54 protein-coding genes and 1 pseudogene are annotated in these 51,145 nt (G+C 37.6%); 24 read left to right on the top strand and 31 right to left on the bottom strand.

Annotated features, from left to right (window positions below; genetic code table 11):
- Positions 1 to 725: 725 nt before the first annotated feature.
- A complete protein-coding gene (locus L1077_RS24135) occupies positions 726 to 908 on the bottom strand; it encodes a hypothetical protein (protein ID WP_237139371.1) in 183 nt (60 codons plus the stop codon).
- Positions 909 to 1,202: 294 nt separating this feature from the next.
- Here L1077_RS24135 and L1077_RS24130 point away from each other — a divergent pair, with 294 nt between their 5' ends.
- On the top strand, positions 1,203 to 1,415 hold the full coding sequence (locus tag L1077_RS24130; protein WP_237139370.1) for a hypothetical protein: 213 nt from the start codon (positions 1,203 to 1,205) through the stop codon (positions 1,413 to 1,415).
- Positions 1,416 to 1,544: 129 nt separating this feature from the next.
- On the opposite strand, the gene L1077_RS24125 is transcribed toward L1077_RS24130, so the two are convergent.
- A complete protein-coding gene (locus tag L1077_RS24125) occupies positions 1,545 to 2,105 on the bottom strand; it encodes a hypothetical protein (protein WP_237139369.1) in 561 nt (186 codons plus the stop codon).
- Positions 2,105 to 2,608, bottom strand: coding sequence for an RNA polymerase sigma factor (locus L1077_RS24120; RefSeq protein WP_237139368.1), 504 nt, complete (start codon positions 2,606 to 2,608; stop codon positions 2,105 to 2,107). Before L1077_RS24120 ends, L1077_RS24125 begins: the two co-directional genes overlap by 1 nt.
- Before the next feature lie 198 nt (positions 2,609 to 2,806).
- On the opposite strand from L1077_RS24120, the gene L1077_RS24115 reads away from it, so the two are divergent.
- Both L1077_RS24115 and L1077_RS24110 read left to right on the top strand, forming a co-directional pair.
- Positions 2,807 to 3,085: a hypothetical protein gene (locus tag L1077_RS24115; protein WP_237139366.1), complete on the top strand. Its 279-nt coding sequence runs from the start codon at positions 2,807 to 2,809 to the stop codon at positions 3,083 to 3,085.
- 19 nt (positions 3,086 to 3,104) lie between these two features.
- Positions 3,105 to 3,335 (top strand): hypothetical protein, encoded by a 231-nt coding sequence (locus L1077_RS24110; RefSeq protein ID WP_237139365.1) that lies wholly within the window; start codon positions 3,105 to 3,107, stop codon positions 3,333 to 3,335.
- Positions 3,336 to 3,372: 37 nt separating this feature from the next.
- Here the strand turns inward: L1077_RS24110 and L1077_RS24105 are convergent, their stop codons facing one another.
- The 3 genes from L1077_RS24105 to L1077_RS24095 form a co-directional block, all read right to left on the bottom strand.
- Complete coding sequence (locus tag L1077_RS24105; RefSeq protein WP_237139364.1) at positions 3,373 to 4,728, bottom strand: ATP-binding protein; 1,356 nt, start codon at positions 4,726 to 4,728, stop codon at positions 3,373 to 3,375.
- Positions 4,677 to 5,150 carry a hypothetical protein gene (locus tag L1077_RS24100; protein ID WP_237139363.1) on the bottom strand — a complete coding sequence of 158 codons (474 nt, stop codon included), beginning with the start codon at positions 5,148 to 5,150 and terminating at the stop codon, positions 4,677 to 4,679. Before L1077_RS24100 ends, L1077_RS24105 begins: the two co-directional genes overlap by 52 nt.
- A 144-nt stretch (positions 5,151 to 5,294) precedes the next feature.
- A complete protein-coding gene (locus L1077_RS24095; protein ID WP_275424247.1) occupies positions 5,295 to 5,816 on the bottom strand; it encodes a DinB family protein in 522 nt (173 codons plus the stop codon).
- Positions 5,817 to 6,033: 217 nt separating this feature from the next.
- Between L1077_RS24095 and L1077_RS24090 the strand changes: the two genes are divergently transcribed.
- From L1077_RS24090 to L1077_RS24080, 3 genes are all read left to right on the top strand, one after another.
- The gene (locus L1077_RS24090; RefSeq protein ID WP_237139361.1) at positions 6,034 to 7,614 is read left to right on the top strand and encodes a hypothetical protein; all 1,581 of its coding nucleotides are present in this window, start codon (positions 6,034 to 6,036) and stop codon (positions 7,612 to 7,614) included.
- A gap of 187 nt (positions 7,615 to 7,801) precedes the next feature.
- Positions 7,802 to 8,029 (top strand): hypothetical protein, encoded by a 228-nt coding sequence (locus tag L1077_RS24085; protein ID WP_237139360.1) that lies wholly within the window; start codon positions 7,802 to 7,804, stop codon positions 8,027 to 8,029.
- A gap of 60 nt (positions 8,030 to 8,089) precedes the next feature.
- A complete protein-coding gene (locus tag L1077_RS24080) occupies positions 8,090 to 8,575 on the top strand; it encodes a hypothetical protein (protein ID WP_237139359.1) in 486 nt (161 codons plus the stop codon).
- 43 nt (positions 8,576 to 8,618) lie between these two features.
- Here the strand turns inward: L1077_RS24080 and L1077_RS24075 are convergent, their stop codons facing one another.
- On the bottom strand, positions 8,619 to 9,134 hold the full coding sequence (locus L1077_RS24075) for a hypothetical protein (RefSeq protein WP_237139358.1): 516 nt from the start codon (positions 9,132 to 9,134) through the stop codon (positions 8,619 to 8,621).
- 268 nt (positions 9,135 to 9,402) lie between these two features.
- Here L1077_RS24075 and L1077_RS24070 point away from each other — a divergent pair, with 268 nt between their 5' ends.
- The 3 genes from L1077_RS24070 (at position 9,403) to L1077_RS24060 (ending at position 12,106) form a co-directional block, all read left to right on the top strand.
- Positions 9,403 to 9,720, top strand: a complete 318-nt coding sequence (locus L1077_RS24070) for a hypothetical protein (RefSeq protein WP_237139357.1) — start codon at positions 9,403 to 9,405, stop codon at positions 9,718 to 9,720.
- Positions 9,721 to 9,871: 151 nt separating this feature from the next.
- Entirely contained in the window at positions 9,872 to 11,731 is a 1,860-nt protein-coding gene (locus L1077_RS24065; RefSeq protein WP_237139356.1) for a lysozyme inhibitor LprI family protein, read from the top strand.
- Between the two features lie 33 nt (positions 11,732 to 11,764).
- Positions 11,765 to 12,106, top strand: a complete 342-nt coding sequence (locus tag L1077_RS24060; protein ID WP_237139355.1) for a hypothetical protein — start codon at positions 11,765 to 11,767, stop codon at positions 12,104 to 12,106.
- Positions 12,107 to 12,424: 318 nt separating this feature from the next.
- On the opposite strand, the gene L1077_RS24055 is transcribed toward L1077_RS24060, so the two are convergent.
- Complete coding sequence (locus L1077_RS24055; protein WP_237139354.1) at positions 12,425 to 12,934, bottom strand: peptide-methionine (S)-S-oxide reductase; 510 nt, start codon at positions 12,932 to 12,934, stop codon at positions 12,425 to 12,427.
- Positions 12,935 to 13,096: 162 nt separating this feature from the next.
- On the opposite strand from L1077_RS24055, the gene yddG reads away from it, so the two are divergent.
- Positions 13,097 to 14,029 carry an aromatic amino acid DMT transporter YddG gene (gene yddG, locus L1077_RS24050; protein ID WP_237139353.1) on the top strand — a complete coding sequence of 311 codons (933 nt, stop codon included), beginning with the start codon at positions 13,097 to 13,099 and terminating at the stop codon, positions 14,027 to 14,029.
- A gap of 46 nt (positions 14,030 to 14,075) precedes the next feature.
- Entirely contained in the window at positions 14,076 to 15,284 is a 1,209-nt protein-coding gene (locus tag L1077_RS24045) for a tyrosine-type recombinase/integrase (RefSeq protein ID WP_237139352.1), read from the top strand.
- A gap of 203 nt (positions 15,285 to 15,487) precedes the next feature.
- Here L1077_RS24045 and L1077_RS24040 read toward each other — a convergent pair whose 3' ends face one another.
- Complete coding sequence (locus L1077_RS24040; protein WP_237139351.1) at positions 15,488 to 17,038, bottom strand: methyl-accepting chemotaxis protein; 1,551 nt, start codon at positions 17,036 to 17,038, stop codon at positions 15,488 to 15,490.
- Between the two features lie 227 nt (positions 17,039 to 17,265).
- On the opposite strand from L1077_RS24040, the gene hemH reads away from it, so the two are divergent.
- Positions 17,266 to 18,285: a ferrochelatase gene (gene hemH / locus L1077_RS24035; RefSeq protein WP_237139350.1), complete on the top strand. Its 1,020-nt coding sequence runs from the start codon at positions 17,266 to 17,268 to the stop codon at positions 18,283 to 18,285.
- Positions 18,286 to 18,487: 202 nt separating this feature from the next.
- Here the strand turns inward: hemH and L1077_RS24030 are convergent, their stop codons facing one another.
- The 3 genes from L1077_RS24030 to L1077_RS24020 all read right to left on the bottom strand — a co-directional run bounded on the left by L1077_RS24030 (position 18,488) and on the right by L1077_RS24020 (position 24,434).
- Complete coding sequence (locus L1077_RS24030) at positions 18,488 to 21,052, bottom strand: putative bifunctional diguanylate cyclase/phosphodiesterase (protein WP_237139349.1); 2,565 nt, start codon at positions 21,050 to 21,052, stop codon at positions 18,488 to 18,490.
- A gap of 273 nt (positions 21,053 to 21,325) precedes the next feature.
- Positions 21,326 to 22,732 (bottom strand): YfcC family protein, encoded by a 1,407-nt coding sequence (locus tag L1077_RS24025; protein ID WP_237139348.1) that lies wholly within the window; start codon positions 22,730 to 22,732, stop codon positions 21,326 to 21,328.
- Between the two features lie 121 nt (positions 22,733 to 22,853).
- Positions 22,854 to 24,434 (bottom strand): sensor domain-containing diguanylate cyclase, encoded by a 1,581-nt coding sequence (locus L1077_RS24020; RefSeq protein ID WP_237139347.1) that lies wholly within the window; start codon positions 24,432 to 24,434, stop codon positions 22,854 to 22,856.
- Between the two features lie 269 nt (positions 24,435 to 24,703).
- Between L1077_RS24020 and L1077_RS24015 the strand changes: the two genes are divergently transcribed.
- From L1077_RS24015 to yfaE, 5 genes are all read left to right on the top strand, one after another.
- A complete protein-coding gene (locus L1077_RS24015; RefSeq protein WP_237139346.1) occupies positions 24,704 to 24,901 on the top strand; it encodes a hypothetical protein in 198 nt (65 codons plus the stop codon).
- 37 nt (positions 24,902 to 24,938) lie between these two features.
- Complete coding sequence (locus L1077_RS24010; protein ID WP_237139345.1) at positions 24,939 to 25,406, top strand: nuclear transport factor 2 family protein; 468 nt, start codon at positions 24,939 to 24,941, stop codon at positions 25,404 to 25,406.
- A 181-nt stretch (positions 25,407 to 25,587) separates the two neighbouring features.
- Positions 25,588 to 27,585, top strand: a complete 1,998-nt coding sequence (locus tag L1077_RS24005; protein WP_237139344.1) for a hypothetical protein — start codon at positions 25,588 to 25,590, stop codon at positions 27,583 to 27,585.
- A 634-nt stretch (positions 27,586 to 28,219) separates the two neighbouring features.
- A complete protein-coding gene (gene nrdB, locus L1077_RS24000; RefSeq protein ID WP_039610058.1) occupies positions 28,220 to 29,350 on the top strand; it encodes a class Ia ribonucleoside-diphosphate reductase subunit beta in 1,131 nt (376 codons plus the stop codon).
- A complete protein-coding gene (gene yfaE / locus L1077_RS23995) occupies positions 29,350 to 29,622 on the top strand; it encodes a class I ribonucleotide reductase maintenance protein YfaE (RefSeq protein ID WP_237139343.1) in 273 nt (90 codons plus the stop codon). The genes nrdB and yfaE overlap by 1 nt, the downstream gene beginning before the upstream one ends.
- On the opposite strand, the gene L1077_RS23990 is transcribed toward yfaE, so the two are convergent.
- Positions 29,614 to 30,138, bottom strand: coding sequence for a YaeQ family protein (locus L1077_RS23990; RefSeq protein ID WP_237139342.1), 525 nt, complete (start codon positions 30,136 to 30,138; stop codon positions 29,614 to 29,616). The two genes, yfaE and L1077_RS23990, sit on opposite strands and share 9 nt — an antisense overlap.
- A gap of 149 nt (positions 30,139 to 30,287) precedes the next feature.
- Between L1077_RS23990 and L1077_RS23985 the strand changes: the two genes are divergently transcribed.
- Complete coding sequence (locus tag L1077_RS23985; protein ID WP_237139341.1) at positions 30,288 to 32,876, top strand: TonB-dependent receptor; 2,589 nt, start codon at positions 30,288 to 30,290, stop codon at positions 32,874 to 32,876.
- A 115-nt stretch (positions 32,877 to 32,991) separates the two neighbouring features.
- Here the strand turns inward: L1077_RS23985 and L1077_RS23980 are convergent, their stop codons facing one another.
- From L1077_RS23980 to L1077_RS23960, 6 genes and pseudogenes are all read right to left on the bottom strand, one after another.
- On the bottom strand, positions 32,992 to 33,339 hold the full coding sequence (locus L1077_RS23980; protein ID WP_237139340.1) for a mechanosensitive ion channel domain-containing protein: 348 nt from the start codon (positions 33,337 to 33,339) through the stop codon (positions 32,992 to 32,994).
- An 84-nt stretch (positions 33,340 to 33,423) separates the two neighbouring features.
- Positions 33,424 to 33,993 (bottom strand): DUF1003 domain-containing protein, encoded by a 570-nt coding sequence (locus L1077_RS23975; RefSeq protein WP_237139339.1) that lies wholly within the window; start codon positions 33,991 to 33,993, stop codon positions 33,424 to 33,426.
- A 2-nt stretch (positions 33,994 to 33,995) separates the two neighbouring features.
- A complete protein-coding gene (locus L1077_RS23970) occupies positions 33,996 to 34,430 on the bottom strand; it encodes an ATP-dependent zinc protease family protein (protein WP_237139338.1) in 435 nt (144 codons plus the stop codon).
- The gene (locus tag L1077_RS23965) at positions 34,427 to 35,317 is read right to left on the bottom strand and encodes a succinylglutamate desuccinylase/aspartoacylase family protein (protein ID WP_343222304.1); all 891 of its coding nucleotides are present in this window, start codon (positions 35,315 to 35,317) and stop codon (positions 34,427 to 34,429) included. Before L1077_RS23965 ends, L1077_RS23970 begins: the two co-directional genes overlap by 4 nt.
- The gene (locus L1077_RS27660) at positions 35,289 to 35,444 is read right to left on the bottom strand and encodes a hypothetical protein (protein ID WP_343222303.1); all 156 of its coding nucleotides are present in this window, start codon (positions 35,442 to 35,444) and stop codon (positions 35,289 to 35,291) included. The genes L1077_RS23965 and L1077_RS27660 overlap by 29 nt, the downstream gene beginning before the upstream one ends.
- Positions 35,445 to 35,464: 20 nt before the next feature.
- Positions 35,465 to 35,737 (bottom strand): annotated as a pseudogene (locus tag L1077_RS23960) (30S ribosomal protein S6--L-glutamate ligase); the annotation flags it as partial.
- Positions 35,738 to 35,924: 187 nt separating this feature from the next.
- On the opposite strand from L1077_RS23960, the gene L1077_RS23955 reads away from it, so the two are divergent.
- A complete protein-coding gene (locus L1077_RS23955) occupies positions 35,925 to 36,146 on the top strand; it encodes a hypothetical protein (RefSeq protein ID WP_237139337.1) in 222 nt (73 codons plus the stop codon).
- A 295-nt stretch (positions 36,147 to 36,441) separates the two neighbouring features.
- Positions 36,442 to 37,269: a hypothetical protein gene (locus L1077_RS23950; protein ID WP_237139336.1), complete on the top strand. Its 828-nt coding sequence runs from the start codon at positions 36,442 to 36,444 to the stop codon at positions 37,267 to 37,269.
- Positions 37,270 to 37,413: 144 nt separating this feature from the next.
- On the opposite strand, the gene L1077_RS23945 is transcribed toward L1077_RS23950, so the two are convergent.
- On the bottom strand, positions 37,414 to 37,599 hold the full coding sequence (locus L1077_RS23945) for a YqaE/Pmp3 family membrane protein (RefSeq protein ID WP_063360053.1): 186 nt from the start codon (positions 37,597 to 37,599) through the stop codon (positions 37,414 to 37,416).
- Positions 37,600 to 38,063: 464 nt separating this feature from the next.
- On the opposite strand from L1077_RS23945, the gene L1077_RS23940 reads away from it, so the two are divergent.
- Entirely contained in the window at positions 38,064 to 38,429 is a 366-nt protein-coding gene (locus L1077_RS23940; protein ID WP_237139335.1) for a hypothetical protein, read from the top strand.
- Between the two features lie 37 nt (positions 38,430 to 38,466).
- Here L1077_RS23940 and L1077_RS23935 read toward each other — a convergent pair whose 3' ends face one another.
- The 8 genes from L1077_RS23935 to L1077_RS23900 all read right to left on the bottom strand — a co-directional run bounded on the left by L1077_RS23935 (position 38,467) and on the right by L1077_RS23900 (position 46,975).
- A complete protein-coding gene (locus L1077_RS23935; protein WP_237139334.1) occupies positions 38,467 to 38,640 on the bottom strand; it encodes a hypothetical protein in 174 nt (57 codons plus the stop codon).
- A gap of 199 nt (positions 38,641 to 38,839) precedes the next feature.
- Positions 38,840 to 39,451 carry a hypothetical protein gene (locus L1077_RS23930; RefSeq protein WP_237139333.1) on the bottom strand — a complete coding sequence of 204 codons (612 nt, stop codon included), beginning with the start codon at positions 39,449 to 39,451 and terminating at the stop codon, positions 38,840 to 38,842.
- A 159-nt stretch (positions 39,452 to 39,610) separates the two neighbouring features.
- Positions 39,611 to 40,048: an NADAR family protein gene (locus tag L1077_RS23925; protein WP_237139332.1), complete on the bottom strand. Its 438-nt coding sequence runs from the start codon at positions 40,046 to 40,048 to the stop codon at positions 39,611 to 39,613.
- Positions 40,049 to 40,373: 325 nt separating this feature from the next.
- Positions 40,374 to 41,405, bottom strand: a complete 1,032-nt coding sequence (locus L1077_RS23920) for an alpha/beta hydrolase family protein (RefSeq protein WP_237139331.1) — start codon at positions 41,403 to 41,405, stop codon at positions 40,374 to 40,376.
- A gap of 366 nt (positions 41,406 to 41,771) precedes the next feature.
- Positions 41,772 to 43,616, bottom strand: coding sequence for an acyltransferase family protein (locus tag L1077_RS23915; protein ID WP_237139330.1), 1,845 nt, complete (start codon positions 43,614 to 43,616; stop codon positions 41,772 to 41,774).
- Positions 43,617 to 44,845: 1,229 nt separating this feature from the next.
- Complete coding sequence (locus L1077_RS23910; RefSeq protein WP_237139329.1) at positions 44,846 to 45,139, bottom strand: hypothetical protein; 294 nt, start codon at positions 45,137 to 45,139, stop codon at positions 44,846 to 44,848.
- 389 nt (positions 45,140 to 45,528) lie between these two features.
- A complete protein-coding gene (locus L1077_RS23905) occupies positions 45,529 to 46,245 on the bottom strand; it encodes a hypothetical protein (protein WP_237139328.1) in 717 nt (238 codons plus the stop codon).
- A gap of 211 nt (positions 46,246 to 46,456) precedes the next feature.
- On the bottom strand, positions 46,457 to 46,975 hold the full coding sequence (locus tag L1077_RS23900; protein ID WP_237139327.1) for a Crp/Fnr family transcriptional regulator: 519 nt from the start codon (positions 46,973 to 46,975) through the stop codon (positions 46,457 to 46,459).
- Positions 46,976 to 47,171: 196 nt separating this feature from the next.
- Between L1077_RS23900 and L1077_RS23895 the strand changes: the two genes are divergently transcribed.
- From L1077_RS23895 to L1077_RS23885, 3 genes are read left to right on the top strand one after another with little or no spacing between them, the layout of a single operon-like run.
- Positions 47,172 to 47,906, top strand: coding sequence for an SDR family oxidoreductase (locus L1077_RS23895; RefSeq protein WP_237139326.1), 735 nt, complete (start codon positions 47,172 to 47,174; stop codon positions 47,904 to 47,906).
- A 44-nt stretch (positions 47,907 to 47,950) separates the two neighbouring features.
- Positions 47,951 to 48,349: a DUF2141 domain-containing protein gene (locus L1077_RS23890; protein ID WP_237139325.1), complete on the top strand. Its 399-nt coding sequence runs from the start codon at positions 47,951 to 47,953 to the stop codon at positions 48,347 to 48,349.
- Between the two features lie 24 nt (positions 48,350 to 48,373).
- The gene (locus L1077_RS23885) at positions 48,374 to 49,045 is read left to right on the top strand and encodes a TVP38/TMEM64 family protein (protein WP_237139324.1); all 672 of its coding nucleotides are present in this window, start codon (positions 48,374 to 48,376) and stop codon (positions 49,043 to 49,045) included.
- 39 nt (positions 49,046 to 49,084) lie between these two features.
- On the opposite strand, the gene upp is transcribed toward L1077_RS23885, so the two are convergent.
- The 3 genes from upp to L1077_RS23870 all read right to left on the bottom strand — a co-directional run bounded on the left by upp (position 49,085) and on the right by L1077_RS23870 (position 51,055).
- Positions 49,085 to 49,717, bottom strand: coding sequence for a uracil phosphoribosyltransferase (upp, locus tag L1077_RS23880; protein ID WP_237139323.1), 633 nt, complete (start codon positions 49,715 to 49,717; stop codon positions 49,085 to 49,087).
- An 18-nt stretch (positions 49,718 to 49,735) separates the two neighbouring features.
- Positions 49,736 to 50,284, bottom strand: coding sequence for an NAD(P)H nitroreductase (locus L1077_RS23875; RefSeq protein ID WP_237139322.1), 549 nt, complete (start codon positions 50,282 to 50,284; stop codon positions 49,736 to 49,738).
- Positions 50,285 to 50,365: 81 nt separating this feature from the next.
- Positions 50,366 to 51,055, bottom strand: a complete 690-nt coding sequence (locus L1077_RS23870; protein WP_237139321.1) for an HvfX family Cu-binding RiPP maturation protein — start codon at positions 51,053 to 51,055, stop codon at positions 50,366 to 50,368.
- Between the last annotated feature and the right edge of the window lie 90 nt (positions 51,056 to 51,145).

The following is a 51,145-nucleotide window of genomic DNA, read 5'->3' as shown; positions in this document are numbered from 1 at the left end:
AAGATGAAGTTCGAAGATGAAGTTCGAAGATGAAGTTCGAAGATGAAGTTCGAAGATGAAGCAACTCACAACATATTTAAATGCCAATGTCAGTGCAGTACTTTTAATGTAAGTAAAACACTAATGACATATAACGATTTATATTAAAGGGAAAATTTTTTGGGCTAATGAGATACACACAACCAGAATTGGAAGCTATTGCATTTTCGTTAAAAGAAGATAGGAAAAAACCAATATGGTTTATCATCAACTGATTCATAATACCATTTCCATAAGATAACCTATAATTTATATTATGTTAAATTAAATAAAGTATAAGCTTGGAGGTAGATACATCTTCACTTTCTTTACAACAGTAAATGTATTTTCATTTTATGTCCAATACTTGACGGTATCGGACATAGCTGTGGTATCTGTGTAAGGGCATGTGCTTTTACATTACCTAACTTGGTTTATTGAAATTGAGCCACATACTTTCTTAAAAACTTTACCCAGCTATCAAGATTCAAATTCTTAGAGATGTTTGAGAAATTAGCAGCACAGGTCATCTGAATTACAATTTATTCGGCCGCCAACAGTTTCATAGGCATAGGTAATGTTTTTCTGTCTACTTTCAAATTTAAATACATATCTGGCCAAGATAAATTACACCTAAACCACGACAATTCTTCTTCAGCATAAGATTTAGGTATCACAAACTCCACTTGATATTCATGGTTTTTAAACTAGTTATAGCATTTTGATGCTTTTGCCGTATGTGCATTTTTCCCAGTCATTAAAACCATGACATTAGCTTCAACATCCATTACTTTTTTAAGTCTTGATATGGTCCCAACTATACTATCATTAGGTACTAAAAAGGATTTTGTATGTCGTCCAAATTCTCTCAGGTGACTTTTTCTATCCATTCATCATATCGCTCCTTCATCATTTTAAGTATCTCCACTCACTCACAACTCAAATAAAATTATACTTTAGCGTAATATTTCTCAAGTTAACCTCCTGCCTAAGTAAATAAATGGTATATTTAACATAATATGAATTTTGCTTTGAAACTTGTTATATCATTGTTCCATCAATTCCAAATGCTTCTAGCCTTTATTTCTAGTCGTTATTGATTTAGGATCTACATTTTAAGTGGCAAAACTTTGTTAGTAGAAGAAATATCAAAGGCCATGAATTGACGATAAGAGGTATGCCACATGTCACCGGAATCAATGACAGATTTAACAATTACATTCATTATTCTTTTAGTATCAGCTGGAATGGCTTTTCAAGGGAAAGTGCTTAAGTCAAATCTAGCGAATAAAGAAAAAGAAGAGGCAGAAAAGCTTAACAATCGTGCAAATCTTTTAATTATGTGTGGTGCTTTTGTCGCAATTATTCAAGTAATTAAGCTAACCTCATATTTTTAAAAGGATTAGCTTCGTTTTGACTTACCGCCTTCAACTGTTATCGATGCGGAAGACGGTAAGTTTCTAATAGATCATAAACACTATTTAAATAAGTGTACTTTATAAATCAAATCTTTGTAGTTAACTGCCCTACTGTTCCAAAGTATGTAAAATCTCTTTGGCTTTTTTGTTTTTGATAACAAAGAAAAAAATTGAAATGAATAGACCAGCCATTAATACAGCTTCAGTCAGTAAGTTATTCAACTCAAAACCATTTTGGTAGATAAGTGCTATGTTAAAAACCATAAAAATTAAAATAAAAGCCCATGTTGCTTTTATGTTCAAATTCCATCTATAAATTTCGTTTTTAATCAGTTTCTTATGGATTTCGATTGAAGTACTTATTTCTTGGCTTTTGAGTTGCTTTAAGCTATCTAAACGGCTTCTACTAGCCAGAATAAAAATAATGACAGCCCACACAGTTACAAAGCTTATCCAGGTAAGTTTAATAAACTCAAGTCCATTATTCAAAGCGGATGTAATTAGTAGATAAGTAAGTACGATAAGAGCAAGCATTTCAATACATAAATTCAGCCTTAGTATGACGCCCTGCCTTTTATGTCGTTTCAGTACTTTGTCCATTTGCGGCATAGGCTTTTTATCAGTAGATTGCCAAAGAGATGACAACTGCTCAAATTCATTATTATCCATTAATTCATACCCGCTAGTAATTTTGATAATTGCTCTTTTGCTCTGTGGAGTCTAACGCCGACATTAGCTTCACTTATCCCCAATACCTCACTCATTTCTATATTATTTAAGTCTTCTAATTTCAGTAACATAACTTGTCTTAAGCTAAGAGGTAATTGATTCACAGCTACAATTAATTGCTTCTGCCTTTGTGCTTGTAAAGCGCTTTTTTCAGGTGTGGGCGATTCACAAAGCATTGCTTCATCAAGTTCATCTTCAGAAATTTTACTATGTCGCCTTATATGATCAATACCCGTATTATGTATAACACGGTAAATATAGGTATTGAGCGAGCATTGGTCATTAAACCCTTCTAACGAACGCCAAACTGACAAAGCCATTTCTTGTGCTAATTCATCTGATAAAGCCGGCCGATTTTCATATCCCGCTGCTGCCCTGCTTATTTGTGGCCAAAATTTCGCAATTAGTGCTTCTTTCTCTGTGTCCTTGGTGATACTTACCAACGATTTACGCCTCCAAGTTGTTTTTATTATTAGTCGTTACAGAAACGCAATCATTACAAAAAATTTAGATGTTTTATATTTCCTATTGTTGCTGATTGTATAACGAATAAAAAAACTTAAAAAGTTTGTAATGAATCTGTTTTGTATACGACTAACCAGATCAAACAACTCATTTACTTAATTATTAAGGAAGCAAAAATGCAAACTTTGAAAAAGTTACAACATATGAATAAAAAGCGCGTACTAAGAACAATTTGGCTTGTCGTTACTTTAAGTTGGTTCGCAATGTTTGCTGTACTTTTTAGTACTGAGACCAAAAGTATGCATATCACCGCAGTTACTATTGCAGCAATCATGACTGAATTAGCAATATGGTGCACTGCTGCAGTGTTAGGTGTTGCTGTTGTTGACGGTAGAAAAGCAATTATTCGTGCGATTAAAAACAAACTCACCGGTCAGCGTGACCTTAGTAATTAATCTATTAAAGGTTCTAAATATGAAATCATTAAATATAAATGAAAAAAATTTGGTTGCAGCTTGGGTGTTATGTATTTTTTGTTGGGCTAATACAGCACTTGTCATGTCTTTCTCTCCTTTTACATTCCTTGAAGTGAGTGCTCTTTGTTTTGCTGTCGTTGTAACACAACTCACAATTTATTGGACAAAGAAGGTAGGCGAAAACAACCCTATGGTTGCGTCAGTTTATAAAAATCTAATAGGTGATTAAATTTATAAAGGGTTGGAGCTAACTAGTTCCAACTCTTTTAATTATCCATATCTAAATGTTTACTTAATGATTCATACAAAACTGTTTGATCTATGGGCTTGGCTACATGAAATGTAAAACCACTTTGGTTATATTTTTCAATATCTGTACTCATTACATTGGCAGTAAGTGCAATTATTGGTATATCTTGATTTTCAATTCTTATTATTTCACAGGCCTCGATACCGCTCATTTTTGGCATTTGAATATCCATCAGGATGATATCGGGTAGCCTTTTTCTATATAATTCAACCGCTTCAACACCATCTTTCGCGACATCAAATTGAGCCATTGTCTTTTCCAGCATTGCACTTATTACTCTCATATTAATGGCATCATCTTCAGCAACTAAGATATAAGCGTTTGACAAATTGGGGGCTTCCAATGTCTGGACAGTGCTCGGTGTGCAGCTGCGAAAGGTTTTCTGTTGAAGGTTTTTCAGTGGTAATGTAACGCGGATGTCAGTCCCTACCCCTTCACTGCTATTTACCTCTATTTGGCCATCCATTAAGTCTATCAAGTTTTGCGTAATAGCCATTCCTAACCCTGTTCCTCCAAACTTTCGAGTTATTGAATTGTCAGCCTGTTTAAAACGCATAAACAAATTATTTAGGCCAAGTTTAGACATACCTATCCCGGTGTCTTTTACCTCAAAAATAAGTTGATATTGTTCCTCACTTTGCATTTGGTCGATATTGACAGTTACGGAACCTTTTTCGGTAAACTTCACTGCATTAGAGATCAAGTTTATCAAAATTTGTCTAATTCTAACTGGGTCGCCTAGCCACATACTGTGTTTAATTTTATCTGTGCTAATTATGTGAAATGATAGAGATTTTCGTTTTGCTTGTGACGAAAAATCAGATTCCAGTGGTTCAATAATGCTATCTATTGAAAACTCGGTTACTTCTAAAGAAAGCTGGTTTGCTTCAACTTTCGAAAAATCAAGTATATCACTAATAATGCGAAGCAAATTTTTACAGGAGAACAGTGCGATAGACACTGTTTCTATGTGACGCTTGTCAGTTATACAAGATTGAAGGTGTTGTAGTGAGCCCATAACACCGTTTAATGGTGTTCTAATTTCATGGCTCATATTGGCTAAAAAATCTGACTTTGCTTTTGATGCCTGCTGTGCTTCAATCGTTAAGGTATGCTCTTTTTCAAAGGCAGCTTTTAGCCTAAAAAAGTATAATACTAATACCCCAATAAATATCATTACGCTTATTACATTGACAGTATGAGCAATCACAAAGTTATTGTTTAGTTGTTGTTCTTCTTTACTTATTCTTGTTCGGCTATCTAAGTGAAACCTAGACAACGCGGCCAACGCGTTTGTATCATCAACTTGCACTGCCCACTTGAGGCACCTTGCTCAATCAGTTCTAATGTCAGCGTGAGGTTTTGTTCGTATTCAAGTACTACGTTTCTGATTATTTGTAGTGACTTGCTGTCATACTGCTCATACCTTTCAAGTTTTGTGATGAGCGTTTTAATGTCGTAGATAGACTGTCTTAGCTTTGATTCATAACGAGATCTGTCTTTACGTAAAACTAGGTTTTTAAAGTCATGTATGAATCCGCCATAACCTAAATGCTGAACAAGATCATCATGCAAATAATAAACTTCGTAAATATCTTTGGAATAATAACGCCACTGTTCTTCAACTTTGTGATAAAAAAATAACGAAACCAAAGTCAGCCCTACGCCGATTAAGATCACAAGAGAAAACTTTAAACGTAAGCTATTCAAAGCATTACTGGGTTTTGTTGTCACGTAAAACAGTCCTTATCACCTTACACTATCGCTTAGGCCATAGAAATTTACCATTAATCTCTTACACCATTAGGTGTCTTAGTTATTAATACTAGCCAAAAGATTATCAGTCTGCATTTCCCTGCATTTAAAAGTTTATGATTGTTATGGCTTTTGATTTAAATCCGGTATGTCTAACAAAAAGTCAGTGCTGCCTATCTCAATTCCAAGTTGGTTAAACAAGGTTGATAATTGGCCTCTGTGGTGAGTTTGGTGATTAAACATATGTGATACCAACTCACTAAATTCCCGGGTGCTTCTTTCACCAAGTGAATTGCTATAACTTAAGGTTTTGTGAAAATCGCACTCTTGAACTTCTTTATTCAACCAATGCAAGATTGTTTGGTCCATACCCTGCCTGACAGCAATCAGGTCTTTAAAACTATTATACAAAATTTCATCAAGGGTAGTTGGATAAGGCAACTCGCTAAGTTCAGAAAGAGATTGGTAGCGATTAGAGTGCTTAGAAAATCTTAATAGCCACAATAGATCACCTATGATGAGGTGATTAAAAGTCCCGAGTATTGAACTAAAAAATACTCCTTTGTCTTCAATTAACTGTTCATGAGTTAAGGTTTGCGCAGCTTTGATTAGTTGATTATTCATTCTTTGGTTATATAAAGCCATTAATTTGAAATGTTTGATATGCAGCATACTCTTTCAATTTACCTTGTTTAAATAATTAGTTTTAGAATAGGTAATGCAATCTATTTTAATAGTCTTGATTTGGCTTAAATGCAACATTTCATTAAACTATACATTTATTCTTTTTAGTTAGCTTATGTTATAATTCTTCGCTACCCAACTGATTACATTAATAATTATTATATGGAGTTAATTTTTAGTGTCAGATTCAACTACAAATGAAAATATTCAAGAAGCTGTTAATAATGACGCAGTATCATTAGTTAAAATTTTAAATGATATTAGAGAGGTTCACCCAAATACAGAGTGTATTACAGGAGAAATTATCTCTCTATATTACTATAAGCGCCAATTTAATAAAAAAGAAGAGAAAAAAACACAAAGTTTCGATTATGCATATTGGTGGGTTGAAGTAAAAGATGAAAACGGCAACATCATACAAACCTCAATATCAAGTGAATCAGATTTACTCCAAAACCTAAAGAAAGGTGACTTAATTAGTCTAATATCTTTACTCGATACACAATTAACATACGATATCGTTACCTCAGAGGCCAGAAACCTAGTTACAAACAACTCTATCGCAGAGGTAACAGTGATTCATGGTAAAAAATCAAACCAGTGGATAATGAATAACACAGCTTACCCTCACCCAGGATGGAGTAAGCCTTGTTTTTTCACTTTTGGACTTCTATTAATGCTTTTTTCATTTTTCGAGCAAAATCATAAATTAATTATGTATGGAATGATTTTGACTCCTATCGTTTTTCTAATCGAATGTCTATTTTCGTTTAAATCGTACAATAAAGAAAAGTCGGCTTATAAGCTTGTTTTAGGTAATTTGGATAATTTATCAGACTTACTTGGGAAAGCAGCACGCACACAACGACCCCTTTCAAATTCTCCTTCTATTGAAAAGGTAAATAGCGAACTATGTATAGAAAAGTCTCTGGCTGCCCAGGCATTAGTAGGTAAAAAGCGAAAAGAGCAAGAGAGACTTGCTTCTATGTATGTTAAAGAGTACACAGAGACATATGAACACAACTGCATGTATGATTCAAACTATAAAGCAGATGTCTATTGTAGGCTTCATGTTGCTAAAGTCATTGATACTAATAGAAAAGTTAATGTTAATAATGGCAAATATGAGGAGAAAACTTATTCAACAGAAAAAGTTTACAACACGGAAACAAATTATATTGACGGTCAGTGGGTAAAAGAAACATCTGTTGATTATGTTCAGGTTGTTGATACCCATACCTATGAAACTCGAAGTGCAAATATGGTCGGTCATGCAGTTTTAGAAAGCCTATCAGGGAAAGTACTTACACAGCGTTTACCTGAAAAAATGTTAAGTAACCTAGATATAGGTGATTGGGTAATTTTTGCTGACTCACATGCTGTTTTTGAATCCGGGAAAGAGATTTATTCTTTAGAATATTTTTCAAATATAGATAAGCACACTTGGGACTCTGAAAAATCATTTATGGAATACGAAGATACAAAATGTGAAAAAATGCTCTCTGCCATCTTTAAGTTAATTGGTATGTGTGTTTTAGTCGCAATTGCTGTACTTTCTTATCAATCAGATTGGTCATTATTTCCAGCATTAGCATTGATACCTTACATAATATATTACTTCTATAAAAGAAATATTTTTTGCAACCTTTACAACAAAAACATTGATCATCGCCGTGATGTTTTAAACAAAATATCTGTTTCTATTGATGGCATTAATGAAGATAGAGACCAGATTAAAGCTCAGCTGAGTAAGCTGTGATCATTAAATTATTAGCCAACCTGATATACCGGTTGGCTAATGTTCGCTTAACGCCCTTCTAAAATTTCATAACTACTGACTTTGAGCAATTGCTTAATCTAAAGCTTGCGATAATACATTGGCTACAACCCTATTTTAAAAGATTGAATGCAATAAGGTAAATTAAAGCGCTTCGCTGGGTTTGGCCATGATCGTACGTTTATCTGCTGCGCATTATTTCTATCCGGCACCAATCATGTGTCATACGTCGATCACAACCTCAGCATCTTCAACATTAGATGAGACAAAGTCTTTGTTGGAAAACAGCTTAGAACTAGAATATCAAAAACGGCAAACTTATGCATTTCCGTTCAAAATAACGGCAACAAAAAGCCGCTTGTTTACTCCTAAATTGTTTTCTTATCTTATTATCTAAGTGGTCTTCGGTTGGTCCAATAATTGCTTAGTTATTGTTATCAAGATAAGGAGATCCATCATGATTTTGCATGCAAGCCACTATAATACAACTAATACCACAACGCAGTATCAACAAACACAAAAAGTTAATAATCAAGAACAAGGAAAGGTTATAGTAGGAAGCCCTCAACCAGAGCATTCGAAAAACACTGGCGATAAAAAGCTTGCTTGGGAAGCATTTACTGAAAAAGTAGAATCTGACCCTTCGTTTGCGTCAGATATGGCAGAGGCTGTGTCATTTATACCTGATAAAATGCTTGTAAGTTTAGCAGAGGCGCCGCCATTAACAGACGTAAAAGCATTTACAAAATGGGCTAGTAAATCAGATGAATTTGACAAAGAAGCAGCTGTGGTTACTGAACAACGTATAAAAATTTATAATAAAATGAAAGATGAAGGAGAGACCGATGCTGATATTTTTAAAAGAATCATGGATTTTAATCGCGACTTACCTTTAGATTACCAAGTAAAGGCAGGCATGTTAGCAATAGATACACATGCATAGTTCACAATGTATGGGGGTTCCTGCCTATATTGTTTTTCTTACTTCAAGCATATACGTTGACATAATCCGGTGTGTGTTCTAAAAGCTTGTCGTAATTATCGGGGTGCGCCAGGTTTTTACTTCCCCAACTTGTTGCCATCTTAAATAATTCCGACTGTTTGTCTCGCAAAGCAACTAACTCTGTCATGATCTCTTTAGCCGACTTACCCTCTCCTTCTCCATGTTTGATGATTGCTAATTCTTCCTTGTGAAATTGCTCAGCTTCCTGATTAAAATGGCTGATCGCTCTTGATACACGGCCATGCATTTCTTCGACATTATGTGAATTTAAGATGTCTTCCATTCTAAACATGGCTGTTGGGGGGCCGTATTTCTTGATTGCATCAATAGATTGGGCAAGCTTTTCTTCACTTGCTGAATCTATATATTTAAGGTACTCGTTTCTATTATCAGGCTCTTGGCTCGTGCTAACTGAACCTGATGTTGAGCGTTGAACACTTGTAGGTTTATGCTTGATTTCATAAACACTTTGAGTACTGACCTGATCACTCACATTCATAATAATTTCCTTTTAAATATTTATCTGCCGCATATGCAATTAAAAAGCTTCATTACTTTTCTGTCCATTAATTAAGCAAGTGCCATTCCAAGATGTAATTACATTTTTTACCAATAAATTTTTTGAAAGATGTTTTACGAAATTAGGTCCAGAGTCATACGTTTTCTTATTTATTTTCAAATTAATTTTAAGTGTTTGTAACTTTTAAAGACTAAATTACATACACGCTGTAAATGTGCATTTAAATAAAAAAATAAGGAAATCTATAATGAAAAAACTAGCACTACTTTCTCTTTTGTTACTAGCGAGTACCACACAAGCTAAAGAAGTCACTTGCTCAGATAAAATCAGTAGTATCAGTTTGCAGTCAAATGGATCAGTTTGGATTTGGCCTGATAGACATGAAACCCTTGAGTTGGAGCCTACTCACCCTAACTTCTACGAGTATCTTGGCATGATGTTTTATGCAATGAAGTCAGATAAAACAGTTGTCTATAAAGCTGATAACGGAGAGCATATTTCAAACAAGTGCCATGACACAAAGTTTGGTTTATATCCGCTGCATGATGTTCTAAGAATGAACTAACTATCATCGAAATGAATTCTGAAATGCACTTGCGCTGTGAGTGCATTATTATATTCCCATTAAAATATTTTAACGAATATAAATTTAAAATTTTAAGGTAAAGGAGGAGTTGTTTAGATACAATACTCTAAAAACAAATGGAATTTATGACGTGATTAAAAAATTTGCCCTCTCTACCTTTTTATGTCTCTCTTTTCACTCATTTTCAAGCCCGCTGTTAAATGTAGAATTAACTACAAATAAAGCTGAAGTCTGTACCGAGTTCTTCGCGGCTTACCAAAAAGAGTATAAACAAAACGCAAATGTGGATTTTAGAAGCTGGCTGTCACCATCATTTGGAGATGGCACTCAAATAAACCATAATAATATAGATACCTTTAACATCCCAATTGAATCAAACTTTTCCGTCAACAGTGCTCCATTTTCTTCGTTTAAACTATTCCCATCCTTTAAATACCATTTTCAAATTAAAGATAAAATTAGACAAGAGCTTTACATTACTCATTTAGAGTCTGTGAACAACCTTAGTATTTTATACACAGTTAAAAAAGTTTTTTCACAGAGCCCAAACAATTGGCAGCGCACTTTTTACATTGCAAAGCGTCATAACATTGCTCAGTACTTAAATAGTGTCGCAGTAGACAGACCATTTAGCATTGATCGTGAGCTATCTGAAATCCTGCAAGTAACCGATATTTCTTTCCCATTTGAACATCAGGGAAGTGCGTATTACATTAAGGACAATAACAAGGTTATTGCACTTACAGAAACGCTAGAACATGAGGTTGTTTGTGAAGTTGAAGAAACCAGATTACCAGTATTAATATCGCTGAACGCGCTAAACAAACTGGCACACCAATCTATTATGACAAAAGGCAACCCTATGTTGATGGGGTCTTGGGGAAGCCCTTATTTTGTAATAAAAAAACCATTTGAAAAGTATTTGAGAACACCTAGCTCATTGAAAGTAAAAGGTGAAGGCGGTTGTGATATAAACGCTGCTATCTGTGCGAGGAAAAAACAGGTTGATAATATCTTGGCATTATTTGGCAATGTGGATGCGTGGAGTCATCGTGAGTTGATCACACTAAAAAACCACATGGCAGACGCACAACTACAAGTTGCTCATTTTTACATGTCACATCATAAATATGACAAAGACAAAGCCCAATTTTATGCGCAAACATTGGTATATCAATTCTTAGGAAGATTACTCTCACCCTATCAAGGTTATATGGATTTAAAAGCGGGCTCACCTCAGTATTTTAAAGCGCAATATTTACTGAACCACCAGGAGGCAGAAGAATTTGCTCAAGTAGCAGCCTATAAAAACTGGTTTAACAAAACATATTTAATGTTAGCTGCACATTTTAACGACCTTGACGCCGTTAATGCCTTAATAGCTGCTGGCACGGATATTAACGCCGTCACTTTTATTGATGAAGACGATGAATACAGTAGTTCGGATGCTTTTATTAATGATGTAAAAAGGCTTAATCGTTCAGCGCTCACTTATGCAGCGGAGAACGCTTCTTTAGAAGTGATCAATGCACTTATCACTGCTGGAGCGGATAAATCGCTAGTCGACTCGCAAGGCAATGACTTATCATTTTACTTTGCAAAAAATCCAAGGCCAAAGGTGGCAGCCCTAGCAACGGAGTTTAAGTTACTTAAAGGTCAAAAAATTTATGATCAAATTACGGCTAGTTTTGATTGTAAATTAGCAACATCAAAGCAAGAAAAAGCGATTTGCTCCAGTGCTGGACTCGCGCTGTACGACAGAGAGCTCGCAGCAGCATATAAAAGGTTAAGAAACACAGAGCATGCCGATCATGTTCGTCAAACACAGCGGCTTTGGCTGAAAAATCTCAGACAACATAGTAAGGGCTTTAACCAAAAAGAGACTCAAGGATACTTGAAAGCACAATATCGTGCGCGTATCCGCGCTATGTATAACTTGCTGAGTATTCATCAATCAATTGAGGTTGCTAAAATGTTAAAAACATCCTAGTGTAGATTTGATACTCACATTCGGAGAAACTCTATGAAGGAAATTATTTTAGCATTGGCTTTAGGGGTTACAGGTGTCGCAATAGCTGCTGATCATGTCTCCCATGATAAGCATGAGCATAAACATGGATATAACTGTGGCCATGCAGCTGAGTGGCATGTTGACCATTTTGATTACAACCACAGTGGTCATGACCATCACAATCATGCGGGCGAAGTTCATGAGGCAAAAGTCAAAGTTCATGAAAAGCATAAACACGGCCATGGCTTAGATTGCGGTCATAAACGTCGTCTTGAACAAGGCCGTGTGGAATATAATCATGATGGACATTGGCATCACCAGCACGGTGAACATTTCCATGAAAACCATGGTTAAATAGTGTTCAATATAAAGCCCAGAGATTATCTGGGCTATTTCTAAAATATAACCTATCTATTACTACACTACTCTATAAAAATTGCTTTTTAACATAATTTTATTGTGTTGTATTTTAACCTAGGGTTGGCTTAGCACACTCGGCAACGATAAACGTAAACATATAACTGAAATAACACTTTCAAGAACACATACCTCTACTTATTGAACAAAATTATAAATTCACTATAAATTTGATCGATGTTCTATTTTTAAGAACGAGACTATAAAAAATATCGGGATTTAATCAATCAACCATTCTAATATATAGAATAAATCTCATTTGAGAGCTTTATTTACCTGCTCTTCCTTCACTTTGCTTTTAAACTTTTCCATTAGGTTTCGCAATTTTGGGGCTATGATATTTTGACAAAATGGTCTGTTCGGCGCGGTATAAAAATAATCTTGGTAATGCTCAGGCGATAGCTTAAATTCATTAAGTAATAGTGCTTGCGTAACTATGGGCTGCTCAAATTGCTTTTGAAGTACTGATAATACACCTTTTACTTCAGTTTGTTGCTCGGTGCTTTGGCAATATATAGCGCTTCTATACTTGTCTCTTTTTGAATGGTTTGAAGCTGAACTGTGAGAAAAAAGGTGTATTTCAACCAAATCAGCTAAGGTGATGATGTTTTTATCAAATGCCAAGTATACCCCTTCAGAAAACCACTCGTTGTTTTCAAAGCTATTTATCCAGCCCTGCTCGACTTTCTCAACACCAATCAAAGAGCGAAATATCGCTTCAGTACACCAGTAACAGCTCCCTCCTAAACCCAGTTTATTTTCCATACCAGCCCCTAATAAATACAAAATGCTGTTTATATGATTTCGCATAACAAACTCACCCCATAAAAAGGATAATTTATTCGCTTAAGAACTGCCCGCATAATTAAAATAGGTGCAGTGAAACTCAAAGTCTATATAATTAAGCGTTTTTTGGGGGCCTAAAGTTTGCTGTCTCGATACAAATTTACACTATTTGGCGTTATAGCTGTACTACTGTGGAGTGCTGTTTTACACTTCGTACGTATCGTGACTGAGGACTTTGGCCCGGTTGGCGGTGCAGCGCTGGTATACACCTACTCTGCGTTATTCCTGGTAGCCTTTTCCGGGCTCCCAAGTATCAAAAAATACCCAAAACGTTACGTTATTATTGGCGGCTTTCTTTTTGTTACATATGAATTATGTCTTTCACTGTCACTTGGCTTTGCTAACTCCAGAGAACAATCCGCACAAGTACTCATTGTTAATTATCTCTGGCCTTTATTCACCATTTTAGGCGCGGTAATTTGTAAACATAGTAAAGCCAGTCTCCAGTTATTGATCCCTGGCAGTATTATAGCCTTCATCGGTGTGTGTTTTGTCGTTTCGGGTGGGTCAAACCTGTTTGCAGGGATGTCGGCAAATATCATGAGTAACCCATTGGCATTTGTACTTGCCTTTAGTGGTGCGATTATTTGGGCAATATACTGTAATTTAACCAAGACTATGTCTAACGGCGAAAACGCAATTACGCTATTTTTTATTTTTACAGCATGTACACTTTGGCTAAAATGGTACCTATTGGATGCTGGCTTCTCGACAGGCTATTCCTTCAAAAGTGTCTTTATGCTGGTGCTGGCCGGTGGTGGAATGGCGCTAGGCTATGGCCTTTGGAATAAAGCCATTATTGGCGGCAATATGATCTTACTTGCTGCCATCTCTTATTTTACCCCGGTTTTCTCCGGTATATTCGCTGCTATTATTTTGGGTGTAAGTTTGGAGCAAAGTTTTTGGTTGGGTGTTGTCGCTGTCACGATTGGTTCTTTATTATGCTGGCAATCAACACGTTATAAGAATCAACAAATTAGCCAGGTACAAACTGTGCTAGACAATACTGAATAAATATACATATAATTTGATACAAACATACCGCTTGGATCAACAATATATGACGCCGTTAGTCGATACGCTAAAACAACTCAGATATCTCATCGCCCATTTAGATGATGAGACCTTGCAAAGTGAATACCCCGCAATGGCAGAGTTTTTAAATGATAATCGGCTTGAAGAAAATGTATGTTTGGACGAGCTAAAGTTTCTTTATCAATTCTTATACGTTTATGGGCGCAAATCAGAGGCCACATTCAACCGCTTTAGAAATGAGATAGAGCGTTTTCATCTTTGGAGTTGGCTCATTCAAGAAAAATCTGTATTTGAACTTAAACGTGAAGACATAGAAGCGTATGTTGATTTTGTGGTCGAGCCAGATAAAGCTTGGCTTGCAGACTCTGTGCAGTGGCGGTTTAAAAATCATGAAGGTACTAGACAAGTTAACCCTAATTGGCGCCCTTTTGTTTTTAAAGAAAACGGCGTGAGCCAGCAAACGATAGCATCCATGTTCACGGCGCTTAATGTCTTCTATAAATTTGCGATTTTAGAGGAAAAAGCATTCGCCAATTTTGTGCCTGTTGTTAAAAAGAACTGCCCTTATTTGGTCGTACAGTCACAAATTAAGCTTCCTGATACACTAAGTGATTTACAATGGGAGTATGTTTTTGGTGTAACTAAAGACTTGTGTGAGCAAAACCCGAAACTTGAAAGAAACCTGTTTACCCTTGCATGCCTAAAAGGACTTTATCTGCGTATATCAGAGCTATCTGAGCGCCCGCAATGGTCTCCTGTAATGAGTCATTTCTGGCAAGATCAGGATGGTTTTTGGTTTTTAAGAATTATGGGTAAAGGCAATAAGCTCCGCGATGTCACATTGAGTGATGACTTTGTTGAATACCTCAAACGATATAGACAGTCGCGTGGTTTAACCTCCCTTCCTCGTGTTGATGAACCACACCCAATTATTCATAAATTGCGTGGGCAAGGCGGCATGAATGTCCGCCAATTAAGGCGTATCGTACAAGAGAGTTTTGACTTGGCCATTGATAAGTTGAAACAAGATGGTTTTAGTGAGGAATCTGAGAATTTAGAAGCTGCGACCAGTCATTGGTTAAGGCACACTGGTGCCACTCATGATGCCCAAACTCGACCGTTAAAGCACTTATCTGAAGATCTTGGCCATTCAAAAATTGCAACAACTGACCAGATCTATATTCAAACGAATATAAAAGAGCGCGCAAAGTCTGGCGTTAAGCGGAAGTTGTAAGCTCGATTGTTTTATCTATGCTGTACATCATTGTATGTGCAGCCGCTTAGTATTCATCTAATCGATCTTCAGTCTAAAACTGATTCATTCCTTTGATAAAATTAGATTATAAGTAATATGCACTTATGTTGAACATCATTAAAGCATGTTTATGTATGATGTGTTCTTTTTGGTGGGCTTTAAAGGGCCGTAGGGCCCTTTTTTTATCTCTTGAATCTTACCACAAGCTCATGCATATCTTTAGCAACCCGAGTTAGCTCTTCGCTAATTTCTTGGCTTTCTTGTGAGCTCATCACACTTGAATTAGCCAAAGAAGCAATATTAACGACTTGTTTATTAATATCCTCAGAAACAGTCGCTTGTTCTTCTACAGCAGCGGCTATTTGCATACTGTTCACGCTCATTGTTTCAATCAACGAGTAAATATGCTCAATTTTTTGTGTTGAAGCATTTAACTTCTCAATACCAAGTTGAGATTCAGTCTCACCACGCTGAGCAATCACTTCTGACTCTTGCGTACTTTGCGTTAACTCATCGATGATTGCGTGGATCTCTTTTGTCGATTCCTGCGTACGCTGTGCTAGGTGTCTAACTTCATCAGCCACCACCGCAAAGCCTCTTCCCTGCTCTCCTGCTCGAGCAGCTTCAATGGCCGCGTTTAAAGCAAGTAGGTTAGTTTGCTCAGCAATTTGTTCAATGATTTGTGCCGCATCTGCAATTTTACTTGTTTGACGTGCCACACCAAGTACTGAGTCTTTTATGTCAATCACAGTTGAACCAAGGCTTTCAATTGACGCTTTAGTCTCTTCAGAGCTTTTAGCCCCTTCTTTTGCAAGCTCAAGCGCATCGGTTGCATCCGCAGAGGTAGATTGTACGTTTTGCGAGACTTCATGAATCGTCGTTGCCATCTCATTCATAGCAGTTGCTACTAACTCTGTTTCTTGTTGCTGCTGAGTAAGCTGCTCGGTTGTTGAACGACTTTTATCTGTTGTTTGTTCTGCACCGGTGGTAACTTGGTTTGACGCATGTTCAATTCGTGTGATTACCGTGTCTAAATGCGCGTGCTCACTCAATAGTTTTACGTGCAATTCAGCCATTTTCCCTTGCCAAGGTGAGTACACTTGTTTAGATACATCATCGCAAAAGCTGTGTTTTAAAACTTGGTTAATTCTTTCGAGTTGCTCATTATCTCGATATCGGTTGTATCCGAAAATCGCGACACTATTGAGCATAAGCCAAGCAAAAGCACCTGATTCAGAGCCAAACGCGTACAAAGCGAGTGAGCTTGCAAATGCGGCAACAGGCCAAATAGTTCTTAATCTTGGTAGCTTAATCGCTGATTTAGCGCCACTTTGAATCGAGCGATACAAGGTCTCTGCCCTTGCAATATTTTCACGGCTAGGACATGTTCTCACCGATTCATAACCGATAACTTGTCCATTCTCCGTCATTGGAGTGACATAAGCATCTACCCAATAAAAATCACCGTTTTTACAACGGTTTTTTACCATCCCCATCCAAGGCTTACCAGCTTTTAGCTGCGTCCACATGGTTTTAAATGCCAGTTCAGGCATATCTGGATGTCTAACTAGATTATGAGGTTGGCCAATTAATTCTTCTTTTGAGTAGCCACTTATATTTATAAAATGCTCATTACAGTCAATGATTGTACCTTTCAAATCAGTAACTGAAATCAGCTTATCTTGTGGTGCAAACCGCTGTTCACGATTTGTAACTGGTTGATTAACTCGCATTTAACTTAAAACTCTCTGCAAATTACGCTTAAACTCGACGCTGGATAGAGGAACATACGACTTATACCTAATATAAGCAACCTATTTTCACTCTATTACTACAATTTTAAGACGTATTCACATGATTTAAATTAAAAACGCCGCAGTTAGATCCAAATAAGCGTGTTTTACGTATACGCTTTACTGTAAAATACTACCCGTTTTAAAATGCCACCAAGGAGTGCTAAGTGTCCAGATTTTCGGCAATTACTGACAACCCTCATGAGAACCGTTTCAACAGTAAAGTTGGCGTACTCGTCACCAATTTGGGCAGCCCTGATGCAGCAACCACACAAGCCCTTCGCGTTTATCTAAGAGAATTTCTATCAGATCCACGTATTGTTGAAATTCCCCGCATTATTTGGATGATGATACTGCACGGTGTCATACTGAGGATCAGGCCAAGTAGATCCGCCAAAGCATATCAAAGTATTTGGACCGAGCAAGGCTCACCACTTATCGATATCACGAAGAAACAATGCCATAAACTGCGTGAATATTTAAAAGACCAAGAACATAATGATGTTGAAGTAGTGATGGCGATGCGTTACGGCAACCCATCTATTGAAGCCGGTTTAGAAGAGTTACGTGAAAAAGGCATCACTAAAATTGTTGTACTACCACTTTACCCTCAATACTCGAGTGCAACGACCGGCTCAACATTTGATGCAGTCTCTCGGGTATTAACTAAATGGCGCTGGGTACCAGAGCTTCATTTTATCAATGGATATCACGGCAATGAGAAATATATTGAATCTCTAAGTAACTCTGTTCAAGAGTATTTAGAGCACAACCCAACACCGGATAAAATATTATTCTCCTATCACGGTACGCCGAAAAAGTTTTTGACCAATGGTGACCCGTACCATTGCTTTTGTCATTTAACGACAAATGCTGTTATGGCTAAACTCGGGTTAGACAAAGATAAAGTAATGACCACTTTTCAAAGCCGATTTGGCCGTGAAGAATGGCTGAAGCCCTACACTGACTTCACACTCAAGGAGCTTGCTCAGTCAGGTACAAAACACATTGCCATCCTAAGCCCTGCATTCAGCGCAGATTGCTTAGAAACGCTGGAAGAGCTAGAGGAAGAGAATAGAGAGTATTTTATTGAAGCTGGCGGTAAACGATATGACTACATCCCTGCACTTAATGACAGAGATGACCACATAGAAGCGTTTTACGACATTCTAAAACAACATATTTAAATAGATGTTATTAGAGAGCTAGGTAATTCTGGCTCTCTCCGTTTGACTTGCCCGTTAGACAACTAAAATAAAGCTTTTCATTTATAAAATTGTATTTAATGACACCAAGCAACCAAATTAATATCAAACCGTACAGACTTAAACAGGTCAATTTTCAACCATTAAAACTCAGGAAAATTAGGTTTTAATGGATTGAATGTTTTTATACCCTGTTAGAAGTTAAATTCAACAAATCAAACCCAATAGCGCTTTCACCGTTAAACTCTTCTAAAAGATGTATGCAAGCACCGATTGGTCTTGCCGGGCTATAGTAATATCCTTGGATATGATCGCACCCGAGTTCATTTAGTACTCTCAGCTGCGTTTCACTTTCAACTCCTTCAGCAATTACTTTGATCCCCAACTGCTTTGCCATATCAACTAAGCAAGAAATCATGATCTGCTTGCTTTTATCTTGCAGCAAACTATCAACAAAGGATTTATCAATTTTCAAGTAGTCTACTTGGTTTTCAATTAAGTGACTCAAAGACGAGTAACCGGTACAAAAATCATCTAAGGCAATTTTTACACCCTTATCCCGTAAGTCTGCGAGTAATTTCCATGTATAGTGATTAGTCGCCATCGACTCAGTCACTTCAACAGTCAAACTATTAAAAGGAATATTGGCGTTTTCGATAGCTTCAGTAATTAAATCAAACTGATTGTTGCTTACTTTAAATTCATTCACAGATCTGTTCACCGATATGCTCACGTCATTGTAGCCCAATGAATGTATTTTATTTAAATCCTGACACGCTTTTTTAAGTACAAAGTGCCCTATTTGCTGGATTAAACCAAACTCTTCAGCTATCGGTATAAATGCGCCTGGTGATATCATACCTTGCTCATCATCAAACCAACGAACGAGCGCCTCAAACTTAACAATCTTACCTGTTGATTGATCAACAATTGGCTGATAATACACATTAAGCAACTCGTGCTTAATTGCATTTCTTAGTTTGTCTCTAAGCGCAATCTTATTAAGATAAGCATTTTGTATCTCTTGATTGTGCAGCGCTATATTGCCTCTATTTGTCTTTTTTGCACTTTCTAGCGCGTGTGCAGCATTGCGAATAAACTTAGCTGCGGTAATGCGTTTGCGATAATCTAGCTGTGCAACTCCAATGCTGGCTGTCAGCTCTATCGCTAATTCGTTAAACACATAAGGCTGTTTAAGTTTGTCACAAAGCTTAGAAGCAATGTCATAGGCACTTTGTTCATTGGTCGCATCTAGCAAAATTGCAAATTCATCCCCACCATAACGTGCGATTGTATCAGCGCGCCTCAAGCCATTTTTTAAACGCCTTGCGACTGAAATAAGCACCTTATCTCCAATTTCAGGACCATAAATATCATTTACTTCTTTAAAGTGATCCAGGCCAATAAACAAAAGAGAACAAGGCTGCAATGTACTGCGATTTTCTGAAATTCGAGACTCTAGGATATCCATAAAGCAACGACGATTAATTAATGCCGTTAGTGGTTCATGATTAGCGTAAAATGTTAACTGCGCTTCGTTGCGTTTCCAGTCAGTGATGTCACGGAATATCGCAACATAATTTACGATTTCATCGTCTTCGTCTCTAACAATATTAAGCGTTAGCTCTTCAGGGAAGATTTGGCCGTTTTTTCTGCGGTTATATATCTCACCTTTCCAAGTCCCCTCTTTACTCAGCACTGCCCACATTTTTTCGTAAAATTCTGCACTGTGTTTACCTGAAGATAAAACAGAGGGGTTTCTGCCGAGAAGTTCAGTGTCAGAGTATCCAGTTAAACGTTCAAACGCTCTGTTAACCATCACGATACGGTTTTTATGATCGGTTATCATGATGGCTTCAGTAGCATGTTCAAACACCACATTGGTCAGTTCAAGTTGCTTATTGAGTGCATAAATATATGAGATATCCTGCACAGATGCACAAAAAATGCGTTCATCTTCTTGCTCATCGGAACGTTCAATATGCCCGATAACTCTAAACAACCCTTTAAACTGACTTCTGTCTCGATGAGAAACATTAATATCAATATGGTTTATCTGTCCATTTCTGAGCTTTTGCATCAGGACTCTGAGTGCTTTCTGATCTTTGATTTTTAAACTCTCACAAAACAACTCAAAATCAATTTCTTGATCTGGTGCGTTGATGAGAGTTTGCATCTCTTGACTAAAGTTATGGATATTCCTGCTGATGTTCCAGGACCAAGAGCTAAGTCTTGCTATGCGCTCACCTTTTGCAAGCTGCTTAACTAAAATCTCTTGTGATGTAAGCTCTAGATTATGATTAAGCTCTGCACCCACCAGCAAACTTAACTCTCTAAACCAATGTTTGTCGTCGCTAGAAATTTCTATCTTTTCATCAAACAAGCAAACCATGATACCGATCGGCTTATGGTTCAACGCTCTAAGCGTTACACCTAGGTAGCCGTCAATATCAAATATTTTTAAGATCTCATCCTCAGCGTACATTTGCTGTAAATTACAGCTAATAGAGCACACAGTTTGGCTGTCTTTCGCGTCTTTGCAAGGCGTCCCTTCAAGATCATAAATGATGTAATTGGACTTTTCTCCATTGACAGAGTACGCCACTGTTTTAACTCGCGTATCTGAATCAATGAATTTACCTATTAAACAATGAGCTGGTTTAAACTTCTCGTAAATCAAGTTTAGTGCCAATTCGTAACGTGCTTCGCTACTTGGCAAATTATAAAAAGTACTGAATGATAGCGTCATCGTTTAACAATCTTTTAATAATTATAGTTATTAATATGAACCGGAATTAATACAATTAGCAATGATAGATAATTAATATTTTAAGATATGAAGATAGATCAATAAAATATCAATAACAAGATTAAGAAATATATATTCAACAATATTTCAACCTTTTAATACCCATTTTACCAAATATGGATACAAACATATTATTTTTTGAATAAGAATACCAATTAAAACGCAAAAAAAAGCCGTCTTATTAAGACGGCTTTTAATTAATAAAAATTAAATTTATTCAATAATGGGTTGCACATCTAAGCCATAACCAAAGCTTACTGCAAGTATTAATACGATTGATGCTGCTAGCAATAGCTTACCAATCAATGGCAAACAGAATCTGAACCAGTGTGTATATGGTACACCAGCCATACCAAGAATACCCATCAATACTGCGTTTGTTGGAATAATCATGTTCGAGAAACCATCACCGAATTGATATGCTAACACTGCGACTTGACGCGGAACACCAACAAGATCACCCACAGGTACCATCAGAGGCATAGTGACATAAGCTTGACCAGAGCCAGAAGGAATAAATGTATTTAAGAAAGTTTGTATTACTAACATGCCCACAGCGGAAATTTCCGCGGCAACATGAGATAGCGGTGAAGACAAACTGTAAACCAGAGTATGAAGAATTTGACCATCTTCAAGGATAAGCGCGATACCACGTGCTACACCGATTAATACAGCAGTCGTAACAAGCTCAGAAACACCATCAATAAAACGCTCAGCAGTCTCGTCTGCTGATAGTTTACCGATAACCGCAATCACAACACCCCAAGCAACAAATAAGCCACCTAACTGGTATAAGTACCACCCTTTAGTAGCAATACCCCATACTGCAATACACAAAGTAACGATAAAGCTGAATAAAACAGCTTGGTGACGGCCGTTAAGTTTAGGATAGTTTGGTTTATCTTGTCCCTCAAGTGGGCAAGGAACACCAATCATCATTGATTTGCTTGGGTCGTCAGATACTTTCTTAGCGTAGCTCCACACATGATGAAAACCAATCAATACAAAAGGAACAAAAATAGCCAATCTAAGTTCAATACCGGAATAAACCGGGATATCTGCAATTTGCTGTGCAATAAGAACAGTAAATGGGTTAAACGCTGATACACCGTAGCCAATTCCATAACCCGCCACTATCATTCCTACAGCCGTCATCGCATCTAATTTCATTGCCTTACACAGCGCAACTAAAATTAATACAAATGGAATGTATTCGCCTGCGGTTCCGATTGTGCTTGATGCCAATGCAAAACAGAAAACCACCATGAAAATTAGACGCTGAGGCTTGGTACCATGCTTTTCCAACAAACGACCTATCAGCGCATCAACGGTACCTGTTGCACGAGCAATACTCAGTACACCACCTACGATTAATACGAAGAAAATAACATCTTGTGCTTGTGCAAATGCTTTAGGAATTGCGGTGAGGAGGTCCCAAGGAGTTAGATATTCTTTTTGCTCAACCTCTTGATAAGTACCTGCGATAACGACTTGTCTTCCGCTTTCGGTTACGCTTGTTTCAAAAAAGCCCTGAGGTACCACCCATGTGGCTAACAGGGCAACCACCATCATGCCTAGTAACAGCACGAGCGTATGTGGCACTTTCAAAGTCTTTCCCATTTACTACTCCAAATCAATAATATTGTAATTTGGCGCGCATATTACCCACATTTAAGACAAAGATCATTGTCTAAGCTAAAAGTTTGTAAATGATTAGCTGTTTTATGTACAAAAAGACGATTTATGCAGCTTCTAGACAACAACTTTTATTTCTTCCACTTTGCTTCGCTTGATATAGTGCTTTGTCAGCCATTTCAATTACCTTATCTATTTGCATTGAGTTATTTGGCCACTGAGAGACACCAATAGAGACCGTTACTCTGATCTCATTAGGCATAGTGTGATTTGAAATTAACACTCTCAGCCTTTCAGCCGTGGCCATGGCTTGTGAAACAGACTGATTCGGCATGAAAATTAAAAACTCTTCCCCACCTACTCGACAACAAAAATCATCTGCTCTTGCATTTTGGAGCATTAATTTCGCAAGTTCTTTTAGTACTTTATCGCCGGTACAGTGACCATGACTATCATTGATTGATTTGAAGTGATCAATATCAATGGCCAGTACTGAAAACCCGACTTTAGATTTAATTGTATTTTCGAGCCAAAGGTCTAATGAAAGTCTATTGTGTAAAGCTGTAAGTTTGTCTGTTTTTCTATCTGCATCAAGTGCTTTAATTACTTGCCGAACCGCACGGTGACTTTGTAATAAAGCACATTTAAGGTTGGCAACCTCATAATACCATGCACTGACTCCTGCACCGGATACATTCTTATTTTCTACAACTGTTAGTTGCTTTGCCAATACAGTCAGTGGTCTAGCAATTAAAAAACCTACAACGAAAACCCACCCGAGAATCACAACAGTAAAAGGTACGCTTGAGTAAACGACCGACCTATGTGTAATGGCAAGTTGATTCAAAATTGAAATCAGCGGCCTTTGACTAACAACTCCCCATCCAGTCATTGGAATAGCAGCATACCCTGCAATCATCTGTTTATCACTACTATTTACCAATTCCATAGCGCCTGTTTGACCCTTTAAAACGCGGTCAATTACTGCGTTGTTAGATACTTGCTCTCCAATTCTATCTGGATCAGGGTGATACAAAATACGATGTGCTTTATCTACCACGTAAGAGTATGAACCATCTGCATAGTGATGCCTTCCAAGCAATCGATTAAGAATGGTATCACCATGGAGATAAATGCCCCCCGCAACAAAGCCAAGATACTGTCCCTGACTATCAAAAAGCGGATACGTAGGGCTGATCATCAAGTTGCCTGCGGGAGACACAAAAGGGTCAAGGACTATAGGCTTTTGTAACATTACTTTATCTAGTTGCTGTGAAGAGATTGACAGACCTAATACCGGCAGTTCAGGACGCACCGCTATGATTTGACCAGCAGCGCTCACCACAACCAAAGAGTCAAAGCTGTTTGTTTGCGACAACAAACGTTCTAATTCAGCATTGACCAGTCTTGTATCACCTATATTCTCAGCGATATGAAACGCACTTACATTTAACTGACTATTCACTGATTGCAAGAAGAGCTGCGTGACCCCTGCAAGTTTTGCAGCATAAGTTTGATTTGCATGTAAGGTGTCCGTAATAAATGCTTCTTTGTGAACTTGATAGCTGGCAATCAGCGTGTTTAATAGCGACAGTACAACACCGCAAGTTGCCAAAGCTAATATGAGTTTTTTTAAATCAATTCTAAGAATGCGCCTTAGCACGCTTAGTAAATTTCTTTTAGCCATATACAAAATATGTTTTCCCTGCTCTACTTGTATTTTAAAACTCTCATACAGGTAAAAAATTAACCTAGGTCAAGAAGCAAATCATTAATACAACTTTAATATTAATCCTTTAGTTTGAGTAACTTTCTTATCCAATAATAGAAACCAAAATCTATTCCTGTTGATAACAGCGACTTAGGTGAACAGGCAGAATAAAACGTTCCAAAAGCATGGTCTGAGCTCTCTTTTCAATTTATAATGTCGCCTTATATTTAGCTTAGGTTTATTTAATGGGTAAAAAGAGAAAATCCAACCCCTTGGTTACACACTTCACCATTGCGGCAGTCGCACTCGCTTTTTTGTGGTTAATGACTGAGGATAAGGATGTATTAGTACTCGGCAATTCTTTGGTATTGGTGTATGTTGTGTACGCACTCGCTTCTAGGTTTGTCGCTACGAAGAAAAAAAGCAAACATTCTTCGAAATAACGAAAAAAGGAAGCAAATAAAAATAACAAGGAAACTTATGAAACAACTTCTCACCATTCCCTTCGTGTTTTTAACGGCCTGTACAATTACTAAACCAATCGAGCAATCGACATATAAACTATGTGAACAAACGTTATACCAATACACCGAAATTAGAGATAAAGGTACGACAGAGCAGTACGTCAGTTTGTTTACTGAAAACGCAACCTTTAATGTAGACAAACTAAATATATCCCTAAGTGGTCACCAAGCACTTGCTTCAAGGTTTGAAAATGCCAGAGAAACAAAGAAATCGATTCACCTTATGACTAGCAGCCGAATCTTTTTAGACGAAAACTCAAACCTTAATGCCAACTCTAACTTCATTCTGTACCTACAAAACAAAAATAATGACGGTGATACAACGGTCATAGCAGGTCGTTATCTTGATAAACTCTCTGTGACAGAAAGCGCCTGTAAATTCAGCCACCGTGAAGTGATCGTGGATAGAATTGACACACTCTAACGACATGTTTTTTTCACATTGCTTCTAAAATAGCAAATTTGGGCTACATTCTATTAAGCTATTGGATCGCGTATTCAACATTAGCTGGAAGCGAGCATGGGTATCAAACAATAATTACAAGGAATTGGCTGGTTGGTAGATGCAATAGCAAAACTGTTTTAATAACCTTGTAGGCATTGCTATGAACATGTATAAACCATTCCAAGGATTATGCTTGGGTTTGGCATTATTATCGTTGTCTGGCTGTTTAGATAATGATGATGACGATCCAGTCACTAATCCTACCCCTGTAGATCAAAGCACCAAAGTCACGGTCACCCCATCACTCGGTTTGATAAAAAATGCGGATGTCCAATTACTCACATTGGCAAATAAACAAGCAGTAGAAGGTGCGACCGGCTCAACCGGAGAAGATGGAACAGCAACCATCACTGTACCTAGCGGTACAACTGGCCCTTTCATTGTCGAAGTAAAACCAACCAGCGAGTCTGAGTATTTCGATGAATCCAAAGGCCAATTTTTGCCGCTGCCGTCGACCACAACATTACGTGCAGTCATGGCATCATTGCAAGAGCAAGTCGGTGTCACCACCTTAACTGAGATTGCGGCTAACTCGATAATCTCTGCAAATGTGGTCGATGCAGACTCTGTGAATGCAGTCAACGAGCAAATAAAAAATGCATTAGCGCCAGCACTTGATAACATTTTACAGGCACCGCAGCTGGTATCAGAAAACGTGGCAGGTTCTATTAACAATGACCAAGCAGGTATTTACGCAACAACGCTTGCAGGGCTTGCTAAACTAGGTGCCACTCAAGACAATCCCGCGATTGCAATTTTAAACAGTTTAAAAGCTGATTTTCTAGATAACGTACTGGATGGAAAAGTAGGCGATCAAGTATTTGAAAATCCAGTTTACAATGCTGACACTTTTGTATCTGATTTATCAAGCCAAATTAGCTCATATGCCAGTAGCTTCGGCGTAGAGGCGCTCTCAGCCGATGTAAATGGAATATTCTCTTTAGATAGCATCAAGAAAACACTAGAGGGTCTAGAGGAAATATTAAAAGATCTCAATTTAGATGACATTTCATTTGATTTTATACCTGGTGGCCTCATACCGGGTGGCGATGATGATGATGATGATGATGATAACGACGATCAAGGTAATGATGATGCGGTTCCTACTTTGACCATTACCGGAACCTCTACTACCGCAGGTGTCTCTGTTAATTTGCCTGAAATTAAACTGGAGAATGTACCAGCGCCAAATCCTGAAGATTTGGATGCAATAGAGAAACAAATCAAAACTCAAATCGAGTCTCAGGGCATAACCGTCTCGGACTTTTCATTCAAACTCGTTAGCGCAGATGACAGTAAACTTGTTGTCAGTGTTCAATACACAATTTCTACACAAGGTGTCACTTCGACATCAGATCTCACTTACACGTGGACGCCCGGTTATTCAAGTGACGGAGATGATCATTCTGATGATAGCAGCGATATGCTACCTGATGCACTGAAAGGCAAAGTTTTTACACTCACCTTTGCAATGAGTGATAGTGGCTCTTCGTATAGTGATGGTCAGGTCGTAGAATTTACTTTTTCAAGCTCAGGTGCCCTATTTATCGACCCTAGTCCTGACCCTCAGATACAGATTCAGACGTTTGAAAAAGTCGGGGCTGAATATATTTATAAAGACGAGCAAAATGGCTTTAAATACGCAGTCTCAGTATTAAACGAGAAGCTGCATGAAGTGAATTTAAGTACACTTGAAAGTGCTTTCTTAGGCCAATTCACAGAGAAATCAACAGACGGTCAAATAGAAAACCTTGAGTTAATTACTGGGTTTGCGAATACCTATTCAGTGGCAGGAACAGGACACAGTCGAGGCACAGTGGTTATTGAATCTAATGGTACAATTGATTTTGATACAGGTGTCCGTTATGAGCCTTCGATGATAGTTGCCATTTTCGACAGACGTAAAGGGACTGATGGCACTGCTTTAGAAGAGCCTAGGATTCAAGTCAATTACGGTGCTGATGATGATGGTCCAGTCATTATGTTATTCCTAAATGAAGACTTAGAAACTATTAAGATGTTCAGATATCGACATATTAATGAAGATATGCAGGTTGATGTAACGGTTGCAACACCTACCGGTGGGTCCGGAGGTTAGAGTTACCCAATATCTGCTTGGTGGGCAAAATGCTTTTTGTGCGTTTAGTCCACCAAGTACTCCCCTCCTTTGCTTAGCAAGGAATCAGGCTGGAATTTACAAGCTTTTAATTGCAGACAGTCTTTTATCAATGTTCTGTTTTACCCAATTTATGACCTATGTTGTTTCTTTATTGTGTCGTAAAAATTTTTAAGGAAAAAAGTAGAGTAGAATTAGTACGAATAGATAAATGAAAATTTACATTCCTCAATTTGTCTGTAGAAATTTGTGTGCAAGACAAATTATAAAGCAGCGTTCGATAAAGATTAAGTTATTGTAATAAAATGAAAAATAAATTAAACAATTCATATTGTGATACTTTATTACACTCTACAACACTCTTTTGTCAAGACGCGAAAGTGTCAATTGTCTGAAATATATTTGCGGTGAAAAATCTATTTCTGTGATACATTCGTATATTGAAAAAACACTCTGGGTTTGATGACGTGAAGTGGGTAGATTCCATTTTGGGTGCAGAATCTAATCACAGGCTTTAGTGTGGTTTTGGCCACTTCAAGTCATGATAAATTGTAAACTTTTCCGCGGTTAGTGCTTTTGCATTTGCCGCCATATATTTTGGTGTCGAGTATTATTTATGTCGTATTCTACGTTTAACAGAAAACATAATGACCAACTAAAAGAGCCAATGTTCTTTGGCCAATCTGTTAATGTATCTCGCTATGATCAGCAGAAGTATCCAATTTTTGAGAAGCTAATTGAAAAGCAACTTTCGTTCTTTTGGCGTCCAGAAGAAGTCGATGTAAGTAAAGACAGGTTAGACTTTCAGGCATTGCCTGAGCATGAAAAGCATATCTTTTTAAGTAACTTAAAATACCAAACGCTGTTAGACAGCGTTCAAGGCCGCTCACCTAATGTTGCGTTATTGCCAATAGTTTCAATTCCTGAGTTGGAAACATGGATCGAAACATGGGCATTCAGTGAAACGATCCACAGTCGCTCATACACACATATCATTAGAAACGTGACTAAACAGCCAGAAGTTATTTTTGATGACATCGTAGAAAACGAAAAGATCAGCGAGCGTGCTGATTCAGTTACTAAATACTACGACGAGTTAATCGAGAAAGTATCTATCTACAACATGTATGGCGAAGGTAAACATCAAATCAACGGTGAAACAGTTCACATTAACTTGTTTGAACTTAAAAAGTTGCTTTACCTTTGCATCATGTCAGTCAATATTCTTGAAGCCATTCGCTTCTACGTCAGCTTTGCTTGTTCTTTTGCATTTGCTGAACGTGAGCTTATGGAAGGCAATGCAAAAATCATCAAGCTAATCGCACGTGATGAAGCGCTTCATTTATCTGGTACACAGCATATTCTTAATATTATGCAAGAAGGTAAAGATGACCCTGAAATGTCAATCGTTGCAGCCCAATGTGAGCAAGAAGCGATTAAGATGTTTGTCGAAGCTGCAGAGCAAGAAAAAGAATGGGCAGAATATTTGTTTAAAGATGGTTCAATGATCGGCTTAAACAAAGACATCTTATGTCAATACGTTGAGTACATCACAAACGTACGTATGACTGCTGTTGGTCTACCTGCTCAGTTTGAGAGCAAGAGTAACCCTATCCCCTGGATCAATGCATGGCTTGTGTCTGATAACGTTCAAGTTGCGCCACAAGAAGCAGAGATCAGTTCATATCTAGTAGGTCAAATCGATGCTGAAGTCAGTGCTTCAGACTTTGGTGATTTCGACCTGTAATGGAAGAAAGGCCAGAACTGAAGATTTCAATTGAAGACCATGATGAGCCGCTTAAATTTGCGGCTCAGTCACCTTCTCTACTATGCACTTTAGAACAAAATAATATCGATATTCCTTATCAATGCCGTGAAGGTTACTGTGGTGCTTGCCGAGCTAAGCTTGTTGAAGGCCAAGTTACTTACAATCAAGAACCATTGGCATTTGTAAGGGATGGAGAGGTTTTACTGTGTTGCTCAAAGCCAATTACAGATGTTGTCATTAAGTTAGCTTAATCGAACAACATCACTTTGGAAATAATCGTCGCCATTACTGATACTGATGGCGCCGTCTTCAATAATTACATCCCAGTGCAAGCTACGTGTTAATGCATCCACCAGCTCATCAACGAAACGCGATTCAATCGCAAAAATTTTTAGGTTATTAAAAGCAATAAGGTGAGGTTTTAACTCGTCAAACCATTGTTCATTATGGGTGTTAAAAATGATAATTTTACTGTAAAGGCGCGAATACCTCTGTAGTTCACTCAAATCTGGACACGCTACAAAAAGCGCGTTTTCTATTTCGCCATTTTCGAGTTCGTGCCAAACGTCTGGGTGGTGCTTCTCTCTGCTATTTAACCATCGAACCTCACTTTTATATGACAAGGCACAGTAAGCAATCAGCTTTAGTACAAAATGCTGCAGCGACTCCGCCTTTTGAAGCGCTGCTGTAAAAGTCTCAAGGTGATTAGCTTGATGAAATAAATCAGCAATTTTCAATCTTACTTTGAAGACAAATGGCCCTGTCATCGTTACGCCCTATAAACGTTTTATTATTTTAAATATAGGAACAGACAAGCATAATTCAAATATAAAGTTATAGTATAACATCATTGTTTTATATGTTTTGCAGTGTTATATTATTACACGTTCACAATCACATACAGAAAAGAAGTACAATGTTTAAACAATCTTTGATTTCTCTGAGTATCAGCGCAGTAATGCTGTCAACGTCAGCTTATGCTGGTGAGTTAAGCGGTAAAGTAGTTGATAACACCAACCTTCCTATTAGTAACGCGAATGTTCATCTACACGGTAAGTCTCAAACCATCAAAACAGATGATAATGGTAACTTTACTATTGCGGTAGATGCAGCGTCTGAGCTTCACGTTTCCAAAAACAACTTTATCGATCAACGTTTAGACGTAAACCCTGATTCTCCTTTTGTTACTGTTACACTGACACCAAGTTCTATTGAAAGCATCGTCGTATATGCTTCAGCGCTTCATAAAAGTAACATGGAGATGGCATCACCTGTGACAGTGTTAAGCGGTGATAAATTAAAGAATTCAGCAAAGCCAACTCTTGGCGAGACATTAAAAAACCTACCTGGTATTAATGCGAGCTACTTTGGTCCTGTGTCGTCAAGCCCAATTATCCGTGGCTTAGATGGCCCTCGTGTGAAAATCACACAAAATGGTTTGGACAGCAGTGACGCTTCTCGCATCGGCCCTGACCACGCAAATACGAATGACGCATTAAGCGCAGAACAAATCGAAGTACTTCGTGGCCCAGCTACCCTACTGTACGGCTCTGGTGCAATCGGCGGTGTTGTAAACGTTGTTGATAACCGTATTCCAACAGATGTTGTCGAAGCGCCGCAAGGTGCTGTTGATTACAGCCATGATACAAATTCAAATACCAATACAGTTGCTGCACTATTTGAAGCTGGCCATAACGGTTTCAACTTCCACTTTGATGGTGTTAAGCGCAAAGGCGGTGACTATGAAACTCCGAGCTTTAAGTTACCTGGAGATCATGATGAACACCACGAAGATGAGCATGATCACGACCATGAAGAACATGGCCATGACGAGCATGAAGGTGAGGAGCATGCAGCTGAATACGCAGAAAAAGTAGATAATACGTTTATCGACTCTGAAGTATTTAACATTGGTACAAGCTATGTCACTGACCACATGACTGTAGGCTTCTCTTACGGTAGCATCGAGACAGATTATGGTATCCCTGCACACAGTCATGATCACGGACATGACCATGATCACGGGCATGACCATGATCACGGGCATGACCATGATCATGATGAACATGGCCACGACGAGCACGGTCATGATGAGCACGACCACGACGACCATGGTGGCGAAGATGCACACGGTCACGACGAAGAAAACCACAATGTGTTTGCACGCGTAAAGCAAGATCGTTGGCAGGCATTGTTTAACTATGCCCTTCATAACAACTGGCTTGAGTCGATACAAGTACGCGCTGGTTACACTGATTATGAACATGCTGAAATTGAAGCTGGCATGGTTGGCACAGTATTCAAAAATGAAACTACTGAGCTAAGAACCAATTTCGAACACCGTATCGGCGAATGGCATGGTATTTTTGGTTACCACTACTCTGACAGCGACTATGAAGCAGAGGGCGCAGAAGCATTTACGCCAGCAACTAACACAACGACACATGCGTTTTACGTATTAGAAGAGCGTGAGTTTGGTGACTTTACTTTAGAATTAGGTGCGCGTGTTGAAAACTATGAGCTAACTAGCCGCATTACTGAAACACATATTGGCCACGAAGATGATCATGGTCACGATGAGCACGATCATGACCATGACCATGACCATGACCATGACCACGGCCATGAAGAGACATTAGTTAAAACGACTCAAATCTCAGATTACACGCTTGAAATGACGAATGTGAGTGCATCTGTAGGTGGTGTTTATACTTATGCGCCAGGTCACAATGTTGCTGTAAGTTTATCACGTTCAGAGCGTGCACCACTTACTGCTGAGCTGCTATCTAACGGCCTTCACATTGCAACAAGCACATATGAACTAGGTCTTGGCTATCACATCGAAGGCACAGAAATTCATTTTGAACCAACAGACATCGAAAAAGAAACTGCGACTAACTTAGACATTAGTTTCCGTCGCTTCATCGGTGACTTCGGTTACACTGTGAACTTCTTCTATAATGATATTGCAGATTTCTACTATCAAGAAAAAACGAACTACTTCTTCACATCTGAACACGGATTAGAGGTTGCAGATCATGAGCACGAAGGTGCACGTGATGTTTATCAGTTCGTTAGTCAAGATGCAGAACTATACGGCCTAGAATTCGACGTTCATTACCAAATTAACGACGTCAACCGCGTTAAAATCTTTGGTGACCACCTACGCGCTAAGCTAGACAATAGCCAAAACCTACCGCGTATTCCTAGCAACAAGCTTGGTATCAACTACGGATATGAGAAAGGTCCTTTCTCAGCGGATATGACAATTACCCGTTACCTAGAACAAGACGAAATCACATCTTATGAGACAGTGACTAAAGGTTACACACTTGTAGATGCAAGCATGAGCTACGACTTTGCAGTTCAAGGTATCGATATGGTTGGTTATCTAAATTTAGAAAACTTGACGGACGAACTAGGCTTTGTGCATAGCTCATTCATCAAGGATCAGGCGCCTCTGCCTGGGCGCAATGTTAAGCTTGGGGTCAGAGCTTACTTCTAACCAGTTCCTTTCTTTTATAGAGACCCAAAATGCTGTCCTTCGGGGCAGCATTTTTATTTTAAACGCTTTCCTTTTCTTTTGACTCTTCATTCTTCTTTTCATAAACCTGTGCTACCTAGCCCATACCAGCGACACGCGTTCTCGGATTTATTTGCGTTGGTCTTCCCAACAATAAGTTATTAGGGTAAATCACAACCTCTCTATCTTCAGTAATAAATTGAGTGTTAAAAACGCCGATGTCAGCAATATAGCCCTCGATGTAATTATCACCGTCAATCACTCTTATAAAATTGCCCCGCCTGTATGCGCTGTGAAATAACAATACAAAATATGCTGTGATATTGCTTAGTACGGACCAGTTAGCAAATAATGCCACACCTGTCACAGTTAAAATTGAGGTAGAAACCAACATCATACCACTGATGTCTACACCCCAAACCACCAGTAATACCGCAGTAACCACAATGCCACTTAAAATCGAACGGTTAAATAGGCTTTTTTCAGAGCGTCGTTTTTTAATCCGCCTTCATCTACGCTTTTATCAATTTTAGGAAACAGCTGTCGCGTCAATACTACGTAACACAGCACAACAATAACGGGCCAAAATAGTTCTGCCTGTCATTTTTGCTCTTTTTATCAGTAACTTATGTATTTCATCTACTTTTTGGTTAAGGCGCATGTTCTCAAGCTCTGACTTTAGGTTAACCTCATAACTTTTGCTAAATGCCAGTCTATCTTTCGATGTTTGCCTGTTCTGCGACATCATAATGATCGGTGCCTGAACAGCTGCAAGCGTTGACAACACGAGATTCAGCAAAATAAAAGGGGATGGGTCAAATGCCTCTTCCTGTGTCAGCCACACCGTATTTAACACGACCCAAAATACCATAATTGACACAAATATAATGATAAAACGCCAAGAACCGCCAAACTCAGCCACTTTATCAGCCATGCGCTGACCAAACGTCAATTCATCATGAAAGCTCTCATTGATATTTGCGACAATAACTTCTTGCGAAGAAATACTGTCGACGACACTTTTTTCAACAGGGCCTAACTCATCGCCTTCGGTACCTAAAGACGCTTTTGCAAATGTTTCAATTTTGTCACTTTTCATAATTACACCTCGCTCGACATAACAAATGTTTGTGATACTTCAACATAAAATAAACCGCTTAACGCTTGCCTTCCTAACAACATCAAGTATGTCATATCAGCTCTATTGGTCAGCGTTACTTCTATATCCCATTCAAAACCACCCATTTGAGCACGCGTCTTAATCACATAGCGCTGCTCACTCATGCCATTTGATGACTTTACCTTTCTTACATCATGAAGTGGCGCACTACATCGGATCACTTTATCTACATTGTGCATCTCTGGATGAATATCAAACTCAACGCCGGGCTTGCCTTGTACTGACACTTGCTTGATATTATCAACATGCAGTGATGAAGTTTGCGCGCCGGTATCAACCCTTACAGGTAAAGATGAAATACCAAATTCCGGTAAGTTAATCGCCTCAATATGCCCAATAATCATTTTATCTTTCATAATAGCTGCTCACTTGATTCTGTATTGACAACTAACTCTTGCTCAACATGTTCAATCTTTTTCGATACCTGCTGACTAGGTCCTGAAAAAAACGCAATATGAAACATCGCTTCACATTCTTGTACTAATGGAATATTTTGCTTTCCAATGATCACGCCATCTTTCATTGCAATAACTTGCCCTAAAGTCTTACCGTAATGATTGCCAATATCGGCTAACACATCCCCCATTTTTACCTGATCGCCAAGGTTGAAATAATTAGCCACGATCCCACTGGCACTGGCTCTGATCCAACTACTGTTATCAGCAATAAAGCTCGTCGCTTTCTTTACTCTTGCTCCCCTAGAAGGCATCATTTTTAAATAGCACAAGACATTCACAATACCTTTTATACCCATGCGAATAGAAAGCTCATCAAATCTCAGAGCTTCACCAGCCTCATATACGAGCACTCTGGTATCACATGTTGCAGCAGCTTCAAGCGATCCCTCCAAAATTTCAGAGTTTAGTACCACTGGGGCACCAAACGACTTTGCCAGCTCAAGCGTGACATCATCTGCTAAATTCGCCCGTATTTGTGGCAGATTTGATCTATGGATCGCCCCTGTATGCAGATCAATACCATAGTCACAATGCGCCACGACTTCTTTTAAGAGCGTATTAGCTAGCCTTGCAGCCAATGAGCCTTTATCAGACCCTGGAAAGCTGCGATTTAAGTCTCGTCTATCTGGCATGTAGCGAGACTGGTTCACCACACCATACACATTCACAATCGGCACCGCGATAAACGTTCCTTTTGTTATCTTGAAGTTTTTTAGTGTAAGTAAACGTCGGATTATCTCCACACCATTTAACTCGTCACCATGTACAGCTGCACTGACAAACACTGTCGGTCCCGGCAATGTGCACAGGTAAATGAACATCAGCATCTGTGTATAGTTTCGCAACGGGTATATCAACTTGACAGGTTTGACCCAACAAGATGTCTTTACCACCTATGGTTATTACTGACATACGTTTACAGTCCTATTTGGTTAACCTTTGCCACGAGTACGCGTTGAATTAGGCTTTGCATTTTTTTCGATGAACTCAACCAGCTTACCAGCAACATCAAGTCCAGTTGCGCTTTCAATGCCTTCTAGACCAGGAGATGAGTTCACTTCCATGACCATAGGCCCATTGTTAGAACGCAATAAATCTACACCGCAAAAATTTAGCCCCATCACTTTTGCTGCATTCACAGCAGTTTCTCGCTCTTCTTTTGTAAGCTTTACAATCTCAGCGGTACCGCCTCGGTGTAAATTACTCTCTTTGGAATTAAGAAAGCAGCTGTTAGCTAGGTTAATAGACATCGCATTCATATTCGAACCCCCTTACATTGAAGAAATCGTTACGGAAAAAGTCAGTACAGTACCGTTACAACTAGTATCAACCCAGCAAGATTTAGAGGTAGACTAAATCGAAAGCATAATCCAAGTTGATTATGGCGAGGCTGTGAATAGTCAATTTGTCCGTGATTTTTGCGACAACACGACGATTAAACACACCATGAGCCAGCCAAGAATCGCTTTAAGTTTTATTACCGAAGCTGGTGGTACGGCCTATCTACCAAAGCAGATGTGCTTTGACTTGATCCGCAAGAAAAAAACTTTTTTTGGTCGAACAAGCCCCTACTTATACCAGAGAAATTTTTGCTATGTACTTGGCAAAAAGTAACAAGACAAAACTTATCAAAGACTCTTTGATGCTTTTTCCATATTTACGTAATTAACCGCCATCAAATTGATAAATTTTATTTATCATACGAACTTGTCATATAAATTTATTTTTCTAAAAAGATAAAAATTTAATTAGAGATCGAATTAAAAGAAACATAAAAAGATTAAATAAATAGGACTCAAAGATACAAAAAACGATATGATTTGAAATTTATCTCTATATTTGCCATGATAAAAGGCAATAAAACCTTAGAGCTCTAATCAAAAAGCTCAATGAAATTAGTTCAGGTAAAATGAGAAGAAATTCGATGGATGTAGATAGCATATTGGAATTTAATACAGTTAACAGGCTCACGTCCGCCAACTTGATCCATTCCACTCTAAAAGAACACACTATAGACTCAATTGAGCAAGAAACGCATAAACACTGTAATACTAAAATTAGCTATATCATTAACGAATCTCAGTTTGGCCTGTTTTCAAATAAAGATTATCAAATAGAAGCAGCCGTCCCTAGCTATTGTGGTTCACATGACGCTTTATATATCGCAAAATACTTTGATATGACAAGAGCACAAGAAGTGGGTAAGTTAGAGCACGACTCTGTTTTAGATGTGATTACATCAGCGCCCAATGAACATGATGTAATACCATCGGGTTTGTCTATGATTCGACTTGCTCAACACAATGATGCAATTGATATCGCTAAATTACAATTTAGTACCAACTGCCATTATACAACCTTTAATCAAGGCGAACGGGCGATTATTGACGATATGCAACAAGGCAATGATTACCTTGTATTTGAATTTTTAGATAATATAGTCGCGTACGTGAGGGTTACATATCTTTCTCATGGCGATGTAGCCAATATTTCAAACATAGTGATTGCTGATCATCTAGATACGTTAGATGTAAAAAGAGACCTAATCACGCTCACAAAGTCACATTTGAAATCCTTAGGTATCGTTTTGCTTCAGTCAAATTGTTTATCTGACAATTACGACAGAAACAAAATACTCCACCAAGCCGGGTTCAATTTTTCAGGCCGATTAATAAACCAAAGATATCAGCATGGTGAGCTACAATCTGTCAATGTTTGGTCAACACCGCTTACCTAGCAACCTGCGAACACTGTCTGTGATCTTTTAACATGATCGTTAAACTTAAAATTAGCTACAAAGCACGTAAACGATAAAAACTTTAACGTATCGAGAAAATTAATGAGCTAACTAATTCAAATTAGCTCATTAATTTAATGTAAATCACTCACCCGATTTGTTGGTGACAACAAGCCAAATAGCATGGATCATTCCTGGTAGGCCACCAAGTAAAGTCAACACAATATTGATAAAAAAGTGTAGACTGAAGCCGACTTGTAAAAATGCACCAATTGGTGGAAGAAAAATCGCAAAAATTAAGTTTAAGATACTTACATTACTTGAGCTCATATTCACTCTCTACCTTATTAAACCAAAGTTAAATCCTGCTGAACTGGACGCTAGCTTACTGGCTATTCTTAAAAACCGCTAATAGCCACTTTAGAAACAAATCACGTTGATCATGTACGCTAAACAATAAGCTACTGCACAAAAGATAGCTGATAAACCGGAAACTACTAACTAATCACAACCTATTTTTTAACTTTTAAATAACAATAGAAGTTAAGTTAAGGGACTTGCTAAAGTTTTAAGAAATACACAAGCCAAGATTAACGGCTTAATAAACTAATTCGTAGTGAACTGCTAAGTGAAAAAAGCTGTAAAACCGAAGAGTTGAAACGGAGAGAAGTTAGCTGCAAACACATCTACACTGGGCCATCAAAGTTGTCGACTTAGAACTATTTACAATCGGCCCGCTAAAAACCATAGCGATGAAACTTTTTCGAGAGCCAACCAAAAGTATCTAAGCATGTATGAAACTAAAACCAGCCTCAAAAATAGCCAAATATCAACTTCATATAGAGAAAAGGACTTCACCGGTATTTAGAAATTTAATTATAGCTAAGCCTGCAAGGCAGATTAAAAACCCTATGACTCTTGCCTTAAAACCTGTTACTTTACTCTTTGTCGATTTAATGAACTTCATATTTTCACCGCCATTAGTAATGCCAGATTGTATAGAAAGCTCTCCTTTTAGTATGGAATTTAGACCCAAAGCAATTAATACTAAGCCAAAAAAGTCATCTGCTGTGAAACTCATAAATTTACCCCGACTATTAACAAGGGCCTATGATACACTCAAGGATGTACATCAAGCAAAAAGATTCTTGAAGCTATGAGCAGGGCACATTTTCAATGCCCTGTTTTTAATTTGTTCTAGTATGGTCTACAGGTATTTACGGGATAATATGAAAAATAAGGGCACCCTTGCTGCACTCTTGTTGGTGGAATAGCACTCGCTCCCCCCCCTACTAGAGGTGTTTGCTGTGAGTCTATCACTTTATTATCACATAAATTTTTAAGGTTCTTTTTACTGATTTGTAGTTTCATATCAATTTCCTTTGCATGTTTAAAAAACGTTCGAAATATTCTTCACACAAAGTCTCTTAAGTGTAAATTGAAAGAATTTAATACACTCATTGTTAAACTACATTAAAAGCACAACTCGGTATTCTAATTAAAGATAAACTACTTGATTTTTATAAGAATATAATAAAATTAGAGTGAACTTTAAATCACTTCTTATGTGTCACTGATCTTTGTTTATTACAGCTTGAATCTGACTACTTATATTTTTTGCATGTTGACACGCAGGATGGCCAATTCCACTTTCACAACTGACTTTTAGCACTTCTAATGCCCGAATAAAATTCCTCTCTACACCTTTTCCTTGTGCTAAGTAAGCACCGTACATAGTGCATCCCCATTCATCTTTATCACTGCAAGCAAGTTTGAAAGTCTTTAAGGCACACTCTAAAGATGAATCCCCATTGTGGCTAATCAAACCTGAAGCTCTATTTGTACAACCACTTACTATACCCAATTGACAAGATTTAGAAAATAATGCCTCCGAGTGATAGCTGCTTTGTAATTTATTTTGAATAACATTTGCTAGCGAAGAGCAATAATTACCGTCCCCTTTATCACAACGTTCTAAGCAAGAGCTAGGATTGATTGAACAATCATCTATATAATTTTTATAAGGTAAATTTGACTTAGGAAAATAGTCTGTGGGGCACTTTTCCATTAACTTAGTATAACTTTCCTTTGACTCAATTTTATTTAAAACATCAATCAAAACACTTTCTGCACTTACATTTGTAGAAAAAACCAAAAACAAAAACAAAATTATAAACTTCATAATCCCTCATCAATAAGCTATTTATTGAGTAAAACACCAATCGTATTCTAAGCCAATGCTTAATAAAACCGATATACTTCACTATTAATCACGTAAACTGGCTATCCTTATAACCAAAGTGGAGTCTGCCCTCAAATAAGCCCTTACTTTGTTAGCATGTTAAGACTTTAGTTCATCCCTAAGTTTCATTAGAAGAAAACCCAATCTATTTTTTCCTTTCCCATTGGCACCGATGCCCCAATATTTATCAAACGGAGAGTCTTCAATTAGTTCTTTTTTACCCGTTGCAATTAATAAGTCTCTCAACGCTTTGTCTTGAAACTTTTTGCGTAAACCAACAAGCATCACTTCCTCTTTGACGCTGTCCCAATCCGAACGAATAGGAATTGCCCTAGTTTGACCCAAATCTTTTGCCTGCTTGGGTGAGCCACAGTTCTTTATTTTGTCAAACTGTTCTGTACCGATAAACTTCATAGCTTGAAAATAATGTTCCATGGTTTTCCAATAGTGACCATCTAGCTCAAAACCAAATCCTGCAAAGTTGGAAAGCTGGTAGTACTTGTCGTTCTTAGCGAAAAATTTAATCGTTTTTGCCATATGCTCTTAAAAACCTCACATCTATCTCCGAGTTATCTTTATACATTTACACTGAATGGATTTTACCAGACAATACTTATAATCATATCAGTAACTAATTAAGCTTCAACCAAAATTATTTTTAAACCTTCAAGATCGCATTAGTTAATACTTTTAATTTATATACCTTGACTCTACAAAAAAGCGCATAAATTTAAACAACAATTTATTTTCCAATAATTTAAATCGAAATATATATCCCCTCTTAATCAATGGTGAAATCGATTACAACGCATCAGTAGACTATAAAATATAACGGTGTTCAAGTATTTAACTTCTATTTTTCTTAGTGTGTTTCTCGCTGTGAATTTATCCATAGGATCATGCTTTCTATAGCATCAGGCGAAAAATGGCTCTTCTTGATAGAAAATAATGCATCAAGAGGTAATTCAGGCTTTAACAACCCATGCGTAGCGTTGCTAATTACCACCTGCTCTAGATTAGCTAAAGGTTGTTTTGAGTTCGCAAAAGCGTAATCAAATTCAGTTTGACTTTGCTCGATATCAACATGAATATCGCTATCACCATACATGGCGAACATTGGTAGGTTGAGTTTACTAAAACCTTCGGATATATCTGCATCTATGTTTTTTCGAACAAAATTAAACCTAGCTTCATCTTCTAGTGGCTCTGACATAAAAGGATCTTGATGCAAAGACGCAGCCAAGTATTTATCATAACCTGATTTGATTAAATGGTACTCCTGTTCACTCAATTGCTTGATACGTTCTAAAGCTGTTTCATCGTCAGCATTAATTTTTCCTTCATCGACCAAACGGATCCACATACTATATTGGCTCTGAGATAACCAATTAGCTGCACCACCAACAAGAACCATAAACTTGATTTCAGTTTCATTATGTAAATTAGCAAATACCCAACTAGCTTGGCTAAAGCCAATTACACCAATCTGATTTTGTTGATAGCCTGCTGCTCGCAGATAATCAATGGCATCTTGCACCTCTGCAGCTCTGTCTTCCATAGATTGGGAAAGCCAGTCGCCTCCAGAGCTCCCAACACCTGGTTTATCCCACGAAAAGGCAGCTATCTTTTGCTCATTCAATGCATCAATAATGGGTAGATAAAAGCTATTTGCAGTACTGTCCATATCGCCATCCCCGTGAACAAAAATCACAATAGGATCAGAGACTGAATGCTGCTTTGGTATGTAAAGTCGAGCAGATAACTGGTTACCGCGTGAATCAAACGTATGTGTTGTATACTGGTTCTCGTTGACTGCCAATTTATTGTTACAAGCAGATAATACAGATACAAAGATAAACGCAGATAAAATACTTAAAAATTTATTCTGAAGCATGACTAACTGTTTCCTTAACTGATAAAGTCAGAGAAACTATAAAACTTTCTTATGTGAGAAACTGTGAGTAGTCGTAAAAATGAATAAGGTAATTGAAAGCTATACAAAAATTCGCTTTTATTTATAGGCCTTTTATCAAAAAGAGCAATGCAATTATTCAAAAAGTTATAAACTCTGATCTAACATGTCATGAAGTTTCAGTCTCCTTATCGTTTTATCTCATGTGAGACAAAACGTCATGTAGTAATTTTAAGTGACCTCAGTATATTTTACATATTAATTATTTACTTTTAAGTAATTTTAACCGCATAAAAAAGCCCCCAACTTTAGTGAAAGCGGGGGCTTTTAAATCATAAATTCTATGAGTTACTTCTCAATTTCATTTATTATATATTTCCAAATAACTTCTGAGCCATACCCTGACAAATGAGAGCCATCTGTCATGAATATTGATTTATTTTCTACAACATAATTACAGATACCTTGGTGACAGATAGCAGGCTTTGGATCAATAAAATATACATTTTGATACTTCAATACAGAATCATAAATGACTTTATTTATCAATGATGCTGAGTGAATAGGCTTTTCTTCAGAAGAACAAGAAAAGCTGTCACTAATATAGTGTTTTGTTTTCATACACTTCATTATTGACTTATTTTTAGGCTTTGGTAACTCTCCTACAATATATATCTTCCTATCTAATCCATAAACCTCTATAAGCTCTTGGATTTGTTTGTATAGATCAACTTGATAATCTCCTGTTAAGTTGCACATTTTATTTGTGCATTTAAGCTTATCAGAACCTGTTTTATCCCAACTATGCGCAAGTATTATCGGCGTATCTTCCCCTAGTGCTACTTTATAATTGTCTTTACATTTCGCTTCCCAAGATAAGTAATTTCCGACTCTTGTTGAATGCGAGTTGGGGAAAGACAAACACATTGAATACCACGAATGTTTGATTTTTGTACCTTGAGCTAAAACGCCTCTAACATAGTGGTTTGCATTACTGTCTCCTATTAACAAATAATCGTAATGATCACTTGTATTCAATAGATATGTACCTTCGCGTATAAGGTAATCATTACCAGTGCCTCCATGGATCAGAGGGTTAGACTCTAAATCAACCCTTTGTGGAAAACCTTGGTATTTGAAAATGATACTGCCAACAATACCAAAAGAGACAATGAGGAGACCATATTTTGCAATGCTTATTTTTGGTGAATTAGATTTTACTTTTCTTCTCTCTAATAAAAGGTTACTCACATAACCCAAGAAGATAGATAAAAGTATAGCTAAAATTTTATAGTCTTCATCAAATGAGTAGTAGCTAAAAGAAACAGCTATTGGCCAATGCCATAAATAAATAGAGTATGACCATTTCCCAATTTTTTGAAAAACAAAATTACCGGTAATTTTACTGTCATTTACATGTGACTGAATTATTAACCAAGTACCAACTACTGGTAATAAAGCGAGATAGCCAGGCCACATACTTTCTGATGAGATTAAGAAATACGATAAAATGATTAAGGCTAAACCCATGCATTCGACAATTCTTTTCTTGTCATTTGAAATATTCAAAGGGTACAAAAAAGCGAGAGCACCAAACATCATTTCCCAAGCTCTTGTAGGTAACAAATAATACGACTGTTCTGGCCATTTTGCTGTTGCGATTACACTAACGATAAACCCTACTACCGTACCAATCAGGATAGTTAGTTTAAGTGCGTTTAATGACATAAACCTTTTCAAAAATACCAAAACAACTGGGTATATTAAATAGAACTGCCACTCTGCTGAAAGGGACCACGTATGAAGGAAAAAGTTTTCTTCTGAATCGAAATACCCCCCTCTCATGCTAAACATAAAGTTACTGAGGAACGTCATGCTAGTCACGACATCACGGCCAATAGTCTTATAGTCCCAAGGAGTGAGTAAAAAATAACCAAGAATCAACATTGATAAACAAAACGCTGCAAGTGGAGGGATTATCCGATTAGCTCTAGCAACGTAAAATTTTGAGATGGAAAAGTTGCCCTCTGTGATCCCTTTAAATATTATTCCGGTCATTAAGAAGCCTGAAATAACAAAGAAAACATCTACTCCAGCAAAGCCACCTGGGACCCAATTGGGGTTAAAGTGAAATAGCACAACAGCTATAACAGCTACTGCCCGTAAACCATTTATATCTTTTCTAAACTGCACAAAGGAACACCAAAATAAAAAAATAGTATTCATTTTATACTAATAATCGAGGAAGAAAAAGTAAGTCTGTACCAATTTATTTACTATCAAAAAGTTACGAATTATCAACAAATTAAATTCAATAGAAATTGTAATTGAAAAGAACCCTCGTAGAAAACTAACCAACTGATTTTATAAGATATTTCAAAAAATATTAGTTCATAAATAATTAAGCCTCTGACCTTTTTCGTGTTCAGGTCAACAAATAAAACGCAAGCAAGACAACCATGACAAAGAAAATTAAGAACAGGACTGCCTAAAACCAAGAAGTAATAAAGCATAGCAATATTGCTATTCGGCTCAGTGACGTCGCTATTTAGCAATTACACAGCGGGCGTGGAAGTTCAAATAGATATTCTGATTTTTCACTTGAAACTTACCTAGCACTTCGCTCTGTTTTAATTTGCCACCTTGATCACTTGAAGGGTTTGTTACTTAACTACTGAATTTATTGGATAAACCTATTTAAACCCCTAGAGTTCTAGCTGTTTGTGCTAGCGAGGCAGAAGTTTAATATACAATATCGGACCAGCCAACACAGGGGGTTATAGGATAGTACTGATCTAAAAGTTTATAGTAATGACGAATGACATACCCTAAAACACCGAGCCAACAAGTGCCGAACTTGGCTAAAACAACACTTAACCATAGATACACAAAGTAACGTTATCGTCAGTGCAGAGTCTTCGACAGTGAATGTATCTGATGGAGAGGTGCTTTGTAATTTATTGCGGACATGACGTCGAAATGTTGACCGAGTGACAGGAGGTAGAGCTTATGATACGCATGATTGCTATGATAAAATTGCGGGTAAAGGTGTCGTGGCATGGTTCACCAAGATAAAATGCCCAATATTGGGAGAAAGGATACTTCATAAGTTTTCAAGATCAGTAGCCTCTTTTGTTTCTATTATGATTTTTAGAGACTTTCCATTACGCAATTTGTAAAATTTAAACTCGGTTTTTACTCTAATTATAAATGTACCCCAGCCCTTTAATCGGATTGAACCGGTAGAATCATAAGGGGCAGCCATTGATTTCAATGTAATTAGAAAGATTTTTGCGCAAGCTCCTTATTAGTTTTTTGATCAATACATGCAAACTGCTCTTATAACAAGCAAAACCGCTAGGTAAAATACTAATACAATTAGAGTTAATTGAGAAACATTATAAAATTCAACCATGGCCTTTTTAATCACCAACTAACAGTTCGAATATACCATCTATGCAGCGCCCTATTAATCTAAAAATCCAAAAAACAAATTCTGCAGGAAGCTCTATGATAAATTCTAAAACATCTAAAAATTGACTATCACCATTTCGTTTACCTTTACGTTTACTTGGCCAAACAACATAACTTATAGAATAAGAAACCACGCCATAAAACAAGTAAATTACCGGTAAAGGCATAAAAAAGGTGAGAAAAATCAGAACTGTAGAAACTAAAAATATAGTAATCGCTATTAAAGCTCTTAGATTATGCATAAAGCCAACTCCTTTTTACACCACATTGAAATTAAACTTTCATTAAAATAATTTACACATTAGACACCAAAGCCACCTAAAAATAACCCAGATTAATTATAAAAATATAAACTTACTTAAAGAATTAGCGATTTGGAATGTAAAAAACCCTAGGTACTATGTCAGTTACCTACGTCGAGCACCCTATTTTAATTCAGGAAATTAAGAAATATAGATAACACTATGATTGAAATGAACAGTTAATGCAATACTATTCAATTACACACAACACCAAGCGAATATAAATCAATCAAAACGTTTATTTTCAAATCAAAATAATTTAGCTCTTAAATAATTGATTATCCCAATAATTGATTTTTGAGAGGGTTGTGAATAATTTTTATCTTTCATTACTTTAAGAACAGCTTGCCAATCTTTGATTTTTTTGACTTGATAGCTTTGAGGATAAAATATGTAACCTTGGAATACTCTTTATATTCGCTTGTGGACTCTAGCGTATATATAAATTTATCAAGGTCAGCTACTTCGTTGGTTTCTACTATAATTTTCAAAGCCTTTCCATTTCGTACTTCGTAATATTCAACCCCTGTTTTGGACCTAATTATAAATGCATCCCTGCCCTTTAATCGGATTGCACAGGTAAAGCCATAAGGGGCAGCTATTGATTTTAATGATATTAGAATATACTTTTCTACAATCGATTTTAGAGTATTTTTATCAATGCCTCCTATCTGCTCTCGATCACAGACAAAGTCGCTAGGTGTAATATCCAAACTTTTTTTCAGTATCTCAAATATAGAACCTTGAACAATAGACGGTTGTGCAGTATTAAAGCTTTCAGAGAGGTTTGAATTGAGCATGACTATTTGACTTTTGAAATCTTCATTATCCTCTACAGAGGTAATTACTAGCTCTGGATTTTCACCGAAAAGAAAAGCGCTTTCTTCCATGTTTTCAGTTACGACAATTGGGATGTCAAAACCATCAAATCTAATTTTATCTAGACTTGTAATGTCATGTACTGTGTAGTTAGACCACTTTAAATAGGCATTTGGTTGAGATTTAACATTAGTTTTAATTTGTTGGCACTGACTGTAAAAGTCCATTGCGCAGATGGACTCTGAAAATAGGACAGTACAGACGACTAAACTGTGGTGGTTCATTGATTACCAAACATATTTATTAACAACAAAAGCAGCATAATACCTAACTATAAGTATAGCTTATCGGTCTGGAGCCTAACAATCGAATTAATCACTGTAACAATCACTCTGCGTCTTGAATAACTAATAAATTATAAGAGGAACTATAGACATGCTATTGATGTTTAATTCGACTCAATGCGACGGGTGTGATCCCTAAATACTTAGCAATATCATTTTGAGTAAGTTTTTTAACGAGCTCTGGTTGGTCTTTGCATAAATTCTCAAATCGCTCAGTTGCGGACAAGGTAAGTAACTCATACTCTCTTCGCTCTTTTTTGAGTGACAAAGACAATAAAATTTGGATAAACTCCTGAGAGATGGAAATGGACTTTTTGCTTAACGCTAATAATTCATAAAAAGGCACTTGAACAAGTTCACTGCGCGACAAAGCCTCTAAACTAAAAGTGCTTGGGACTTTGCAATGAGCTGCATTTAGACTACCAATAATGGTGCCAGCTTGAATAAATGATTTAATGGTTTCTTTTCCATCGGCCGTGATATAAAAAGCCTTCAATAACCCGCTTTTTACCAAGTACACATAGTCACACAATTCACCTTGAGCGAAAACTTGCTTCCCTTTTTCAATCTCAAGGGGAATACCATTTTTCGCTATGTAATTTTGTAGTTCCATTTTGCATCCTTTATTTTATTGTACGAAACTATAAGCACTTGAGATCTGAAAACTTTAGTTATCTACGAATATATAGAACAAGCTCTGATTGAATTAGTTTTAGTTTAAATTATTCTGTGATTTTTAACATAGGTTAATGCCCCACAAAAAGTCCCCCTTTAAAGTATCAAGCAGATTCACCACTGGAGATACAAACGTGAACTTAGTGAATAAAGTAATCGTGATAACAGGCGGAACGTCCGGCATTGGCCGTCAAATTGTCGAGCAGCTGCAAGCCCAAAATACCATTATTGTCGTTGCCAGAAACAGCGACCGACTTGAACAACTCAAAAAGAGATATAAAAACGTCACATGTTTTCCTGCAGACCTTTCTGATCCCGGAAGTTATCAACCGCTGTCAGAGCGTATACAAGCTGAATTCCCCCGCGTTGATGTATTAATCAATAATGCGGCTATACAAAACGAGCCCTTTTTCACAGATCCTGATTTCGAATACGAGAAAATTACACGGGAAATCAATGTGAACTTTACAGCAGTCTGTGCTCTATCCTATTTATTGATCCCTGCACTTAATGGCAACGAAGCCCAATCTATTATATTAAATATCAATTCTGGGCTGTCTTTTGTCGCTAAAAAAAGTGCAAGCGTCTATTGCGCTACAAAAGCAGCCATCAACCTTTTTTCACAAAGCTTAAGCTACCAATTAGAGCATACAAATATAAAGGTATTACAGGCATTTATTCCTTTAGTAGACACCCCTATGACCCAAGGCCGAGGTGAAAATAAGATATCAGCCGAGTGCGCTGCCAAGTCAATTCTTAAAGGGTTAAAGCAGCAAAAACCCCAGCATGATATCGGCAAAATTAAAGTTTTAAGGATTTTAAATACCCTGACACCCAGCCTGGCTAAACGACTCTTGAAAGGATCTTAATGACCATGTGCAAACTATATAAATCAATCATTTTTGGAGTACTTATGATGACTACTGAAGCCGCAATCGCTAAGAGCGTACAAGTGAAAATTAACGGCGTAGATACCAGGCGATCAGGACAAATCATGGTGATGTTGTTTGAAGATAATGGCTTTCCTGTCAAACACAAACAAGCATTGCAAACTCAGTTTCACAGCCCTGAAAGTGAATCACTAACCGTCGAATTTACAACTGCTAAAGCAGAGTTTGCAATCAAAGTACTTCATGATGAAGACAACTCGCAAACTACTTCGAAAAATTGGACTGGTCTCATTCCTTCTGAAGGACTTGGCTTTTCCAATGGAGCCAAAATTAGCTGGCGCGGGCCACCCAAGTTTAAAGACGCAAAACTTTCATTGGCTGACATTAACACGCCAATTTCAATCTCTATAAAATACCCATAATCTCTAACGACGGAACTGTTTTGTATGAAATCACTTTTAAAAATGATGCTGATATTATTTTGCTTTTTCGCATCGACCTTTATTGTTCTCAAAGTAAGCGGTGTCCTCAGTATCAACGACATCAAAACTTGGCTTAACGCAGCAAAAGAGCTGAATGTGTACTTAGTTGCACTCATTGTGATTGGGCTACTTTTTTTAGATTTATTCATCGCCGTACCCACACTCACACTTATTTTATTAGCTGGTTTTTTTCTGGGTCCCTATGTGGGCGGGCTCAGTGGTATTATTGGCCTGATGCTCGCTGGTACAACAGGGTATGCGATTAGCAATAAGTTTGGCAACAAGCTGTTTGATACGCTTGTTAAAGACCCAAACGAGAGAGCCAGTGCCATCGCACTATTTCAAAAGCGAGGTCCGGTAGTGATCTTACTTTCAAGAGCGACACCAATATTGCCTGAGATTTCAGCATGTATGGCTGGGATGACCAAAATGCCATTCAAAGAGTTTATTATTTATTGGATGATGAGCACTATACCCTACGCATGTATTGCAGCGTATGCAGGTTCAATCAGTACATTAGAAAACCCCAAACCTGCTATTTATGCAGCGATTGGGTTAACTGGATTTTTCTGGATATGTTGGTGGATGTTCAATAAGCAAACACGTAAAGTTAAAGCCGCGTCGCCACATTCTTAAAGAGAAGGCTGGCAAACTCAATTTCGCCAGCCACATCTATTAAGCTTGCGTGCCAAATATTTTATCGCCTGCATCACCTAGACCAGGCACTATATAACCATTTTCGTTCAAATGACTATCAAGCGCTGCTGTATAAACGTCCACATCAGGGTGCGCTTTTTCGACCGCTTCGACACCTTCAGGTGCTGCAACCAATACAATGGCTGTAATGTTTTTACAGCCAGACTTTTTAAGTAAATCAATTGTCGCGATGAGTGATCCGCCCGTAGCCAGCATAGGATCGACAACCAAGGCCCTTCTTGAGTCTAGGTTACCTACTAATTTCTCAAAATATGATACTGGTTCCAGTGTTTCTTCATTTCTCTGTAATCCAACAACACTGATTTTTGCAGCGGGTAACAACTGCATAACGCCATCTAACATACCAAGGCCAGCTCTTAAAATCGGCACAAGTGTGATTTTTTTGCCTTTGATTTCTTGTACGTCTAAATCTTCACCAGTCCAACTTTTTATCGTCGTTGTTTCCGTTGGTAAATTTCTTGTCGCTTCGTAAGTAAGCAAGTTGCCAACTTCCGACACCAGCTCACGAAACTTTTTGGTTGAAATACCATGCTCTCGCAATAAGCCTATTTTGTGTTGTAATAACGGGTGTTCAACAACATGAAGTGCCATAACTTGCCCCTGTAAAAATTATAACTCAGTAAAAAATGAATTTGGTTCGTGACGAACCGGTTTAGTACATTGAATTGTTGGTGTGCCTAGATAAAGATAACCAACAATCTCATCTTTCTCGTCTAAGCCAAGTTCGCGTTTAACTGTCGTGCTTTGCGCAAAAAAGCCGGTTCTCCAAACACCAGACAGACGCTGTGCAAATGCCGCTTGCTGCATAGCAAAACAAGCACATGCTGCACTTTCAATTTGCTCAACACGAGGGACTTTTGGATGTTCTTGAAAAGGAGATATAGCAATGATCATCATAGGTGCGCGGTGTGGTAGGTCTTTCGCACGGGATACTGTGCGTTCGTTTTGCTCTTCTTCTACCGCTGCTTTGTAATATATTTCACCTAATTTATCTCTCGCATCTTCATTGACAACGATAAACTTCCATGGTGCTAAACCACCATGATCTGGCACTTTTAACGCGGCTTTTTTAATAATTTCTAGTTGCGACTCAGTCGGGCCTGGAAAGGATAAATTACTGTCAGATTGACGTGTCATCAAAAGCTCGATGGCATCCATATATAATTCCTTAATGATAAACAAACACTTATTATTTTAACGTGAAGTGTTAGGGAAAGTTTAGCACTTTCCCTAATATTTTTATGCCCTTGAGCTGAGTTGCTTAGCTATCCAGTAATCCAAACTGAAAAAACGACCCCCTCCGGTGAAAAATAAACTTAAAAACATCGCAAAATAAATTGCGGCAAACTCAATGCCATTATTTAAAATCACGACATTGCCCTTCTCGTACAGGAATTCAGGAAACCCATGGGTGCTAACAATGGACTTAATCCTGTCTAATCGGTCTGCCACTTCTAAGCTATTTTCAAGACTTGCTTTTGCAGTATCACTGCCAAGCCAAGCAAATACCTGCGCAGCACTGGTATCTGGATTTGCTGGCGCAACCGAAAACCAACCATTATGCCAGTGTACTTGTGTAGCGGCGATAAACATGGTCACCATTAATGGGATAGATACCAATCGAGTGAGTAACCCAATTAGAATTAACCAGCCGCCTAAAAACTCCGTCCAGCCTGCTAGAAATGCCAACAAGTCTGGAAATGGCAACCCTAGCCCCCAGTCAGGATTACCAAACCAAGCAACCACGTTTTCATCTGCTAACATGCTTTCGAACAAGCTTGCATCTTCTTTCGCTAAATTGAGTTTGTTATATCCTGCGATAATCATTACTGGCGCAACAATCAACCTTAAAATAAGTGGAGCAAGCCCACTTAAGATATCTGCTTTTTCGATGCTAGTTTGATAAATGGATTGAATTTTATTAATCATATAACGATTTACACCTTTGATAGTATTCATACAGTGTAGACCGTAGCGCAGTAACTTTTATTGCAGGGTAAAAAAAACGACACCCCGTGC

The sequence above is a fragment of the Pseudoalteromonas luteoviolacea genome, assembly GCF_021654285.1.
Taxonomy (GTDB): domain Bacteria; phylum Pseudomonadota; class Gammaproteobacteria; order Enterobacterales; family Alteromonadaceae; genus Pseudoalteromonas; species Pseudoalteromonas luteoviolacea_J.
Note: the sequence above shows the minus strand (reverse complement) of the source record. Positions and strands in the feature narration are given on the sequence as shown.

Bases quoted from the DNA above. Each gene is read 5' to 3' on its own strand.
- L1077_RS24040 (WP_237139351.1), bottom strand. From the start codon at position 17,038: ATGCGAGTTAATCAACCAGTTACAAATCGTGAACAGCGGTTTGCACCA.
- L1077_RS24075 (WP_237139358.1), bottom strand. From the start codon at position 9,134: ATGAATGTGAGTGATCAGGTCAGTACTCAAAGTGTTTATGAAATCAAG.
- L1077_RS24025 (WP_237139348.1), bottom strand. From the start codon at position 22,732: ATGGGAAAGACTTTGAAAGTGCCACATACGCTCGTGCTGTTACTAGGC.
- yfaE (WP_237139343.1), top strand. From the start codon at position 29,350: ATGGAAGAAAGGCCAGAACTGAAGATTTCAATTGAAGACCATGATGAG.
- L1077_RS23930 (WP_237139333.1), bottom strand. From the start codon at position 39,451: ATGAAGTTTATAATTTTGTTTTTGTTTTTGGTTTTTTCTACAAATGTA.
- L1077_RS23870 (WP_237139321.1), bottom strand. From the start codon at position 51,055: ATGATTAATAAAATTCAATCCATTTATCAAACTAGCATCGAAAAAGCA.
- L1077_RS23925 (WP_237139332.1), bottom strand. From the start codon at position 40,048: ATGGCAAAAACGATTAAATTTTTCGCTAAGAACGACAAGTACTACCAG.
- L1077_RS24030 (WP_237139349.1), bottom strand. From the start codon at position 21,052: ATGACGCTATCATTCAGTACTTTTTATAATTTGCCAAGTAGCGAAGCA.
- L1077_RS23920 (WP_237139331.1), bottom strand. From the start codon at position 41,405: ATGCTTCAGAATAAATTTTTAAGTATTTTATCTGCGTTTATCTTTGTA.
- L1077_RS24070 (WP_237139357.1), top strand. From the start codon at position 9,403: ATGAAAAAACTAGCACTACTTTCTCTTTTGTTACTAGCGAGTACCACA.
- L1077_RS24130 (WP_237139370.1), top strand. From the start codon at position 1,203: ATGTCACCGGAATCAATGACAGATTTAACAATTACATTCATTATTCTT.
- L1077_RS23985 (WP_237139341.1), top strand. From the start codon at position 30,288: ATGTTTAAACAATCTTTGATTTCTCTGAGTATCAGCGCAGTAATGCTG.
- L1077_RS23950 (WP_237139336.1), top strand. From the start codon at position 36,442: ATGAGAAGAAATTCGATGGATGTAGATAGCATATTGGAATTTAATACA.
- L1077_RS24115 (WP_237139366.1), top strand. From the start codon at position 2,807: ATGCAAACTTTGAAAAAGTTACAACATATGAATAAAAAGCGCGTACTA.
- L1077_RS23905 (WP_237139328.1), bottom strand. From the start codon at position 46,245: ATGGACTTTTACAGTCAGTGCCAACAAATTAAAACTAATGTTAAATCT.
- L1077_RS24005 (WP_237139344.1), top strand. From the start codon at position 25,588: ATGAACATGTATAAACCATTCCAAGGATTATGCTTGGGTTTGGCATTA.
- L1077_RS24125 (WP_237139369.1), bottom strand. From the start codon at position 2,105: ATGGATAATAATGAATTTGAGCAGTTGTCATCTCTTTGGCAATCTACT.
- L1077_RS23940 (WP_237139335.1), top strand. From the start codon at position 38,064: ATGAAACTAAAACCAGCCTCAAAAATAGCCAAATATCAACTTCATATA.
- L1077_RS24095 (WP_275424247.1), bottom strand. From the start codon at position 5,816: ATGGCTTTATATAACCAAAGAATGAATAATCAACTAATCAAAGCTGCG.
- L1077_RS23975 (WP_237139339.1), bottom strand. From the start codon at position 33,993: ATGAAAAGTGACAAAATTGAAACATTTGCAAAAGCGTCTTTAGGTACC.
- L1077_RS24020 (WP_237139347.1), bottom strand. From the start codon at position 24,434: ATGGCTAAAAGAAATTTACTAAGCGTGCTAAGGCGCATTCTTAGAATT.
- L1077_RS23900 (WP_237139327.1), bottom strand. From the start codon at position 46,975: ATGGAACTACAAAATTACATAGCGAAAAATGGTATTCCCCTTGAGATT.
- L1077_RS24080 (WP_237139359.1), top strand. From the start codon at position 8,090: ATGATTTTGCATGCAAGCCACTATAATACAACTAATACCACAACGCAG.
- L1077_RS23910 (WP_237139329.1), bottom strand. From the start codon at position 45,139: ATGCATAATCTAAGAGCTTTAATAGCGATTACTATATTTTTAGTTTCT.
- L1077_RS27660 (WP_343222303.1), bottom strand. From the start codon at position 35,444: ATGTCAGTAATAACCATAGGTGGTAAAGACATCTTGTTGGGTCAAACC.
- nrdB (WP_039610058.1), top strand. From the start codon at position 28,220: ATGTCGTATTCTACGTTTAACAGAAAACATAATGACCAACTAAAAGAG.
- L1077_RS24110 (WP_237139365.1), top strand. From the start codon at position 3,105: ATGAAATCATTAAATATAAATGAAAAAAATTTGGTTGCAGCTTGGGTG.
- L1077_RS24010 (WP_237139345.1), top strand. From the start codon at position 24,939: ATGAAACAACTTCTCACCATTCCCTTCGTGTTTTTAACGGCCTGTACA.
- L1077_RS23935 (WP_237139334.1), bottom strand. From the start codon at position 38,640: ATGAAACTACAAATCAGTAAAAAGAACCTTAAAAATTTATGTGATAAT.
- L1077_RS23970 (WP_237139338.1), bottom strand. From the start codon at position 34,430: ATGAAAGATAAAATGATTATTGGGCATATTGAGGCGATTAACTTACCG.
- L1077_RS23885 (WP_237139324.1), top strand. From the start codon at position 48,374: ATGAAATCACTTTTAAAAATGATGCTGATATTATTTTGCTTTTTCGCA.
- L1077_RS24085 (WP_237139360.1), top strand. From the start codon at position 7,802: ATGATCGTACGTTTATCTGCTGCGCATTATTTCTATCCGGCACCAATC.
- upp (WP_237139323.1), bottom strand. From the start codon at position 49,717: ATGGCACTTCATGTTGTTGAACACCCGTTATTACAACACAAAATAGGC.
- L1077_RS24135 (WP_237139371.1), bottom strand. From the start codon at position 908: ATGGATAGAAAAAGTCACCTGAGAGAATTTGGACGACATACAAAATCC.
- L1077_RS24055 (WP_237139354.1), bottom strand. From the start codon at position 12,934: ATGGAAAATAAACTGGGTTTAGGAGGGAGCTGTTACTGGTGTACTGAA.
- L1077_RS23890 (WP_237139325.1), top strand. From the start codon at position 47,951: ATGATGACTACTGAAGCCGCAATCGCTAAGAGCGTACAAGTGAAAATT.
- L1077_RS24015 (WP_237139346.1), top strand. From the start codon at position 24,704: ATGGGTAAAAAGAGAAAATCCAACCCCTTGGTTACACACTTCACCATT.
- L1077_RS23875 (WP_237139322.1), bottom strand. From the start codon at position 50,284: ATGGATGCCATCGAGCTTTTGATGACACGTCAATCTGACAGTAATTTA.
- L1077_RS24060 (WP_237139355.1), top strand. From the start codon at position 11,765: ATGAAGGAAATTATTTTAGCATTGGCTTTAGGGGTTACAGGTGTCGCA.
- L1077_RS24045 (WP_237139352.1), top strand. From the start codon at position 14,076: ATGACGCCGTTAGTCGATACGCTAAAACAACTCAGATATCTCATCGCC.
- L1077_RS23945 (WP_063360053.1), bottom strand. From the start codon at position 37,599: ATGAGCTCAAGTAATGTAAGTATCTTAAACTTAATTTTTGCGATTTTT.
- L1077_RS23990 (WP_237139342.1), bottom strand. From the start codon at position 30,138: ATGACAGGGCCATTTGTCTTCAAAGTAAGATTGAAAATTGCTGATTTA.